The sequence below is a fragment of the Candidatus Polarisedimenticolia bacterium genome, assembly GCA_036004685.1.
Taxonomy (GTDB): domain Bacteria; phylum Acidobacteriota; class Polarisedimenticolia; order Gp22-AA2; family AA152; genus DASYRE01.
Window position 1 is genome coordinate 1 of sequence record DASYRE010000045.1, and the last position, 54,103, is coordinate 54,103.

The following is a 54,103-nucleotide window of genomic DNA, read 5'->3' on the forward strand; positions in this document are numbered from 1 at the left end:
GGGGGAAAGGTAGCTGAACACACCGTCTTGGTGCCGGTCATCTCCGCGCATCGTGGGCTCCTCCGAAAAGTTCCGGAGCATCGTACAACGATGAGTGATCACGTCAACGGGAAAATGAAGGGTTTTTCAGCATCCTGCTAGTCACCGCCTCCGGGCTATGGGACGCCTCCGGGAACCCGGCTTCGAATGCGAACGACGGCAATACCGGGACGAGTTCGGCGTGCGAAGGAGCCACAGGCTATTGCGCCATCGCCAGCGACTGGAGCGGAGGCCAGGCGGTCGGGAATTATCTTCAGATCGATCTGGGAGCCGTCATGAGCGTGAAGAGCGTCACGGTGTACGGACGGCGGGACACCGCGCTCAGCCAGGGACGGAACCTCAACTTGAAGACGTCGAGCGACGGCACGAGCTGGACTACGACGTTCATGGCCGACGCGACGAGTCCCTCCGGTTTCACGGTGTCCACCGCCACCGTCGCTCGATACGTCCGGGTCGAGACGACCTCCGCCGTCTACCTCTCTTTGTATGAAATCGTCGTGACCGGCTCTCCCTATGTCGACTGCGGCACGAGTTGCAGCGACCTGGCGCTCAACAAGACCGCGACGGCCTCGGGGCTGTGGAGCCCCGACAATCCTGCTTCGAAGGTCAACGACGGGAACACCGGGACGACTTCGGCGTGCGAGGGGGCCGCCGGGTACTGTGCCATCGCCAGCGATCCGAATCGAAACCAGGCGATCGGGAACTTCCTGCAGATCGACCTGGGCGCCGTCGTGAGCGTGAAGAGCGTCACGGTGTACGGCAGGCGGGACGCGGCGCTCAGCCAGGGCCAGAACCTGAACCTGCGCCTCTCCACGGACGGTACCAGCTGGAGCACTTGGTTCATGGCGGACACGACGAGCCCCTCCGGCTATACCGTGAACACAACGGCCCCCGCGCGCTACGTCCGCGTCGAGACCACCACGGTGGTCTACCTTTCGCTCTACGAGATCGTCGTCACCGGATTCCCTTCGACGACGCTGCCCTACGTGGATTGCGGCTCGAATTGCGCCAACCTGGCGCTCGGCAAAACAGTCAGCGCCTCGGGGCTGTGGGATGCGGCGAACAATCCGGCGTGGAAGGCCAACGACGGCAACTCCGGCGCGAATCCGGCATGCGAGGGAGCCGGTGGATACTGCGCCATAGCGAGCGATCCGAATCGAAACCAGGCGATCGGGAACTATCTTCAAGTCGATCTGGGCGCGCCCATGAGCGTGAAGAGCGTCACGGTGTACGGACGGCGGGACGCGGCGCTGACCCAGGGCCAGAACCTGAACTTGAAGCTCTCTCGGGACGGCACGAACTGGACCACGACCTACATGATGGACACGACGAGTCCGTCCGGGCTCACCGTTTCGACCACCGCGGCGGCACGTTACGTGCGGGTGGAGACGACGACTGTGGTCTATCTTTCGCTCTACGAGATCGTCGTGACGGGCACGACGAGCACCGGCGCGCAGCTGGAAGGCCCGCAGAGCAACCCCTGCGTCCCGGACGTGCCGGCGGCCTTCGCGCGGCTGCGGCATTACGGCGACACGATTCAGATCTCGCACAACGGGCTCGCTTCCGACTACACGCAGCCCGTGGGGACGACTTCGCATCACTTCCAGGGGATCCAGCGTCTGCGGGCGCCTGGGAACTACGTGGCGATCTCGGGGGCGGACCCCGCTGATCTCTTCATTGGAGTGATGGGCAGCCGGAATCCGACCCCCGGGAGTCCCTGGTCGTCGAACTATCTGACCAACCTGGCGAACGATAAGCTGTTGAGCCGCACTCCGGTGACCGGCGCGCCGCACGCCGGGGGGCTCAGCGTCATTGGCGACGTCTTAGCGGTTCCCCTTCAGTGGAGCGGAACGACGCAGGTCGTGTTCTACGATGTGTCGAACCCCACTTCGATCGTGCGGCTGCCTCCGGTTCTCTCCAGCTCGAACGACAACCTCGGAGCGGTGGCGATCACGAAGCTGCAGAACGGTCAGTTCCTGCTCGGGGCGCACGACTCGCTGAGCCCTCAAACGCTGGACTGGTATCTCTCGACCGGGACCGATCTTTCCGCGACGGGCTGGACCTACCAGAGCCGAAACGTCCTGATCGCCGGCTATCAGAACATCAACCTCATCAATCAATGCGACGGGCACGTCTACATGGCCGCGAGCTTCGATCAAGCCTTCGGAGGAGGGTGGCTGGGAGACGACCGCCGGCTGCGGCTCTATGATATCGCGATGAGCGGCACCTCGGTGACTAACGTGGGGCAGATCATGAACCTGCAGATGCAGTGCGGGACCGACGGGTGCGAGTTCGCCGCGGCCAGCGGGACGTACGTGGCTCCGAACGGGAACGTCTTCGCGTACAGCTCGCGCGGGTTCATCAGCGGCGACCACATCAACTTCGTCGAGTTCGAGCCGATTCCGCCGCCGGCTCCCGTGTCGACCACCAACGACTCCTACGTGATCTTCTCGAAGGACGCCGGGATGAACCCCGACGTCCAGAGCATGGCGATCCACTTCTACGATCCCAATTGGTACTGGTACCACATGAACGATGGCTTCGGGTATGGGAGCCTGGACAATCAGATCTCGTCGATGGTTTATTCGATCCCCGAGAGCCATTCGCTCGTCCTGTTCGACGGACCGACGCTGGGCGGCGCCATGCTGTTCCAGCTGAGCGGGCCCGGTTCCTACGACAACCTGGCCAACCTCGGCGTGAACGACCGGATCGAGTCGGCCTGGCTGCACAGCAAATCCTCGGGGTTCATCCACTTCTTCGACGGCGCCAACTTCACGAACAAGTTCCCGACCAATTTCTGGATCTCCGCGGGGGCGCAGTATTCCAACCTTTCGGTCGTCGGGATGAACAACAACATCTCTTCGATCCGCTACCAGGGCGCGCCGGGGATTGCCTGCGAGCTTTATCACGACATCAACTTCGTGAACAAGTGTGGGACGATCGGGGACACGGGAGGAGTGATTCTTGAAAGGGCCACTCTTTCCACGGGAGCCCCCGCTCCCATTCAGTGCGCGGACAATCAGATCTCCTCGATTCGCTGCGCCCGGATCATCATCCTGCCATGAGAAGGAGCGAACCCGACCTCATCGGCGAACCGTACAAGGGCGCGGCGGTCTGACTCGATGGGCTGATAGAGAAGACCCCGGTAAACGATTCCGTCTGCATCAGGGGACCCCGTTCGCGGGGTCTCCTTTTTTGTAGGCTTGGATTCTGTTTCCTTTGCACATCTTCCGGGATGCGGTGTATGAGAGAGGTGATGACACATACCGTGCTTCCCGACAGCGCCCTGTCCCCGACGGCCTCCGCGCCGCGATGCGAAAGCGTGGAAAGCCGTCCCTCGGGCGATTGGAGGCTGGAGGAGTTGGTCGAGGCGGTCCGGCGGGGAGCACCCGGCGCGGCGGAGGAGCTGTGGTCGAGCCAGGCGCGCCGGCTGATCCGGGCGGCGGTAGCGCTCGGCGTTTCCATCGAAGAGGCGGAGGACGTGGTGCAGGAGACTCTTCTGTCCGCTTTCCGGAGCTTCCACCGGTTCGACCGCTCGAAAGCATCATTCCAGGTCTGGACCCATCGGATCCTGGTGAACGGGACTTCGAACTGGCATCGGGCGCGCAGGCGTCTGCGCATGGCGCTGGCGCAGCTTGGCGGCCAGCAGCGGGAAGCGAGCTTTCTCCTGCCCGACGAAGTGCTCGCGGCGCAGGAAGCGAAGCGCACCCTCGACCGGCTCACCGCCGACTTGAGCCCGGTGCGGCGCAGGGTCTGGGTGATGACGCAGGTTTCAGGCCTGTCGATGCGCGAAACGGCCGAGGCGCTCGGCATGCGCGAGGCGACCGTCCGGTCCCACCTGCGCCATGCCCGCGCCGCCCTGGCGCACGCCGCGAGCGGAAAGGAGAAACCGTGAACGGGCAAGACAATCCCCTGTTGCGGGCCGTGGACGAGCTGACCGAATTCGTGAAGACGCCGCGGCCGCCCCACGACCTCGCGTGGGAGATGAAGAGAAGAAAGAGCGGGAAGAAAGCCTACTCTTGGACGATCGCCGCGACGCTCCTCGCGGGGCTGGCGCTGATCGGAGTGCGGTCGCTCCGGGAGCGGCCCCGACCGGCCGGGACGCCCGTCTTCCCGCAATTCGTCGTCGAGCGGCTGCGCGTCCGGGGGGCCGCCGTGCGACCGGAGGTGATGGAGGTGGCCGGCGCCGGCGCTCTCGTGCTGGTGATGCCGCCCCTGCGCGGGGACGTCGGCCCGAAACACGCCACGCCGCCCGCGACGGCCCTCCTCGGCGGACCCATCGTTCTTGCCCAACCCTGACGGAGGCATCGTGATGCGAAGCAATTCCCTGTCGATCGGCCGGATGGGCGCCCTGTTCCTGGCTCTTCTGACGCTTTCCCCCGCCGCTCCCGGAGCGCCGGCGGGAAGCGGAGAAAGCGAGTCCCTCTATCATCTCCGATTCCTGCGCGCGCGTCTGAACGGCGGCGCGGACGGATCGGCCCTGTTCAGCACTCCGGAAACGGTCGTGCCGCTGTCGGCGCGCGAGCTGTGGGGCCACGCCGACCAGACCGAGGCGCTGCGCCAAGCGCTCGGCGTGAAGCAGATCGAATCGCTGCCCGGCGTCGTCGTCCACGACGGAGTTGCCGCCGGTGGAGGACCGCATCGTTTTCGCACGGCGCTCGGCGAAGCGCCGGTGGAGGTTTCGTTCCAGGCGCAGGCGCTGGACGCGGGCTGGAGCCGCGTCTCCCTGCGCGCCGAGACCGCCCGCGGCGTGGAGCTGCTCGACGCCGTGCTGCGCATGTCGTCCGGGGGCACGGTGGCCGTCGTCGTTCCGCTGTCGGTCCCGGCGGGGGATGCTCTCATCATCGGGGTGACTCCGCTGCCTCGGGGAAGCGGTCCCGATCTTGGCAAAATCCCCTACGCGGGCTGGGAGAACGTGACCAGCCCGCAGCTTGTATCGAAGACCGACATCCCGTACCCCGAACGGGCCAAACAGGAGCACATCGAGGGGAAGATCGTCCTGCAGGCGGTGATCCGCAAGGATGGAGTGCCCGACGGAATCGTCGTCCTGCGGATGCCGGAGAGGGGAGAGTGGCTGGCCGGCAGCGCCGTGGAGGCGATCAGCAACTGGCGCTACCAGCCGGCAACGCGTGAAGGCGTGCCCGTCGACGTCCGTTTCACGATCGTCGTGGATTTCGAGATCACGAAGGACCGCTGACCCCTACTCGTAGCGCCCTGCTCGGTTTGGGGTTGGCCTTCGTTCTGATGCATCGCGAGGCGAGTGGTTCCTTCGAGCGCCTGCTTGGACCGGATCATCCAAGCACTTCAAGCGCTCGTCATAACCTGGCGGAGGCTCTCGAAGGGCAGGTCGCTTCGCTGAATCAGAGGGCCTGTTGCGAAGAGTAGTCGAAGGAAGAACGCGTGTCTTCGGTCACGATCATGTGCTGACCCTGGGTTCGGAATCGCTGCTCGCCCGCGTGGTGGGGGAGAACAAACGGTACGACGAGGCCGAAGAGCTCTATCAAAAAGTGCTCGAGGACAAGCGCCGGGTGCTCGGTCCGCTGAATGCGTACACTCTCTCCACCCAGTACAACCTGGCGGCGACGACCTATTGGGATCAGGGTCGGTTCGCGGAAGCGGACCGGTTGCGGCGCGAAACCTACGGGCTCGCTCGCAAAGCAAGCAACGCCTTGATAGCCGGATTGAGCTCCTACGCGATCGCGTGCATCGCGGCTCGCCGAGGACGCAAGCCGGAGGCGCTCGCATGGCTTCGCAAATCGCTCGACAGCGGCATCGTGGTCGATCCAGCGATGGACAAGGATGCGGACCTGGCCTCCCTGCGCGGCGATCCGGAATTCGAGCGACTCTCCGCGGCTGCGAGACGCGACGCCGCCAAGCCGCCGCCTCAAAGCCGCTGAAACAAAGCGGGCATTTCCCTCGTTTTCATCCAGGTCGCATGGAATGATCTCCGGACGCGCCCGGAAGAGCAGCTTCACGACATAGGGTGGGGCCTGTCGGGCGGAATGACCGAAACGTCCAGTGAAGCCGCCGGAAAGGTAATCGGGTGAGCCTTCCAGGAAGCAGTCCGACTCGCAAGGGAACGATGACTGCAATCCGGATCGTGGAAATCGCCCGCGCACCGGTGACGCCGGCCCTGGCCAGGCGCAGCCCGGCGAGGTGCCACCCACGGCTGAAACCGATGCGTGACCTGCGCCGCCGGATCGTCCTCGCCATCCTGGACATGTCGTTTTCGCTGCCCGCCATGGCGCAGCGGACGGAGCTCAAGCACTTCGACAAGGAGCTGGCATCTCACGAAGTGCCCGTGGAGTACACGGACGCCGGAATGACGGCCCTGATCGATCTGATCCGGAGCGACCTGGCCGGCATGCCAACCGAAGAGGCTGAGGCCGGCGGCGACGATCGGGAAAAGCTCGAGCGCTTGGCCGGCGCCATCGCCGGCGCGCTGGACCGCTTCGCGACGATCGCCGCCTCCGGCGATGCCGCCGCCAAAGCGGCCGCCTTTCCGGCGCTCAAGTCGATGCTCTACAGCATGCGCAGCGAGGTTCTCGGGAAGCGCAAGACGAACAAGCTCGCGGTTGCTTTCGGCATCCTCGGCAACCTCTCGCTGAAGCTGCCCTACCTGTCCCCAGAGGAGCGAAGGCGGCCCCTCTCCCTGGCCCAGGCGAAGCTCGAGGCCGCCAATCTCGAAGACCCTCAGGCCGGCAAGGTCTATCGAGTGCCCGCCGACCTCACAGGCCTCACTGCGGAACAGGTGTCGCGACTGGGCGTTCGCGGCGACAACTACCTGTGGCACACCGAGAACGAGCTGCGGCAATTGAAGGCGCGGCACGGAACGGCCTGGAAGGCGCTCGAAGCCCGCCTCGAGAGTCGCGCCGCCGAGTCGCTCCAGGCTCCTTATTCCCTGGATCGGGCGCGTCGGGTCCTCCTCTTCGGGCGCATCCGATCCGAGGCCTCGTCCCCGAAGATCGAGACGCGCGATCTCTACGGACAGGAATGGAAGGTCAAGTGGGGCGAAGAGGTTCAGACCGAACCGCTCGCCAACCGTCTGTACGTCGAGCTGGGAGGGAAGTTCGAAGATCTCGTGTATGCCAACAAGGGCGGCCGTCTCGACCTGGTGCTCGTGCTGAGCGAGCCGGGTCAGGACGGCGGCGGTTCTCATTGTGACAGCATCCCGACGCTCGACCAGTTGCGGCGCTGTCTGCTGCGTTCGACGTACAAGTTCGACATCTCGGCGCACGTCCTGGAGCATGGCGTCCTCACCGAGGAGATCCTGCGACAGGAGCCGTTCGCTTCCCTCCCGGTCGAGAAGAAGGGCCTCCTCGGCCGCGGCTATGTGACCTTCAACGAGTCGCTCGTCGAGTTCCAGGCGGGGGACGGGGGGCTCCAGCGCCTGGGGCCGGCGCCGATGAGCTCGGGCGGAGCTCTCGACGATCGGGTCAAGCGCGGCCTGGCGATTCTCAGCTACTGGATCCAGAACAAGGATGTCAAGGACGACAACAATCGAGGCCTCATCGATCGCCGCTCCGCGAGCTACGTCGAGTACATGCACGATATGGGGGCTTCACTCGGGGGTTTGAAGATCTCGGGCAATCCCAATCTGCTGAAGGTGGGGGACGCGTACGCGCGCCGGCGGGGCGGCAAGGTGAAGTTCACAGCCAACATGCTCTACGTCCCCAAGGTGTTCGATCACGTGAGCTATGCGGATGCGGCGTGGATGGCGCGGAAGATCGGCAACCTGTCGCGCGACGAGATCCTGGCGGCCGTGGCCGCCACCCGATGGCCCGACTTCCAGCAGGAAGTCATGGCGAGCCGTTTGATCGCCCGGCGCAACGCGATTGTCCGCATGCTCGACGTCGGCGCGGCCCTTTCCTACGACGTGGCGCCGAAGGTCGTCGCGCTGAGCACGCCCGCCGAGCGCCGCGCGGCCGTCGCCCGCTACCACCTGTCGATTGCGACCCAAGGAGACGAGCGCCAGGCGGTGGCCTTGCTCGAGGAATTCATGCGGCATTGCGGGATCCCCATCGACGGCGGCGAGGCGAGGTTCGAGGACCCGGTAGACCGATGGGAGATCCAGCGGAAGGTCAAGGGCTCGGAAGCCGTCCTGGCGACCAACGATTGCGAGAAGAGCGTGATCGTCGCCCTGCTCGAGCGCACGCTTCACCCGGCGGGACTGGCGCGGCGGGTGTCTCGCCGTTCCGATGACAAGCCTCTCAAAACATGCCAGCCGACCCCGAAGACTCTCGGCATTCGCTAACCCGTTGCCTCTGCTTGACGAGAATATTGAACGGCCCCTCGAGAGCCTCTCGTGGCGAAAAGCGTGATTATGCGTTCGATCCATGCTTGACCTCGGGGCGAATGAAACATAGCGGTGCAAGGTGCATGAATCACGAGCCTTCGGTCGAGCTCGATGAGAGGCGCTGAACGATCGAAACGTCGCGATCCACGGTATGTTGACAAGGGTCGCGACAAAGGATAACGTTCAACACAACGCGTGAGGCATGGTGCCCACGCGATTTTGACCCGCTGGGAGCGAATGCCCCGGCGAGAAGGAGCCATGATGCACTCCTCCGTTCCGCTTCCCCTCGTCTATCGTTGGAAGAATGCACGTCTCATGGCGGCTTGCGGCGTCCCGCTTGGCTGCGGTCCCTCGGTGCGCGAAGAAATGTCCGACCCGGGTCTTCTCGCGTCGGGGTTCGCCGAGGGCCTCGAAGGAGGAGTGTTCGGCGTGAGACGACCGCTTCGCCTCTTGACCTACAAGCTCGGCCTAAGCGAACCGCAGGTCACCGAAATGGCCAAGATCCTGAACGATCTGAAGACCGAACGAGCTCAGGCGGCCGTCGACGACCGGCGCACGCTCACGGCCTTCGCGGACGCCCTCACCGGTGAAGCTTTCGGCGAGGCGCTCGCGGATCAGGGGTCCGAGCTTCGCAAGAAGGGGGCCGAACGCCTCGGGCAGGCGGTCGTCAAGGCGCTTGGTCGAATTCACAAGCTGCTCGATCCGGAGCAGCGCGAGCGCCTCGCCCACTTGATTCGCACCGGCACCTTGTTACTCTGAGCCCAAGCTCGCAAGCGATTGCGTGGCGGCCGACCGATTCGAAGCCGGTAAGCTCGACAGGACCCGTTTCGCGATCGATCGGCCGCCTCCGGAGCTCGATTTTCGGGACGGGGGTCTCTTGACGGCGCGGTAACCGCAATCGTGCGCCAGGAATCTCAGCCAGGAGAGCCTAATGACCGGCAAGTTTCCCCCTTCTCCCTACGACTGGGCGGGCGGCATGCCGGCGTTGGAGCGCCTGATGACCCGCTTCTACGAGCACGTTGCCGCGGATCCCCTCTTGCGGGACGTTTTCGCGCGAGTGGGTCCGGGGCACGCCCATCTTGTCGCGCAGTTCATCGCGGAAGTCCTGGGCGGCCCGCGGCACTACAGCGAGGCTCAGGGTGGCCATCCCCATATGATCCAGCAACATTTGAACCGGCAGCTCACTCAAGTACAGCGCCGTCGCTGGATGGATCTGCTCCTGGCGACTGCCGATGAGGTAGGACTTCCGGACGATCCTGAATTCCGGTCGGCGCTGGTGGGGTACCTGGAATGGGGCTCGCGGCTCGCCGTCCTCAACTCGCAGCCGGGCGCGCAGGCGGATCCACATGCCCCCATGCCTCGCTGGGGTTGGGGTGTGCCCGGCGGCCCCTATGAGGCGAAGAAGGAAGAGTGAATCGATTGGCAATCATCCGCTGTCCTCCCATCGCTCGCTGTTTGCGCGGAGCGGGCTGCAGCATGCTGACGCGGTTGCCTTCGGTATCGAGGAACGAGACGTACCGTCCTACTCCCGGTATCTCCATCGGCTCGCCGAGCACCTTGCGGCCCGCGGACGCCACGTCCTTGACCGCTTCCTTGATGTCGTCCACGGCGATGACGACCGAAGGATGCTGGTCGGGCCACTCCGAAGAGTCGTGCTGACGAATGAACCGCTATCTTCCAAGGATGGTTTCCCGCGATCGCCGTCATGCGGCCGGCCGTTGCTTCCGCTTCCTCCGGATCAATGCATCCGCGCTCCAGGGGCCGCCGCCGTGCGCCGCGAAGAGCAGGAAGATGAAGCAGAACAGCACCGCCGGCTCGCCGTGATTCTGGATAGGCCAGAAACCGTTCGGCTGGTGGAACTGGAAATAGGCGACCGCCATTTCACCCGAAAGGATGAAGGCCACGGGCTTGGTGAAAAGTCCCAGCAGGATCGCCGCGCCGCCGTAAAACTCCAGCACGCCTCCAATCCATGTCTGCGACAAGAAGGGGGGATGGCCCCCGAACTGGGCGGGCACGCCGCCGAACCAATCGAAGATCTTCGTGCTCCCGGCCTGCAGAAACAGCAGGCCGGCCACGACGCGCAGCAAGAAAAGCGTGATTTGTTTGGGCCGTTCCATGTTCATGGATCCCTCCTCTCGGGGCGTTTTTCGATCCCGTGGTCGCGCTAATCCTACACAACCGGAAAATATTTCGTGTCGATACGCCTTTTCTGATTCGTGAGCCATGGCTCCCCACCACCCGGGACCTATATTTCCCCCGTGCACATTCTTTTCCTGTGGGTTGGAATCCCGTTCATCGCGGTTGGAGCGCTGATCGTCCTCGGCGAAATGAAAGCGCGGCGTGGCGCCATCGCGGTGCGGGGCCGAGTCGTCGGTTTCTCCAGCCAGCCAGGCGACTCGGGCAACTCCTACCACGTCGTGGCCGAATACGAAGGCCTCGACGGCCGAGGGCGGCTCATCGAAAGCGCCATCGGCTGCTCTGTGCCGATCAGCCGGGTCGGAGACGCGCTTCAGGTGTTGGTGCGGCCGGAGGAGCCCGACAACGCGCTCGTCAAGTCGTCCGCGACGTATGTCCTTGGAATCACGCTGGCGTCGATGGGAGCGGTGTGCTGCTGGATCTTCTTCGCGACGTTCCGTGCCGACCTCTTCAGCATTCTCACGTCCGTCGGGGTGACGGCCTTCGGCGCGTACAAGGTGCGCGGTCTCGCCACCAAGGCGCCGGTTTCGCTGCGCGCCTGGATGGCGCTCAAAGACAAGGCGATCCGCGGGCGGGTGGTGGCTGCGGAGTCGAGGGGTCAGATCGCTTGGGCGGATGCCGCCACCCTGCAGGCCGCCATCCGGCGGCAGCAGAGAACCAATCGATTCGCCTGGCCCGTGCTGGTCCTGGGTGGCGCAGGTCTGCTCGTCCTCGGCCTGCATCTCCACCGGAGCACGTCCGCGTTCCTCGCCCGGGCCGTTCCCGCGACCGGTCGCGTCGTCGAGCTCGCGGAGAACGATTCAAGCGATGGCGTCACCTACGCTCCGGTCGTCGAGTTCGAGACTCGAGGCGAGCGTCACCGGTTCAAGGACACGGTCAGCTCGAACCCTCCAAGCTACCGCACGGGCGACGTGGTGCAAGTCTTCTACGATCCCGCCGAGGCGCGGAAGGCGCGCGTCGACCGGGGGTCTGGAATCGGGCCATCCCTCTCCTGGTGGGAGCGCTGGGGGCGCTTCTCGTCCTTGGCGCCCTCTGGGTTCGTCCCCGTAGAAACGCCTGAGCCTCGGCGACTTGAATCTTGTTAGTGCGGGAATTTCCGGGCCCGTTTCCCGATTGCAGAGAGGGAGTTGGGGCGGACTTTCTTTTGCCTTTGCCAGGTGCTCTCTTCGTCCCCGCGTGCTAGGATCCGGTTCATCATGAATCCCCAATCGGTCGCCAGCGTCCTGACGGAGATTGCCGAGACCGCCTCGGAGACCCTGGAGCTCCAGGAGGTCTTCAACCGGGTCGCGGCGTCCGTGCGCCGGCTCATTCCCTTTGACAACATCGTGGTGATCCGCGTGGACGGGGAAAATGCCGTGGCGCATGCGACCACCGTCCAATGCCAGAAGGACGACAGCGGATGCCTGGGACCCACGCCTTTGATTGCCTGGTCGCCACGCCTGCGTCCGCGCGCGGGCTCGATTCCTCGGATCGACGACACCGAGACGGAGCTGGACCCGTCGTTCGCGCTTGATGCGAAGCTCCTGAGTCGCGGCGTCCGTTCGTTGCTCTGGGAGCCGTTCCGCTCGGGAGAGACCTTCCTCGGCGGCGTCGTGCTCAGCGCCTTCAGCCCGCGCGCCTTCACCGACGAGCACCAGGAGAGTCTCCGGCCGATCGCGGCGCTCTTGGGCTCGGCCGTGGAGCATTGGAGGATCTGGGACGCGGAGCGGCGGCGCCGAGAGCGGCTGGACCGCCTCGAAGCGCTTCTGGGAGATTTCGCGGAATCGCTGGACGTGGGGGAGGTGTTCGGCCGGATGTCGGAAACGCTCAAGCCGGTGCTGCCGCACGACCTGATGGCCCTGACGGAGGTGGATCCTCGCGCCCGCGAGTTCCGGCTCGTCGCGATCGCCGGCGAGTCCGACCTGCCGCGGCCGCCGAGCCGTGTCAAACTCATGGAGGAGGAGACGGAGCGCCACGCGCTGGATTTCGAGATTCACCAGGACCTGCAGGCCGAGCTGCGGCCCGACACGGAGCGCAACCGCGTCCTTCTCGGCACCGGCATGCGCTCCTGGATTCGGGTCCCCGTCCGGATGTCGGGGGAGGTCCGGGGGGTCGTCGCCATCTTGCATCGCGAGCCCGGGCGCTACGGAGTGGAAGACGCGGAAGTCGCCCGCCGCATCGCCGACCGGATCGCCCTGGTGCGCTCTCATAGCGAGCTGGCTGAGAAGATTCGCCTCGCAACCGAAGCGCGGGAGCACGCGGCGAGACTCGAAGCGACGGTCCAGAGCCTCACCCGCGAGCTGGAGGCCCACGGCCGGGGCCGCGTGATCGGCGTCTCCCGTTCCTGGAAGGAGGTCCTTCTGCAGGTCGGGCGTGTGGCGGCGTCGGAGACCACCGTCCTGATCACCGGCGAGTCCGGCACGGGCAAGGAAGTCGTTTCCCGCCTGATCCACCAAGGCTCGCCCCGCTCCGAGAAGCCGTTCGTTGCCATCAACTGCGCCGCGCTCCCCGAGCAGCTTCTGGAATCGGAGCTGTTCGGCCACGAGAGGGGGGCGTTCACGGGAGCGGTCACTTCCAAGATCGGACGCCTGGAGCAGGCCGCGGGAGGCACGCTGTTCCTCGACGAGATCGCGGAAATGAGCCCCGTCGTGCAGGCGAAGTTTCTGCGGCTGCTTCAGGAGCGGGAGTTCCAGCGAGTGGGCGGCACGCGGGTGCTGAGGGCCGACGTCCGGGTGATCGCGGCAACCAACCGGGACCTGTCGGCGGCGATCGCCGGCGGGCAATTCCGCGAGGACCTGTACTACCGGCTGAACGTGTTCGAGATCCAGGTTCCGCCGCTGCGGGCGCGCGGGGAAGACATCCTGCCGCTGGCCGAGGCGTTCGTGGAGGACCTGGGAAAGACGATGGGTCGCCCGGCGGCGGGGATCTCGCGCGACGCGCGGGAATGGCTTCTCGCCTATCCGTGGCCGGGGAACGTGCGCGAGCTGCGCAACGCCATCGAGCGGGCGATCCTGCTTTGCGACGGCGGCCTCATCAGCCACGAGCACCTTCCCGCGGCCATCGGCCGGCCCGAGGCCGTGCGCTTCAGCAATGGCAACGGCTTGCAGGCGGCGAGCGCCGGCGACGCGTTTCCGGCCGGCGTCCGGCTCGCGGTCGTGGAGCGTGACTTGGTGGAGAAAGCGCTGCAGAATGCCCGGGGGAACAAGTCCCAGGCGGCCCGCCTCCTCGGCCTGACCCGCTCGCAGCTCTATTCCCGCATGCAGAAATACGGCGTCAGCTGACGTTTCCTTCCTGAATCCCGTTCCTTCGATTTCTCCTCTCGCGCCACGTTCGCGCCCGTCTCATCCCCGAGCTGATTCGCCGGCGGCGTCCGGGAAACGCCTCACGCATCCGGAGCTCCGGTGCCGGCCGGGGACTCGCCTGGCCCGCCGCGAACTCGCAGCGCCCGTCTCGAAGCTCCAGGTCGACGCTCAGCGTGAGTCCCAACATCCGGCCCGCCGCCGCAGACAATCGCGCAAGCTGCAGATTTTTCGACAGCAGCCCTCGTCCTGTTCCCGACTTGCGACGCGCTGACATCGTCCCGCCCGGCCCCGAAACGCAGCGAGCGCAATGACTTGCGTGCCGACGCGGACCACGCCGCCGCATGGCATGGGTCTTGGTATGGAGGGGATGGCAGGAAGCGGAGGAAGAGAAGATGAGTCAGCGAGGCGTGGAACGGGTAATAGGAAGGTTAGTGACGGATGAAGAGTTCCGCCGGCAGTTCGCGGAGGATCCACGAAAGGTGCTCTTGGAGGTAATCGGGTGCGGGTGCGGCCTGGAGCTAACGAATCTGGAGATACAGGCGCTCGCGTCCCTCGATCTCCGCAGCCTTGCGCGGCTCGCCGAATCGATCGATCCGCGCATCCAGAAGATCTGCGTGGAGGGACTCAAGCCGTGAGAATCGCCTGGTGGATAGCCCCGGCGCTCGCCCTGCCGCTTGCCATTGCGGCCCACGCGGCGGAACAGGAGCGTCCTCTAAAGCTCGACGAAGCGATCGTGCTGGCTTTGGAAAAGAACGAAGCCATCATCATCGAGAGGGAATCGCTCGCTTCCGCGCAGGCGTCCGTCGCGGGAGCGCGGGGAGCTTACGACCCGGTGCTGGACCTGCGCTCCGACTGGGAACGCGCCACGCTCCCGGTGAATTCGGCCTTTTCGGGGGCGCCGGCGGGGAAGGCAGCGCCTACCAGCGAGGCAGCGGGGGCCGAAGCTTCGGTCAGACAGCTTCTTCCCACCGGCGGAGCGGTGAGCCTCTCCGCGGCGGCGTCGCGCGCGACCACCGACGGCGCCTTCGCGCTCCTATCGCCGGCCTACGCCACGCAGGTGGGAATCGAAGCGCGGCAGCCTCTCCTGCGGGACCGGGCGACGGACCCGGCGCGCTCGGCGATCCGGATCGCCGCCTCCGACCGGAAGCGGGCGGCGGCTTCCTTGCGAAGCGAGATCAACGAGACCCTGGCCAGGGTGGAGTCGGCCTATTGGACTCTGGTCGCGGCCCGGCGCGACGTCGTCGTGCGTGAAGAGGCGGTCCGCCTGGCGGCCGAGCAGCTCGAAGAGACGCGCATCCGGGCCGAGAAGGGGGCGGCCCCGGAGACCGAGATCGCGCAGCCCAGGGCCGAGCTGGAGCGCCGGCGCGGCGAGGTCTTCGCGTCGCGCGAGGCGGCCGCGCGGGCGGAGAGCGCCTTGAAGGTCTTGATCCTGGTGGACGCCGACGCGGCATGGTCGGAGCCCTTCGCGCCCACGGACGAGCCCGAGGTCGAAGTGATCCCCGTGAAGCTCGATGAGGTGATCGAGCGGGCGCTGGCGTCCAGGCCGGAGCTGGATGCCTCGCGGGCGCTGCTGGAGCGGCGGAAGACCGAGTCCGCTCTGGCGCGGGACGCCATCCGCCCCGCCCTCGATTTCGTGGCTTCCTACGATCGATTCGGCCTCAGCGGCTCCGCCAACCCCGCCGGGTCGGGCCTTCCGGGACTGCCGATCCTCGTCCCCGACGGCATGGAAGGGAAGTGGGGGAGATCGTTCGGCATGCTCGAGGAGGATCGCTTCGACGATGCCCGGTTGGGCCTGGAGTTCCGCGTTCCGGTCGGGAACCGCGCCGCGAAGGCGGGAGCGGCGGAGGCCGGGAGCGCCCAGCGGCAGGCCGAGGCGGACCTGTCCCGCGCGCGAAAGACGGTACGGGCCGAGGTCCTCGACGCCGCGGCGGCGCTGGAGACGGCGGGAGGGAGGATCGAGGCGTCCCGGAGCGCGCGCGAGGCGGCGGAGGTGCAGCTTCGCTCCGAGATCGACCGGTACGCCGCGGGCCTCTCGACCAACTTCCTCGTCCTCACGCGCCAGAACGATCTCTCGCGGGCGCGACTCGACGAGATCGCGGCGCTCACCGACTATCGGAAGGCCCAGGCGGAGATGGGGAGGGCGACGGGATCGCTGGTGGCGGATCGACACATTGAAATCGATGGGACGACGGCCGGAGAGAACCGATGACGGTGATGCGGCGTCTCATCTTCGTTCTCAGGGAGGATGCAAGGCATGGCTAAGCGAATGATTATCGTCTCGATGGTATTGCTGACGTTCATCGGGAGCATCGGATTCGTGAAGTTCCGGCAGGTCCAGGCCGCGATCGCGCAGGCGTCCTCCTTCCAGCCGCCGCCCGAGGCGGTCACCACGACGGTCGCCCGGCAGGACTCGTGGAGGCGTCAGCTCAGCGCCATCGGTACGGTGGCCGCGGTCCAGGGGGTGACGGTGAGCGCGGATCTCCCCGGGATCGTCGAGAAGATCCTCTTCGAGTCGGGCGGACGCGTCCGGGAGGGGGACGTGCTGGTGCTTCTGGACACGAAACAGGAGCAGGCGCAGCTGGCCTCGGCGGAAGCGCGGCGGGAGCTGGCGCGACTGAGCCTGGAGCGGATCCGCGGGCTGCGGGAAAAGGGCGTCAGCTCCCAGTCGGAGTTCGACACGGCCACCGCGGAGAGCGCGCAGGCGGAAGCGAGCGTCCGGGAGATCCGGGCGACGATCAACCGCAAGACGATCCGGGCCCCCTTCTCGGGCGTCCTGGGAATCCGCACGGTCAACGTCGGGGAGTACTTGAAGAGCGGACAACCGGTGGTGCCGCTCCAGGCGCTGGATCCCATCTACGTGAACTTCAACGTCCCGCAGCAGGACCTCCGCCGGCTGTCGGCCGGCTCGGAGGTGCGCGTCTCCGCGGACGGCGAGCGGGACACGGAGATCGCCGGGCGGATCACCGCCATCGATTCGGTCGTGGACGAGTCGACCCGGAACGTCAAAATCCAGGCCGTCTTCTCGAATCCGCAACTGAAGCTCCGGCCCGGGATGTTCGTCAACAGCGAGGTGACGCTGGGAGAAGGGGACACGGTAATCCCGATCCCGGCGTCGGCTATCCGGTACGCGCCGTTCGGCGATTCGGTCTTCATCGTCGAAGCCGTCAAGGATCCGCAAGGCCGCTCGTACCGCGGCGTGCGCCAGCAGTTCGTGAAGCTCGGAAGCGCCCGGGGCGACCAGGTGGCGATCCTCAGCGGCATCCAGGCGGGCGAGGAGATCGTCACTTCGGGCGCCTTCAAGCTGCGCAACGGCTCCTCCGTCCAGGTGAACAACGCGGTCCAGCCCGGCAACGATCCCGCCCCGAAGCCGGAGGACAACTGATGAAATTCACCGATCTCTTCATCCGCAGGCCGGTTCTCGCCATCGTGATCAACCTGGCGATCCTGATCGCCGGGCTGCAGTCGATCCGGTCGCTGGCCGTGCGGCAGTACCCTCGCAGCGACATCGCCGTGATCAACGTCACGACTTCCTACGTGGGGGCCAATGCCGACCTGGTGCGCGGCTTCATCACCACGCCGCTGGAGCGGGTGATCGCCAGCGCCGACGGCATCGACTACATCGAGTCCTCCAGCGCCCAGGGGCTGAGCACCATCACGGTGCACCTCAAGCTCAACTACGACACCAACGCGGCGCTGACCCAGATCCAATCGAAGGTGGCGCAGGTCCGCAACGATCTTCCCCCGGAGGCCGAGGCTCCCGTGATCAACCTGGAGACGGCCGACAACCGGTTCGCCGCCATGTACCTCGGCTTCGCCTCGAGCGACCTGGATCAGAACCAGATCACCGACTACCTGACCCGTTCGGTCCAGCCGAAGCTGAGCGCCATCGGGGGGGTGCAGCGCGCCGACATCCTGGGAGATCGCACCTTCGCCATGCGGATCTGGCTGAAGCCCGACCGGATGGCGGCGCTGCGGATCTCGCCGTCGGACGTGCGGCAGGCGCTGGCGAGCAACAACTACTTGTCGGCCCTGGGGAAGACCAAGGGCTCCATGGTGTCGGTGAACCTCGTCGCCAACACGAACCTCAAGACCCCCGAGGAGTTCCGCGACCTGGTCGTCAAGGAAGAAGGGGGAGTCGTGGTCCGGCTCGGGGAGATCGCGGACGTCGTGCTCGGCGCGGAGAACTACGACTCCGACGTCCGTTTCAGCGGGCAGACCGCCACGTTCATGGGGATCTGGGCGCTGCCCACCGCGAACACTCTGGAGGTGGTCCGGAGCGTGCGCGCCGCGCTGCCGGAAATCGAGGCGCAGCTGCCCGCGGGGATGAAGCTGGGCGTGCCCTACGACTCCACGTTCTACATCCAGAGCGCGCTGAGCGAAGTGCTCAAGACACTGGGTGAGACGCTTCTGATCGTCCTGGTGGTCATCTTCCTGTTCATCGGGTCGGCGCGCGCCGTGCTCGTCCCGATTGTCGCGATCCCGATCTCGCTAGTCGGGGCGGTCTTCCTGATGCTCATGGCCGGCTTCACCATCAACCTCCTGACGTTGCTGGCCATCGTCCTGGCCGTGGGCCTCGTCGTGGACGACGCTATCGTCATGGTGGAGAACGTCGAGCGGCACATCCGGGCGGGAGAGCCGCCGATGCAGGCGGCGCTCGTCGCCGCGCGGGAGCTGGTCGGTCCGATCGTGGCGATGACGATCACCCTGGCGGCGGTCTACACGCCGGTGGCGATCCAGGGAGGACTCACAGGGGCCCTGTTCCGGGAATTCGCCTTCACGCTGGCAGGGGCGGTGATCGTCTCGGGCGTCGTCGCGCTCACCCTGTCGCCCATGATGAGCTCGAGGCTTCTGCGGGCCGGGGACTCCGAGCGGGGTTTCGCCCGATGGGTCAACCGCCGGCTCGACGGCCTCCGGCGGCTCTACACGAGGCTCCTGGCAGGGACTCTGGCGTACCGCCCCGTGGTGCTGCTCGTTTGGGCGGTCGTGGTCCTCTTGATCGTCCCGTTCTATCTCTTCTCGCAGAAGGAGCTGGCGCCCAGCGAGGACCAAGGCGTGGTGTTCGGAATTGTGCAAGCGGCTCCCAACTCCACCCTCGATCAGACGAAGCTGTTCGCGTCGAGAATCAACGAGGTCTACAAGTCCTTTCCGGAGACGGAGAACACGTTCCAGATCACGACGCCTTCCGGCGGGTTCGGAGGGATGGTGACCCGGCCCTGGAGCGAGCGGAAGAAGACGACGGAGCAGCTCCGTCTCGAGGCGGGGGCGGCTCTCTCGAAGATTCCCGGGGTGCGCGTGATTCCTCTCACGCCTCCGCCGCTTCCCGGCGGCGGCGACTTTCCCGTCGACTTCGTGATCGCTTCGACGGCAGAGCCGGCGCAGCTTGTGGATCTGGCGAACCGGCTCGTCCAGAAGGCCTACGCGAGCGGGATGTTCGTGTTCGCCGACGCCGATGTGAAGTTCGACCAGCCCCAGGCGGAGGTGGTGTTCGATCGGGACCGGGTCCGCTCCCAGGGGGTCGAGTTGAGCCAGGCGGGAGGGGACCTCTCAACGCTGCTGGGCGGGAACTACGTCAACCGGTTCAGCATCCAGGGACGGAGCTACAAGGTGATCCCGCAGATCGAGCGCGCCGGCCGTCTGACCCCCGATCAGCTCAAGGATATCTATGTCACTGGCCCCGAAGGCAAGCTGGTTCCACTCTCCACATTCGCGGCGCTGAAAACCACCACGGAGCCGAGGGAGCTGAAGCGGTTCCAGCAGCTCAACGCCGTGCGGATTCAGGGGGTCATTCCTCCGCCGGTCTCCCTCGACCAGGCGCTCCGCGTGCTGGAGGAGGAGGCGCGCCAGATTCTCCCCCAAGGGTTCACCATCGACTACGCGGGGGAGTCGCGCCAGCTCCGCACGGAAGGGACCAAGTTCCTGGGGATCTTCCTGCTCTCGGCGATCCTGATCTACCTGGTCCTGGCGGCGCAGTTCGAGAGCTTCCGGGATCCCTTCATCATCCTGATCGGATCGGTCCCTCTGGCGATCGCGGGATCGCTGCTCTTCTCGTTCCTGGGTTTCACGACGCTCAACATCTACAGCCAGGTCGGCCTGATCACCCTGGTGGGGCTCGTCTCCAAGAACGGAATCCTGATCGTCGAGTTCGCGAACCACCTCCAGGAGCGGGGCATGGACAAGGTCCGGGCGGTCGTCGAGGCGGCGGCCACGCGGCTGCGGCCCGTCTTGATGACGACGGCGGCGACCGTGGTGGGCCACTTCCCGCTAATCATCGCCACGGGGCCGGGGGCCGGCGCCCGCAACAGCATCGGCATCATGCTCGTCACCGGCATGATCATCGGCACGGCCTTCACCCTGTTCGTCGTCCCGTCGATTTATGTGCTCGTCGGCCGGGTGCACAAGGCGGCGAGCGCCACGGAGCCCATCAGGCCCGGAGCGGCCGCGCACGGCGAGGCGGCGCCGGCCATGATTTGAGCGACAATGGGGCGGGGCAGGCGCGCCGGCGCCGGAGCCTCATTCTCAGCGGGCCTTGGAGGACGGCCGGCAGGCTCCGTCCCGATCCCGCGTAAAGGAGCCTTGACCATGCGAATCTTCGTCGCGGGCAGCACCGGCGTCGCGGGCAGGGCACTGGTGCCGCTCTTGCTGGAGAACGGCCACGACGTCGTGGCGCTCGTCCGCTTCGCTCCCAAGGCCCGAGATCTCGAGGCGATGGGCGCGACGATCGCGCTCGGCGATGCCCTGGACAAGGCAGAGCTGACGCAGGCGATCCGAAAGGCCGAGCCGGAGGTGATTCTCAACGAGCTTACGAGTCTCGCCGGAGCCGGCGATTTCAGGCGACTCGACGAAGAGTTTGCGCTGACGAACCGGCTCCGCACCGAGGCGACCGACACGATGCTCGCGGCGGCGCGCCTCGTGGGAGCGCGGCGCTTCGTCGCCCAGAGCTTCTGCGGCTGGCCATTTGCCCGCGAAGGCGGTCCCGTCAAGACCGAGGAAGATCCCCTCGATACCGATCCGCCCGCCCATTTCGGCAAGACGCTGGCGGCCATCCGGTACCTCGAAGACGCCGTGCGAGCGGCCGAGGACGTCGAGGCGCTCGCCCTGCGCTACGGGTTCTTCTACGGCCCGGGAACCGCCATCGCGCGGGACGGCCTCATCGCAGATCTTGTCCGCAACCGCAAGATTCCTATCGTCGGCGACGGGGGCGGCATCTGGTCGTTCGTCCACATCGACGACGCCGCCCGGGCGACCCTGGAGGCGATCTCGCATGGCAAGCCGGGGATCTACAACGTCGTGGACGACGAACCGGCGGCCGTCTCGACCTGGCTGCCGGCGCTCGCCGAGGCGGTGGGAGCGCCGCCGCCCCGGAAGATGCCGATCTGGCTCGCCAGGATGGCGATCGGTGACGGGGGAGTGTCCTTGATGACGGAGGCTCGGGGCGGCTCCAACGCCAAGGCGAAACGCGAGCTGGAGTGGCAGCTCGCCTACCCGAGCTGGCGCCGCGGCTTCGTCGAAGGGCTCGGCTGAATGCCACCGGAGCAGCGCCTCATGCCACGAATAGAATTGCGCCGGAGACAGTGATGGCCGTGCTTTTCGTCCTGATCGGCGGGATCCTCGCGTTTCGCGGTCTGGGAAGTTTGGGCGTCGTAGCTTTGGCCTCCTGGCCGGCGGCAGCGCGCTGGGGCCTCGCGCTGATGCTCCTGTTCACCGCGAGCGCGCATTTCACGAAGATGAGAGAGGATCTCGTTCGTATGACGCCGCCCTGGGTTCCCCACCCCCGGCTCATGGTCGCGTTCACCGGCGTCTGCGAGATTCTCGGCGCCGTCGGCCTCCTGATCCCGACCTTGCAGCGCGCGGCAGGTCTTGCCCTGGTCCTGCTGTTCGTCGCGCTGCTCCCCGCCAACGTCCATGGCGCACGGGCGGGTGTTCTCCTGAGGGGGAGACCCGCGACTCCGTTGTGGCTGCGGGTCCCCATGCAGATCCTATTCATCGCGCTCGCCTGGTGGTCGACGCAATGAGTGGTCCAGGGCCCGCGGGCGGCGCGTCCTGAACCGGTCGGAATCGTGGTCGAGCGAGCCCCCTGGCCCCGACTTCTCCACAAGGCCGCGCTCGACAGGCCGGAATCAGAGCTGCAGCAGGCCGCCGTCGAGAATCAGCTCGGTCCCCACCACGAACTGGGACTCGTTCGACGAAAGGTAGAGGACGGCGGCGGCGATCTCCTCCGGCCGGCCGAAGCGCTTGAGCGGCACCTGCGAGGTGATCCATTCCTTCAGCTGCCGCGCCTGCTCCTCCGGCAGGTCCATCCGATCGAAAATGGGAGTGGCGACCGGCCCCGGGCTGACGACGTTCACGCGCACACCCCGCGGAAGAAGGTCGGCCGACAGCGTCTTCGCGAGGTTCACGACCGCCGCTTTGCTGGCGCCATAAACGCTCGAGCCTGCCAACCCGCGGTGCGCGTTGATCGAGGCGTTCAGGACCACGGCGGCCCCGCGCGAGAAGAGCGGCGCCGCCTTCTGGACCGTGAAGAACGTCCCTTTGAGGTTGGTCGCCATCGTCTCGTCGAAGAACCCTTCGGTCACCTCCTCCAAGGGGACGAAGCGCCCGATGCCGGCGTTGACGAACAATGCGTCGATCCGGCCGAACTTGCTCTTGATCTGATCCATAGCGGCCGCGATCTCCGTGACTTTCGACATGTCCGCCTGGAGCGCCAGCGCCTCGGGTCCCAGCTCCTTTTGCGCTGCCTTCAAGGTCGCGTCGCTGCGTCCGGTGATCGCCACCTTCGCCCCTTCGCGCCGGAATGCCTTGGCGGTCGCGAGCCCGATGCCGCTGTTCCCGCCCGTAACAACCGCCACCTTGTCGGTGAATCTCTCGCCCATCGCAGCCTCCTGTGGATGTCAACCTACTGTTGAGTTATGGAAAGCTTTCTCCGCAGATTGCGTATCATTCCCCTGCTGGCCGTTCCACCAACCCCCGTACCCCCTGTCTCTGGGCCAATTCGAAGGACTGGCGAAGCAACGAAATCGCCCGATCGACGTCGGCAGCCTCCCAGAGGTAAAAACTGATCCAGCCGCTGTCGGGCAAGACATGATGCGGCTCGGCGCGACCATCGGCCACGATTTCATCCCGCACCTTCTTGGGAAATGGGATGTCCACGAGACGGTCGCCGTGGACGTGGCCCAGCTCGCGCCGGTGGAGACGGTACTCGGTGCCGCCGAAGCGGTGCCGATAGGCGGTCACGCCCGGCCAGCTCAAAACGGCTTCGTGAATTCTCTGTCGCGCGCCACGAACGGACATATGATTCTCCTCCAAAACTGAGTCCATGCACGGTCTCCGGACGCTCCTCGCCTCCCTTAGGGTCGGAGAGAAACCCAGGCGAGCGTGAGGGAGGCTCCGACATCGGGCGTGTTCTCGAAATTGGCCACGTTCTCCGTCACCGCGAAGGCATAGACGAAATGGCCGCGCCGGCTGCGCAGCCCCAAGCTCGCCTGATACTTGTTCGCCCGAATCTCCGCGATGGTCGTGTCCCGCAGGGCACTCTCGCTGGCGTACAGCTGGAGGATGAAGCTCGCGTGCGCCTTGAGGGCGACTTCGTACGCCGCCGTCAGCGTCGGAACCACGCGACTTCCCAGCTTGACCCCGAACACGCGGCCATCCGTGCGAACCAGGCTGGTGCTGAAATAAATTCCCTGGCGCCCGAATTTGCCCTGAAGAGAAGCCTGCAGGCCGTAATCGTTCGTGCCCGTGGAAAGCAGCGAGCGCTCCCCGCGCAGCGCAAACTTGGCGGCGCCGTCGAGAACGAGCCCCCAGCGCGAGGCCGGCAGAAGCCAGAAGCGCCGCATCCCGATCACCGGATCGCCCAAACCTCCTTCGATCGGTGCTTCGAGGAAAGAGGATCGCAGCCCTTTCAGCGACAGGACGCTTTGGAAATGATCGCGAGCCACCAGGTCCCGCCCGTCGGCGCTGTTGCCAATCGCCTCGTGGAAGCCTTCGATCCTCCCATCGAGGAACCCTCCGGAGAAGGAGTAGGCGGGAAGGGTCAGGTAGGCGGACCATTCGGAGGCGATCGCGTAATGAACCGTGAGGTCGAGAAGACCGAACTCGCCGTCGACCAAATAGGCGTCCTGCCCGAGCCCCAGGATGGCGTCGATGTCGGCCTGCCCCAGCGGCCGCCGGGAGTCCCGCTCTTCGAGGTAGCTCCTCACGTTGTCGCTCATCACGAAGGTGTTGGTGTACGAAAGATCCGCCTCGACGGCCCAGCTTCCGCGCCCGGCGTCGATGGCGTGGGCGGGCAACATGTCGAGCCGGAGGATGTTGAACGGAGTCATGTCGCGAATCCTCAGCGGACCGAGGAGCTCGGAATCTCCCGCCCGAGCCCAGGTCAGCGAGAGAAAGAGCAGGCCCAGACTCACCCTCCCCCATCGCGAGCGGCGCCGGGATCGCTGGGCGCGGAGAATCCGATGGAGGGGGTGGAGCATGGCTCACCTTCGATCGGACCGATCCGGGCCGTAAAACGTCTTCAGGAGCCCAAAGCCCCCGTGGACCATTAGCGCGAGTCCAATCAGGGTCATCAAGACTGCCGAGAACAAAACGAGTGAAGTGAGCCACATCATGACCAGACCTCCTCAAGACCGGCACCTCGTCAATGAGTCGGGACGTCCTTGCCCGACGTCATCTCCCGTATGTCAAGCTGCGTGCCAGGGAAGAAACGTCCTCTGTCTTGCCGGTAACTGGCTCGATGCTCGTAGGTTGCGGCTAGTCGACGCGAGGAATCGCCCGGCGCGTCGACGGACCCGGTGTGGGGATTCAGACAGCTTGCGGGAAATCGTTCAGCAGATTTGAAGAGGAAGGAGGCTCGAGGTTTCGTGTGAACGGCGCACAGAACCCTGTTTCACTCGTCTCTCAGCGCGGTCAGCGGGTCGATGCGGATGGCCCGCAAGGCCGGCAGGCAGCTTGCGACCACCGAGACCGCGGAGAGCAACAACGGAATCGCCGCGAAGGTGAGAGGATCGCCGGTGGTGACTCCGAAGAGCAGGCTCGAGAGCAGGCGGGTCACGCCCAGCGCGGCGGCCAATCCGAGTCCCACGCCCGCGAGCGTCAGGGCCAGGACCCTCGTCATGACGAGCCGGAGCACGTCCACCGGCCGCGCTCCCAGCGCGATACGCAGCCCGATCTCCGGCGTCCGCTGGCTCACCGAATAGGCGGTGACGCTGTAGATCCCGAGCGCGGCCAGCGCCAGGGCGAGGGATGCGAACAGCCCGGCGAGAATCAGGATGTACCGCCGGCCGGCCATGGATCCCCCGATGACCTCCTCCATGGTCCGGAGGTTCGCCACCGGCTGATCCGGGTCGATGTCCCGCATCCGCCGCCGGACGGCGCCCATCAGGCTGCGCGGCTCGCCGGCGGTCCGGATGACGACGGCCAGTGAGGAAATCGTCCGCTGATTCGCGGACAGGTAGAAGGTCTCCGCGTTGACCGTTTCCAACCCGTCGAGTCTGACGTCCCCGACGATCCCGACAATCTCGCGCTCGACGGAGGATTTCCCCAGGACGACGTGCCGGCCGATCGGATCCGCGTCCGGGAAGAAACGGCGCGCGAAGCTCTCGCTGATGACCACGGTGATGGGGGCCGTGTCGTCCTCGTCCTCACGGAAGCCTCGCCCCTTTCGGAGAGGGATTCCCAATGTCCGAAAGTAGCCTGGCGTGACCGTGTTGAAGGGAACGACCGCTCGCTCGCCGGGAGGAGGGACGGCAAGGCCGGGGACCGCGGCCAGCGTCTGGGGAGTGGTTTCCCCGAGCGGCAGCGTTTCGGCGGCCCCTACCGATAGGGCGCCCGGCAGCGATCCGAGATCGTCCGAAAGACGCCGATAGAACTCGCGCCTCTGAGCCGGTTGGGCGTACTTCGAAGGCGCCAGATCGATCTTCGCGGAGAGGAGGTTGCCGGGCCGGAACCCTATGTCGACGGCGAGGAGCCGCACGAAGCTGCGCATGAGAAGGCCGGCGCCAATCAGCAGCACGACCGCGAGGGCCACCTCGGCGACGACCAGGAGGGCTCGGATCCTCAAGCCGCGCGGGCCGCCGATGGAACCCGGACCGGCGTCGCGCAGCACTTCGTTCAAGTCCGTCCGGGAGGCGTACAGCGCCGGAGCCATCCCGAAGATCAGTCCCGTGAAGAGCGCCAGCCCGCCGGTGACGGCGAGCACGCCTCCGTCGAGCCGGATCTCGGAATTCCGCGGGAGGTGCCCGGCTCCCCTGGAGACCAGGAGGGTCAGACCCCACGTCGCGATCAGCAGGCCCGCCAATGCCGCGGTGGTGGACAGCACGAGACTCTCGGAAAGCGTCTGGAGCATCAGGCGGCGAGGACTTGCCCCGAGCACGGCCCGCACGGCCATCTCTCGGCGCCTTCCTGTGGATCTCGCGAGCAGCAGATTCGCCACGTTGGCGCAGGCGATCAGAAGGACGAATCCCACGGCGACGAGCAGAACGAGCAAGGTGGGCCGGACGCCCGAGACCATCTGATCCTTCATCGGCACGATCCGATACTGAAGGTCGGCATCGAGTCCTTCGGAGTACGGTTCCCTTGCGGCGATGACGTCAAGCTCCGCCTGCGCCCGGCCGATCGACACCCCGGGCTTCAGCCGCGCGATGAGGCTGAGATAGCCGGAGCCTCTCTCCACGGCGCCTGAGCTCAGAAAGCTCGGCTCGAGGACGCGCGGGATCCAGACGTCCGCCTCTCCGTCGGGAAAGACGAATCCCGCCGGCAGGACCCCGACGATCGCGCGCGGAATCCCGTCGAGCGAAACCGGCTTTCCCAGGATTCTCGGATCCGATCCGAACCGATGCCGCCACAGCGCGTCACTCAAAAGGACCACCGGGGCGCCGCCCGGCTGCTCCTCCTCGCCCCGGAAGTTGCGACCTCGGGCGGGTCTCACACGGAGGACATCCAGGACGCCCGGCGAGACCCTCAAGGCGCTCAACTGCCGCGGCTCGCGAACCCCGGTGAGGTTGATCGTGTCGGCAGTGTAGGCGCCGATGGCTTCGAAAGCGCTACTCTGTCTCGCGATGCCGAGAAATCGCCGGTGGGAGAGAGGCGCTTCCTCCAGGCCCCTCGCGGGAGCCGAGCCCCACACCTGCATGATCCGGTTGGGCTCGAGGTAGGGGAGCGGTCGCACCAGGACGGCGTTGACGATGCTGAAAACCGCGGTGTTCGCTCCCATGCTCAAGGCCAGCGTCGCCACGGCGATGCCCGTCCATACCGGATCCTTCCGCAGCTCCCGGAAAGCGTGCCGCAACTCGCGAACCGGCGACCTCAAGGGTACCTCCATCGACCGTAACGGAACACGTCCCAAGGGCGCTCAGGGTAGGAGTGCGCGACGAATGCGCGCGGCGGAGATCGTCACTCTTTCGATCAAGACTTTCGACGCGCCCGCCTTCGAAGTCTCCACCCCGACCTTCGAGGGCCAGGCGTCCTCCAGGTAGAAGCGGGCCACCGGGCTTCCATCGTAGTCGTACATCACCAAGGAACATGTCTTGCGGCCGGCGGCGCCTCCTTCGAGAACCTCGTCCTGCCATGTGGTGAACTCCAGGCCGGAGAGCGGGCGGCTCAGGACGAGGACATTCGGGATGAGCCTGGGCTCCGAGCCCTCCACCAGCTCTACCGATGAGGAGATTTCTTGCAGCTCCGTGAATGCCGCAATCTCGCGACCGTCGGCCAGAAGGGAGAAGCGGGCGGCGGTCAGAGCATCCTGCGGCGCAGCCGTGCGAAAGGCGGCGGGAAGCGTCAGCGTAGCCGCACCGAGCACCAGGACGAGCAAAGCAAATCTTCTGAACAGCGTCAGGCTCATGACCCTCTCTCCTTTTCAGGCTGATTGAAGGGACCCACCCGCCGGGCGAGACGGGAGCGCCTCCTTTATATCCACCGGACCCAGGCGAAAATCAAGCCTCCTCTGGTGACTATCTCCCCGCTTGCGCCCCGCCCCCTTGCGTGAATCGGCGCATCCGTGAAATGATTGCAATCAAGGCCGTCCCGTCGCGACCGGCGCCGGCAGTTCCCCCCAAGGCGCGAACAGCGATGGCGAAACGGATGAGCCTTCCCCCCTAATGTCTCGAGAACTCTCAGAGTCGGGCTCCAGAATAGCCGAAAGAAACACCGGGCCATGCAGCGTCGCGCTCCCCCCCGGCGCGAATGGCTCGATTCGGTGGGACAGGATCCAAGGTCCACGCGCGGGTAGGGGGGCCCCGGATGCCTCGGGCCGACTTCCGAAAGACAATCGTTCGTCTTGCGCCGGCGATCGCGGCGGCTTGCCTCGTCTACTTCGGCGGGCTCTCCGGCGAGTTCGTTTACGACGACAACGAGCAGATCGTCAAGAACCCCTGGGTCCACGAAGTCCGCTACCTGCCTGAAATCCTCACGCACACGGTGTGGGCTTATCAGACTCCCGAGCCGACGAACTACTACCGTCCCGTCCAGATGGGTCTTTACAATCTGGCGTGGAGCGTCCTCGGCGGCTCCCCTAGATCGTTCCACGCCGTCAATCTGCTTTTCCATCTGCTTTGTGTCGCCGCTCTTTTCTTCCTGGCGCGGGAGCTGTCCCGGGACGACGTGATGACGGCCGGCGCGGCCCTCCTCTTCGCCGTGCACCCTCTCAACACCGAGGCGGTGGCCTGGATTGCCTGCCTTCCGGATCTGACCTACGCCTTCTTCGTCATGACGACGCTGTTCCTCCACGCTCGATCCCGCCGGGCCGCGGGCCGGCGGCGAGGGTTGCTGGAAGGGCTCGCGGTGGCGGCCTATCTCTTGGGTCTGTTCTCCAAGGAGACCGCGGTCGCTCTCCTTCCTCTGGTCTTCCTCCTCGAGATCTGGATTCCACGCGGAGACGACGCGAACCGGATCGCCCGCCCCCCCTCGGATCGAGGAGGGAGGCGGAAAAAGCCATGGTCTTCGTTCTCCGTCCCTGCCGGACAATTGGCCCGCGCGCTCCTGCCCTACGCGCTCGCGACCCTCGGGTATCTGCTCCTCCGCCTGGCGGTGGTCGGCGGGATCGCCCCGCGGGATCGGAAGGATCTGACGGCGCTGGACGCCTTGCTCAACGCGCCCGCGCTGCTCCTTTCCTACCTGCGGGCGATGGTCGCGCCGGTTCGCCTGCTCGCGATTCACGTCCTCGAGCGGGTCCCTTCGGCCGGCCATGTCCGTTTCATCGGGTGCGCCCTCGGGGTGGCGGCCTTCGTCTTCCTGGTCGTCAGGCTGTCGCGGCGGCGTCCCGATCTCGCCTTCGCCGGCAGTCTCATCCTGCTGCCGCTCCTGCCGGTCCTCTACATTCCCGCCTTGGGAGAAAACGCTTTCGCCGAGCGCTACAGCTACCTCGCGACGGCCGGATTCGCCTGGCTCGCGGCGGGCGCTCTCACGGCGTTGATCCGCTCCCTCCGGGGAATCGGGAGACATGCGGCATGGGCCGGAGCGTTGATGTTCCTTGCTATGCCGTGCGCTTGGCGGACGGTTACGAGAACCGCCGATTGGCACGACGATCGCAGGCTCGCCACGGCCACCCTTAGGGACGAGCCGCGCGCGTGGCAAATGCACGTCGTGCTAGCAAGCTGGTACTATCGGCACGATCAGCTCGAACAAGCCCTCGCGACGCTCGAAAGAGGGCTCACGGTCGTCGCCGGGAATCCCCGATTGGAAGCCGAAGCGACCGGGCTTCGATTGCAGCTTCACCGCATCCGGCCTGAGGAAGCCATCCGTGACTTCCGGCGCATAGCCGCCACCTATCCCGCCTTCTATGAAGCCGAATATTGTCTTGGGGATGCTTATCTGAAGATCGATCGGCCGGCCGAAGCGGCAGCTGCCTTCCGCCGGGCGATCGCGATCAATCCCCTGGGAATCGAGGCCCACGAGGGCCTCTTCGTGGCGCTGGTGGCGCAAGGACGATCGGTCGACTGGCGCAGCTCTCGGGAGCGGCTTTCCACTCCAATGGCGCCGCGGGCCATGGACAAGCTGCTGGAAGGAGTGGCGCAGGAGAAGGCGGGCCGCCTCGACGACGCCGAGGCCTCCCTGCAAGAGGCGCTCCGCCTCGATCCCAAATCCGACCGCGCGCTGCTCTCCCTCGCCGTCGTGGAGAATCGGCGGGGAAGATACGCGGAGGCGGCCGATTACTGCCGCCGCGCCCTCGCTCTCAAGCCCGCCTCGGTGGAGATCTACGAGCAGCTGGGAGTGAGCGTGCTCAACCTCGGGGAGGTGGAGGAGGCGGTCGAGGCGCTCGAGAAGGCCGTCGCGCTCGATCCCTCCGACAAGGAAGCTCAAAACCGTTTAGGCGTGGCCTACGCCAAGGGGGGGCGGCAAAACGAGGCGCGCGAAGCCTTCCGGAAAGCCCTGTCCCTCGATCCTGCCTTCGAGAAGGCGCGGTTCAACCTGGAGCGCCTCGAGCGCGAGGTCGTCGCGGAGGGAGCGAGGTGATGGGATACACGAATTCGGCCGCATCACCCTCATGCGGCTCGCGGGGCGTTATCTCACGCGCCAGCCCCGCGTGCCGGGCCTACGGCTTCCGGGTCGAATCGATCCTTCCCGCCCGATCCGAGGCTCATCGCCCGTAGCTCAGATGGCTGTAGCGAGATTCCAGAGGATTTCGCACTCCTGCTCGCTTGAACGCCAACCCAGGAGCGTGGCGCCGCCTGAATCCAACCGAAGAATTGACTTGACGGAACCGCCCGAGTGGATCGTCTACACGCGTCGACCCGACAACCTGTACGGCCGCGGCTGTAACCAGCCCAGCTGGAAACCCGCCCGGGCTGATCGACCGCCACGGTCGGGCCGCTGACGATTTGTAACCGCTTGAATTCCATTCCACGGCGGACGAAAATGCCCTGAGTGGTCCAAGACATTTGAGGTTGACACGAGGTCGACACCCACCGTAGGAGATCCCTTATGATAGCAGTCATTGACATTTTCAGATCCCGCGCCGGTGCGGAGGGCGCGGTTCAGCGCCTCAGGCAGATCGGTATTCCATGAGCAGCGCCTCCATTCCAGCTACACCCGTGAATCCCGAGCCCCCGGGCGAAGCGGCAAATCGTGCTGAGGAAGCTTTGACCATCCAAGAAAAGCCTGCGCCGGAAGCCGCTCGGTCGACCGTCCGCATGTCCGTGGACGCCCGGGGCCTGGCGCTCGGTATCCTGGCTACGGTCGCCGTGGTGTTCGTTCTCCAATGGGCGCAGAGTTTCGTCATATCGGTATTGGTTGGGATTTTCTTTGCTTACACCCTGAATCCGCTCGTCGTGTGGCTCGAAAGGATCAAAATCCCTCGCGTGCTGGGTGCCGGCATCGTGCTGGCGGCAGTTGTGAGCGCACTGGTGCTGGGGACCTATTCTTTGCGTGGGCAGATACAGACTATCCTCGAGCAGGTTCCCGAAGCGGCGAGCAAGGTCTCTGCGGGGCTCGCCAGTCTGCGGCGTGGTCAGCCCGGTAATATACAGAAAATGCAAACCGCCGCGCGCGAGATCGAAAAGGCGGCCAGCCAGGCGGCCGACAGTCCATCGACTTCCAGGCAGCCCGCCATGCACGTCGTCATCGACCAACCCCCATTCAAGCTCGGAAGCTTCCTATTGGTGGGCTCCATGGGGGCTTTGGGATTCATGGCCGAAGCGGCCATGGTGCTTTTCCTCGTGTTTTTTCTCTTGCTGGCGGGCGACACCTTCAAGCGGAAGCTGGTGCGACTCACGGGGCCTCTGCTGTCGAACAAGAAGATTACGGTGCGTATCCTGGATGACATCAACGACACCATCCAGAAATATATGTTCATGCTGTTGATGACCAACGTCCTGGTTGGGCTGCTCACTTGGATCGCGCTGCGCTGGATCGGCTTGGAAAACGCGGGAGCATGGGCAGTCGCAGCGGGGTTGCTTCATGTCATCCCTTACTTGGGTCCGTCCGTCACCGCGGCCGCCACGGGATTGGTGGCCTTCATGCAGTTCGACTCGTTTTCGGTGGCTCTGCTGGTCGCCGGGACGTCGTTGGCGATCGCCACGGTCGTCGGCACTTTTATCACCACATGGATGACCGGTAGAATCGCCAAGATGAACGCAGCGGCCGTGTTTATCTCGCTGCTGTTCTGGGCATGGCTCTGGGGAGTCTGGGGCATGCTGCTCAGCATTCCGATCATCGTCATGGTGAAAGTCGTAGCGCAGCACGTGGAGCAACTGCAGCCGGTGGCGGAATTGCTCGGCGAGTAAGGGTTTTATTCCTTGGATACGTCGGGCGCTCCGAAGGCGACCTGCGGGTAGTACGTCCGCAGCGCGTCCATGATCTTGATGACGGAAGCGTTCGATCCCGATTCACGGTTGACATCACGGAACCGGTACCGGGCGCCCTTCACGATCTGGAGGTTGATCTGGTAGCAGAAATTATCAGGCGTCCGCGCCTGGCACGTGAACCACACTTTCTCGAGGCCGTTGATTTGGAAGTCGAAGTTCTTCTTGGGGTCGTCTCCATCCACCCACGCGAGCGAGTCTGCCCGCATGACCAGCCGGCCCGAACGGCTTTTCTTCAGGGACATTGATCTTACCAGCACCAAATCCTCGAAGACCATCTCTCCCGGGGCGGCCAGAGCGGGCGCGGCGACTCCCGGCGCGGCCTGGGTCCCGGCGCGGGTTGCCATCAAGGCCCCGATGATGGATTCCAGGACGCCGTTTTGCTTGAGATAGAGAAGATCCGGGACGGAGAGGTTGAACGCCGGGTCCGAGTGTCTCAACTGCTCGGCGATGATGGATTCGGAGATTCCCGATTTGATGAGACGCACGAGGTCGACGAGGCGAGGGTCATCAGGCTGGAGCGCGACGGACGGAGGTTTGGGTGCGGCGACCCGAGCGCCGATGGTGGCAATGACGGTCTCCGACACGCCGGCGGCGCGAAGCGTGACGAGGTCGCCGGCCGTCATGTCGACGGTATTGGCCGGGTTTCTGACCACGGCGATGATGCCGTCGGCTGTCGCGCCTGCTCTGTGGGCAATCAGGATGGAGTTGACCGTCAACTCTTCCGCACTTGCCGCCGTTGCAAGCGCCAGCAGGGCTGTACCGAGCAGAGAACATAGGATTGTGCGTTTCATGGGGGTGTACCTGTCCTTTCCTAAGGCATTCCTCGAGGACGAATCATTCTTTAATTCTGTGAGAGTCGCGCGCGTTTCACTGGCGCCAGGATAGGCTAGGGAACCATGCAGGTGCTATGGGGTGTCTACCCCACTCTGGCAAAGAGCCAACATTGTTGCGTCAGGCGGAAGAATCTCATCAGGGGTGAATACCCTATAGCGCTCCCCGGGCTCCAGACTTAGGATCACCTCACGAAGCACAACGCATTGTGCGGCCGCCGGCGGGGACATGGTCCGCCGGCTGGCTGGCCATCATTCCTCAACAGTGGAGGTGTTTGTTTCTCCGATGCGGTGCCCTAGTGTGTCGCCAATGTGCTCCAATCCAACTGCAACGAGGTGAAAGCATGACTACTAAGAGAGTTCGTAGCCGAATCGTACTGGGTAGTCTGGTGGCGTTGATGGTTCTGCCCGCGGGGGTGGCCTTCGCCCAGACCCGAATCAAGCCGGGATTCAATCTGTTTTCGGTGGAACAGGATCAGGAGATCGGGCGTCAATCAGCGAATGAGGCCGAGCGCCAGCTCCCGATCCTCAGCGACCGTTCGATCGATGGATACATCAATACGGTCGGGAAACGCCTGGCGGCCGTCGCGCCCGGGGCGAAGTACCCCTACCAGTTCAAGGTCGTGAACGCCTCGGACATCAACGCATTCGCGCTGCCGGGGGGATATCTATACCTGAACCGAGGCCTCATCGAGGCGGCTCGAAACGAGGGCCAGCTCTCGGGAGTGATGGCGCACGAGATGGCGCATGTCGCCCTGCGGCACGGGACCAATCAGGCGTCGAAGGCATACCTGGGCCAGGCGGGCTTGGGCGTCATGGGGGGGCTCGCGGGGAACAGCAGCTCCACCCAGAAGACGATCGGCGCGGTCGGAGGTTTCGGCTTGAATGCTCTGTTCTTGAAGTTCAGCCGCACGGACGAGGAGCAGGCGGACGTCGTGGGCGCCCAGATGATGGCGAAGGCCGGCTACGACCCCAAGGACATGGTGGATTTCTTCGAGATGTTGCGCAGCACGAAGGATCGCGATCCGAGCAAGGTGGAACAGTTCTTTAGCAGTCATCCCGCCCCCAAGGATCGCGCGGCCCGAATCCAGAAAGAAATGAAGATGCTGAACATCAACCCGACTCGGGCCGTGGGCGGTTTTCAGCAGGCCAAGTCCGAGCTCCAGGGGATGCCCAAGGCCAGATCCCTGCAGCAGATCGCGCAAGCACAGGGGACGCCCAGTCTACAGCAGCCCGGGGTCAGCAACGCACGCATTGTTCAAATGAACATCGATCGTCCCTCTTCGAGTTTCCGCTCATTCGAGCAGCGGGGGCAGTTCTTCCAGATTGATTATCCGACGAACTGGCAGGTCTACGAGCCCACGAACGGTTACGGGGTGACCCTCGCTCCGGACGGCGGGTACGTGGACACGGGCGGCGAAGAGAGAAACCTCGTGTACGGCGTGATCGTCAACCATTACGACACGTTTGACGGCGCGACCAACGAAAGGTTTGTCAGCCCCGGAGGCTTCGAAAGTGCCGGCAACAGCCTCGTGGACAACAACGGCCGCATCCAGAGCCGAACCACCCTCGCGCGGGCGACGAACGATCTCGTCAGCCAGATCCTGCGGACGAATCCCTATCTGAGGATGATCCCCAACTCGCAGCGAACCGACACGATCAGCGGAGCGTCAGCACTTTCCCTGGTCCTCTCGGGCCGCTCGCCGGTGACGCGAGAAGAAGAGCGGGTCACGGTCTTCACTCGCGAGCTTCCCGATGACGACGTCATCTACGCGCTCTTCATCGCCCCGGGGCAGAATTACGACGAAGCGAGAAAGACCTTCGATCGGATGATATCCAGCCTGCAGGTTAACGACGAGGCGGCGCACTAGTAGCGCCGTAGATACGACAGCTCTCGGTTTGAGTCTAAACATGGCCATCGACTGAGAGTATGGGTGATGTCTTGAGGTGTTGTTAAGCGCGCGAAGGGCACCGACTCATTGAAGGCGGTTGCGAAGCCAACCATTTCATCGAGTAGGTGCCCTTGAGTTTCCGGACATTATCTCAGTACAAACCACACCGGTGAGAGCGGTGCCGACTCTGCGCAAGGCCAGCCACGTGAAGAAGCAAATCCACGGGGAGGATGGCCGCTGGGTCCACGAGCCGAAGTCAGCCGCCGAGTCCCAGAATGAATCAGGATCCTCCGAGGGCGCAGTGCCGATTCTTTCTCTCCCCCGCGATTCTCAGGTCCGCGATCTCCACCTCCACCCCTTCGACCTGCCCGGCGAGGCGCACTTGCGGAAGAGGAAGATAGTTCGCGATATCAAATCTTCCCACGCACGCGCGCGGTCCTACAAAGCATATCCAATCGTAATCGCCGCTGTCCAATAGTTTCACAGTGCCGCTGCCTTCAACCAGTATCGCTTGGCAAGCGTGACGATTGGAAGGTGCCACCCTGCGTGGAAGCGCACCGCAATGCCTTTCTCCGCAGCGGAAGGGAGCGGGGCAGGTCCATTGGAGGCATGAGCCGTGGGGCTGGTCATTCGGGCCAGCGGGGACTCGACAGCTGGATCCGCCAGATGGGTCCCGTCGGGTAGAGAGGCCCTTCGAACCTCACGAATGCCGGCACGTCGTCCATGAGGATCCAGACATGCTCGTCCGGCGGCATGCGCCCCAGCACGGTAGCGAATAACTTGAGCCAAATCCCAAGCTGTGGCTTTAACACGTAGTGGACGGCGGTCTTGGCGAGATCGCCGACCAAGACCTTCTGCTCGCCGGCCGGTGCCACCGACAGCTGGATGAGCCGGGGCTCTGGCGTGAAGGCCACGAAATGGACGGTCTCGTGGGCACCCTTGGGGAGGTCCTTCATGACGCTGAGCATGAGGCCATTGTAGACGTCAGGCGGTAGTTCGAGCGTCCCCTGGAGCGCTGTTTCCTTGCCGTCCTTGTGGGCCTTTTTTTTCATGCTGTACTTGTGGGTGGCGCGCTCCATCGAGATCTCGACGTCTTCCGGGAATATGGGTCCGCGCTGCAACAAGTGATAGCTCTGCATGGTGTAGACGGTTTTCTGGGTGAAGGCCACCGACTCCTCGAGCACTGAGCCATCTTTGAAGCGGAACACCATCCGTTTCTCGGCCACCTCACCTCGAACAATCTGGAGGAGATCACCTTCCGCCACCAGCGTGCCGTCGATCGAGCGCAACGCGAGAAAGCCGTGAAGGGAGCCCTCGACGAAGCGCACTCGGACCGGGGCGGCCGTGAGCGTGCCCATTGCCGCCGCGACAACGAGCAGGCCGAGGCTTGCTACTTTCGCCAACCGCCTGCCGGCGACGCAGGAGTCGCCATGTCTCTTCCGCATGCCGCGCCGCGTGCGCGCCGTTACTGGCGAACAGCGTGAAATGACCATGCCTCTTTCCCCTCATTGCCCACCTTGCCAGACTCTCGGCCCCAGCAGGCGTCTGACAAGGTGGGAAGATTGACTGTTGATAGAATACCCCTACCAGAAGTTGAATCGCTGCTTATTCCTCCTGCATTTGTCCTAGTATTTTGCGCTACGGTCGGCGGGAATGCATGAAACCTGGCAAGATCATTGATGCGGGCATGGCCCCGTAAAGTGTGAGGAAATCTCCGCATCGGTTCCGGAAGGAATCGCGCCATTGCCTATAGAGGGAGGGGGTAAGGAAGGAATCGTTCGTCACGTGAAGCACCCCCTGGCCCGCGCCCGGGCCAGGGGGGGAAGAACCTACGACCTATCGGCGATGGTCAAGGACTCGTCTAGGGTGATGACGAGGTGGGTGCCTGCGGGGATCACCAGTTCCTTTCCCTTGGTGCCGGCGGCGATTCCAGTCCCAATCCCGCCTCCGAGGACGGCTCCCACTGCAGCGTCCTTGGTGCTCCCGCCCAGAATCTTCCCCAGCAGGGCCCCTCCGGCTGCGCTGCCTCCGATGATTCCGGCGGTCTTGCCGGTGGAACTCGCGACGCTGACGAGGGACGCGGACAGGGGAGTGCTATAGCCTTGGGGTGTCCTTACCTTGTTGAAGGAAAGAGCCATGGCGCCTCCCTTCTCCGATATCTTCAGCCCCTTCTTGGCGGGCGCCACGTCCGTCACCCGACCGTAAATGGTGCTGCCTTCCGGAATGGCGATTCGCCCCCCCGCCAGGACGGGAGTCGTCGTCGTAGCGCTTAGGGCATCTCCCGTCTGACTGGTCGCAGAACCGATGTCCCTAGAGAGGGTAACGTGAATCTCAGTCCCCTGAGGCACGGTGACCCGGACCACGTCGCGGGCGCGGGACCCGGAGGAGGGCGCAGAGTATGCTTGCTGGACGCCGGCTTCCTGGGAGGAAGGGGCCTGAGCGCAGGCCAACAGGCCGGCGACCAGGAAGATCGCCATGAGAAGTCCGATACGATTCTTGCCATTGAATTGGAAGCTCAATTTAACTCCTTCTACTTTGGTGACGTCGCGTGGTGGAAGCGACTCGTCTCGCGGGCAAAAAGCGCGGTTCCACCGGCGAGGCGATCGCCCCGATAAACGAGAGGAAAAGGGATTACGAGGTTGCTCGTCGCCCCTGAAAGAAATTGAGGAGCACGACGATGATGGCCAGCACCAGAAGGAGGTGAAGGAACCCTCCCATCGTATAGCTCGTCACCATCCCCAGCAGCCAGAGAACCCCCAGAATCACGGCAATTGTCCACAACATGTTGCTCTCCTTTCACTGATGCGTCTGATACCCGATTGGTTTTGAAGCCTGCCGCTCCGGTTGCACCGTGCCGATCGCAGCGGTTTATCGAACGACTCGGGGACTTACGCCTTGTCATTGACGCGCTTCACGCCATTGAAGTCCCGAGTGAATTTAGTGACAAGCTACTTCCATCCACCTGATTCGCGGCCTCGCGGAGTAGAGTGACCAGCTTTTTATGGGATTCCTTAGGCCACCGTCCCTGTCAGAGTCATCCGTGGGCCTCGATTCCGACGTCGCGGTCATTGATATAGCCAGATACCCATAGGGACTCTTGGTGGTGCTTCGATGCGACAGTCAATATCTGAGGCGCTCATGGGGTAAACGCTCCCAGAGTCACAGCGGTCGCAGCGAGAGTAAGACCCAGCGGGTGCATTGCCTTCATTCGACACGTTCCTTTCTTATGCGAATTGTCGAGATTCCCGCTCGCATAGACTATGCTGGCAACCGGTCGCTTGATATGGGGCATAACCCTACCCGCGATGTTGGCTGAAACTGTCCATGATGAGTGTGTGGCGTAAGGGCGCTTCGCTTCACGGCTGTGCGGTCCGTCGAGCAGCTGGACAGTGGGTAACGAATGATGCGTTGTCGCGCTACCGAGGAAGCACTCACCTAAGGCGCCAAAAATGCTCAAGCGCGCTGGCGAGAGTGAGAAGAAGCAACGGGGCGGTCCGATCCGTAAAAGGCGGCGGACCACTATCCCGAGTTACCACCAGGGGCGAGCCGCCGCTTCGGCACGTTGAGCATCAACTTCGCGGCTCCCACCCCGAGTTCGACCCGACGCGAAAGTGATTTCGCCGCTTCTTGAATTCCGCCCCACAGGGGATGAGAATGCCTCATCGGCTCCTAAGACCGCGAAGTTGACCCGGGAGCCGAAAGGCGTTCCGGTTCTCGCAGGCGCCACGGTCCTGCCGTCCTTCGACCGCTCTGTCCGATCGCGTAACGGGTGCGTCGAGGTCGGCTCCCTCGTAGGAGATGCCTCATGGTAGCCGTCACCGGGATTTTCAAATCACGCGCCGATGCGGAGGGCGCAGTCGAGCGCCTCAGGCGCATCGGTATCGAAGGGAAGCGTCAGCTCAACCTCCTGATGCCCGGCGCGACCGATCAGGAGATCGCCCAGATCCCCACCTCCGACGCCGAACAGCCGGGAATGGGGGCGGCGGTCGGCGGAGTCGTCGGCGGCGCGTCGGCCATGGCGATCGGTTCGGCGGCCACCAGCCTGCTGATCCCGGGTATCGGCCTCGTCGCCGCCGTGGGAATAGTGGCCTCGGGGCTGCTTGGCGCCTTCGCGGGTGCCGCGGCCGGGGGCGCGCTCGAAGACTCGATGACCGAGGGGCCTCCGAAAGATGAGGTTTTCCTCTACGAGGATGCCCTGCGGCAGGGAAGGACCGTCATCATCGCCCTCGCCAAGGACGACGAGCAGGCCGAGTCGGCGCGGCGTGCGCTCGCGGAATCGGGAGCCGAGAGCATCGACGCGGCGCGCCAAAGGTGGTGGATTGGGCTTCGCGACCTCGAGCACGAGCATTACACGGCTGACGGCAAGAACTTCGCGGACGCCGAGTCGGCCTACCGGCGGGGCTTCGAAGCTGCCCTGCATCCCGAGACTCGCGGCCGTTCCTACGAAGAGGCCAAAGAGCGCCTTCGCAGGATCCACCCCGGCGTGTGCGATGAAGAGCCCTTCCGCCGCGGCTACGAGCGTGGAAACGCCTACTTTAACAAGGTGTGGAAGAAATAAGCGATTTGGAGAGGAGGGCAGAAGCAGAAAACAAGAAGCGACCGACCCATTTCCTCTGTTTACCATGCTTTGATTGAATTTTACTTCAATCTCCGCGCAGCACCATTACAATGGGCCGGTCACTAAATCCAGCCTACTCCCGCTCACGCCGATCGGCAAATAAAAGCTCCCGGAAGAAGCGGCGGTGAGCCGGTCCTCGTCACGCGGCTTTCACTGCCTCGAGCTCCCCGCGCTTCCGTCGATACCGCGCGATACCGGCAGCCCGCGCCGCCGTCACGGGGCACGGGATCCGCGCGGACGAGCAAGACTGAGCGGGTCGCGGACCGATCGCCGTGAAGCAGGCGGTATAATCACCGACCGGCGGACCCTCAGACAACTCTTCGGACCTGGAACGCCCGAGCGCTGAGCCCAAGGACCCCTCATGCCGGAGCTGCCTGAAATCGAGACGATCCGCCGGGGGCTCATGCCGCTGCTGGCGGGGCGGAAGGTCCTGGAGGTCAGGGTGCGCGAGCGGCGCCTGCGCGAGCCGATTGCGGTGCGCGGCTTGGCGCGGCTGCGGGGCGCGACCGTCACCGGGATCCGCCGGCGCAGCAAGTACCTCCTGGTGGACACCGACTCGGGGCTGACCCTCCTGATCCACCTCGGGATGACGGGTCAGCTCTGGGTCGCCGACGGCGGGAGGCCGCAGCGGCCCCACGAGCACGTGGTGATCGCGCTCGACGACGGCCGCGAGCTGCGGTTCGCGGACGCCCGGCGCTTCGGCCTGCTGCGTCTCCTGAAGAGCGACCTCGCCCATCGCGATCCGCGGCTGAGAGGGCTCGGGCCCGAGCCCCTCAACGACTATCTCACGGGGGAGGCCCTCCACCGGGTCGCCCGGGGCCGGAAGAAGCCGATCAAGAATTTCTTGATGGACAACCGGGCGATAGCCGGGGTCGGCAACATCTACGCGTGCGAGGCCCTGTACCGTTGCGGCCTGAACCCGCGGCGGGCGGTGGGGAGGATCGGCCGCGCAGTCTGGGATCGCCTGCTGGCAGACCTGCGCGACGTTCTGAACGAATCGATCTCGGCGGGCGGCACGACGCTCCGGGATTTTCTGAACGCCGAGGGAGGCGTCGGCTATTTCGCGGTGTCGCTGCGCGTCTACGACCGGGCCGGCGAGCCCTGCCGGAGATGCGAGACCCCGATCCGCCGTATCGTCCAGGCCGGCCGCAGCACCTTCTACTGCCCCCGCTGCCAGCGCCGCTGAGCGTCCGGTGTATCCGGCGCGGCGTTCTCGCCAGGCAAGCCTTGTCTCCCTGAGTGCACTGGCGTCGCCAGCGCGTCGTATGGGATCTCGGATGCGCGCCTTCGGGAAGCTTCGTCCTGATACGATGGCCTCAGGGTTGTTCGGGGTTCCCAACCTGATCTCCCGATCGATCGCGATGGAGCGGCGGATCCGGCTCGCGGCACTTCGAGGCTTTTTCCTTCCGTTGGCTCGTCCATCGGGTTCTTGATGCGGGAAGCGCATTCGGCGCCCAGAGGCCTATAATGTGCGCAAGATGCCCCTCGCTCCCGGCGCACGATTGGGTCCCTATGAAATCCTCGCCCTAATTGGCGCGGGGGGAATGGGCGAGGTGTATCGTGCCCGCGATCCCCGTCTGGGCAGGGAAGTGGCCATCAAGGTACTGCCCGATGAGGTCTCTGCGGATCGGGAGCGGTTGAGCCGCTTCGAGCAGGAGGCCCGCGCAGCCTCGGCCTTGAATCATCCCAACATCCTGGCGATCTTCGACATCGGGACGCAGAGTGATGTCCCGTACGTGGTCTCGGAGCTGCTCGAGGGGGAGACGCTGCGGGATCGGCTCGCCGGCGCGCCCCTGCCGGCGCGCAAGGCCACCGACTACGCGATCCAGATCGCGGAAGGCCTCGCGGCGGCGCAGGAGAGGGGAATCGTTCATCGCGACTTGAAGCCCGAGAACCTCTTCGTGACGGCGGACGGCAGGATCAAGATCCTCGACTTCGGCTTGGCCAAGGTGACCCGGCCTGACGCCCCGGGAGTTCCGCGGCCGGAGGCTCCGACGATTGCGACGGAGACGAGGCCGGGTGTGGTGATGGGAACCCTCGGGTACATGTCGCCGGAGCAGGTACGGGGCCAGCCGGCCGACCCCCGCTCGGACATTTTCGCTTTCGGGGCGGTCCTGTATGAAATGCTGACGGGACACCGGGCGTTCCGGCGCGCCACCGCCGCTGACACTATGAGCGCGATTCTCAAGGAGGAGCCGGAGTTCGCTCCGGCCCACCCGGGCGTCCCCCCACCACTCGAGCACATCGTCCTGCGTTGTCTGGAAAAGAGCCCCAAGGAGCGCTTCCAGTCTGCCCGCGACCTGGCCTTTGCTCTCCGGCAAAGCTCGAGTGCTTCCGCCGCTCCCCAATCGGTCTCCTCGCCGGCGCCGCGATCCCGCTTGATTCTCTGGCTGGCGCTTGGGGGCCTCGTGGTTTTGCTGGCCACGCTCTTCGCGGTGAATGCGGGCCGGATCCGTGGGCGGCTCCCGGTGGCGAGCGGGCCGGCTCGAATCCGATCGCTCGCCGTGTTGCCACTGGAAAACCTCTCACGGGACCCGGAGCAGGAATACTTCGCCGATGGAATGACCGACGAGCTCATCGCCGACATCTCCCAGATCGGCGCGCTCCGCGTCATCTCGCGCACCTCGGTGATGGAGTACAAGGGCGCGAAGAAACCGTTGCCCGAGATCGCGCGGGCTCTGAACGTGGACGCGATGGTCGAGGGCTCGGTGCTGCGCTCCGGAGACCGGGTGCGAATCACGGCGCAGTTGATCGACGCGAAGAGCGATCGGCATCTCTGGGCGAAAAGCTACGAGCGCGACATGAAGGAGGTTCTGGCCCTGCAAAGCGAGGTGGCGCGCGCGATCGCCGGAGAGATTCGGGTCAAGATCACGCCGCAGGAGCAGGCGCGGCTCACGACCGCCCGTCCGATCGAGCCGGAAGCTCTCGAGGCGTATCTCCTGGGCCGCCATCACCTGGACGCCGGGAGCCCGGAGGGGTTGCCGAAGGCGCTTCGATACTTCCAGCTGGCGCTCGAGAAGGAGCCGCGCTACGCGCTCGCCTACACCGGGATCGCGGATTACTACAGCATCCTGTCCTTCTACAGCCGGCTGTCTCCCAAGGAGGCGTTCCCGCAAGCGAAGGCCGCGGTGATGAAGGCGTTGGAGATCGACGAGAATCTGGCGGAGGGGCACTCCTCCCTGGCCTACGTTCTGGCCTATTACGACTGGGACTGGAGCGGGGCGGAGAGGGAGTTCAAGCGCGCGCTCGAGTTGAATCCCAGCTATGCCTCGGGCCACCACTCTTACAGCAGATACCTCGCGGCCAGGGGCCGCCTGGAGGAAGCGACGACCGAGATCGAGCGCGCCCAGGAGCTGGATCCTCTCGCGCCGTGGCTCAAGGCAAACAAGGCGATGCTTGCGTACTTCGGCGGCGACTACGGCCAGGCCATCAAGGAGCTGAACGTCACGCTGGAGCTGAGCCCGGACTTCGCCGTCGCGATCTGGGGCCTCGGCCTGGCCTATGAGCAAGAGGGGAAGTACGAGGAGGCCCTGGCCGCCCTGCAAAAGACGACAACCCTCTCGCCCAGCCTGAACTTCAAGGCATCGCTGGGTCATGCGTACGGGGCTGCGGGGAAGAAGCGCGAAGCACGAGCGGTGCTCGATGCCTTGATGGAGCAAGCCAAGCAAAGGTACGTTCCGTCGTACTATTTCGCTTTGACGCATGCCGGACTGGGCGAGAAGGATCGAGCGTTTGAATGGCTCGAGAAGGCGTGTGCGGAGCGCTCGACCCTGCTGGCCTATCTCAAGATGGACCCGAGGCTCGCGGGTCTGCGCTCGGACCCGCGGTTTGGGGACCTGTTTGCGGCGCGTCGGCCTCTCGCCGTGAAATCCACGAGCCGGAGGACGATGGAAGCTAGGGGAGGAGGATCCGGAGTGCCACTCCTCGTTGATCGGGATCGAGATGTAAGCTTGCGGAGACCCTTTCCTCTCTTCCGAGAAAGGCGTCGTGCAGAAGCAGGGACGTGAAGTTGCCGACCGAAGCGCCGGCCAGAACGTCGGATGGATAGTGCCGGTCGCCTTCGACTCGCGCCCAGGCAGTCCCGGCCGCCATGGTGGTGAACAGCGCTCTCAGAGAGATCCGAGCCGTATCCGGCATATCGATGGCATCCAGGTTCCGAGAGCTCATGCCTGCGTAAGCGAAGGCTCGCGTGCTATGGCCTGAAGGGAAGCTGTGGTTGTCGGTCATGTCAGGCCGCTCCCGGCTAATGGACCGCTTGAGGAGGTTGGTCGCGCCCGAGGCCAGAAAGACCCCCGCCTCCTCCACAAGGAGACGTTTGATCCGGGACCACCAAGGATGATTCCCCCCGGGGACCGCAAGGGCGGTCCCCAACATTGCCAGGTCGGAAGCGGACCTTAGATCGTCGCTCGCCTTTTTCGCGCCGTTAACGGAGCCGAAGGCAGGCGTATTCTCGACCGCCCAGTCGGAAATCTTCTTGTCCCAGCCCCCCGCGGCCACGACCGCCGCTCCTGCCGCCGGCCCCCAGGTGGCCGGATCGCGAAGCGCATTCACCGTGGCCGCTCGCCACCGTGCTCCGGTCGGCCAGAAGCGAGGGGCTCCATCCGCTTCCTTGCGGATGGGGACCGTCGTGCATCCACAGAGAAGAAGCAGGAAGAAGGTGACGAGGAACGAACGGCAAACCGGCACGACGGGCCTACCAATCATGGGTCCAGACCAAGCCGGCTCCCTCTCCGGCCGGATCGAAGAAAGGTCGGAGCGTGGAGGTGACTGGGCCGGACTCGTGTTCATGTTCCAGGACCATTCTACCTACACTGTTCCCAAGTAGCGCGCCCACGATCACGTCGCTCGGAAAGTGCCGGCCCAGAGCCACGCGCGAGGCGCCGATCAGGCCGGCGGTGCCATAGGCGATCCAGGAGACCCATTTGTGGTCCCGGTAGACCTGGGCGAAGACGGTGGCGACGGTGAAAGCGCAGGTAGCGTGGCCGGAGGGAAAAGATCCCACGGTATCTCCCGACCGGGGGTGGTAGTTGAAGAACTTGCCCCGGGTGTCACCCGCCGGGCGTGTGCGCGCCGTCACGGTCTTCAGGGCGGAGCTCCAGAGGCCGGCGGTAAGCAGGGCTTCGGCGGAGAGACTCGAAGCTTCCGCGAGGCGGTCGTTGTGGCTCCACCGGCCGATGAGATAGCCCGTGCCGACAAGCGCTGCCCCGGGAACCGCATCTCCAAGAAAGGAGAATCCCCGCGCCAACCCCCCTCCCCGCTCTCGATTCTCGTTCTGGACGTAGGTCTGCACGTCCAAGTCCGTTCCCTCTCGATGACCCTGGCTAGAGGTCGACGCCAGGGAGACTCCCGCCAGAATGGGGAGCGTGAACCCCTCCCGGCGGAGCTCCGAAGGCCACCAGGTGGTGAGCAAGAACCTCTGGTCTCGGAAGAAGCGGCCGAAGAGGTTCTGGCGCCAGTAGGGACGATCGGTCAAGGCGGAGACTTCCTTCTCCTCCGTCGGATCGGAGTCGGCAGGGGGCGCAAGGGACTCGGAGGACTCCGTTGGAGAGACGAGAGGCGCATCGACAGGGCGGGCCTCATCGGAGGGGGTTTCCTCCTGGGCGGCCGCGACGGAGAAGCCGAGGAGGGCAAGGAGAACGGCGACCCGGAGACAAGGGGCTTTGCCCGACATAGTGCCGAATTGAACGCCGGGCGCTGATGGACGCGGGCTCGGTTGGTTCGCGGCCCGATGGCCATCGAACGCCGGCCCGCATCCCCAGAGTGTCGAGGCGTTTGGTGAATGCAGGGGTGCGCCGATCAGGGTATGGGAAGGTTGGCGCACCGGCTGTCGAAATTGCACTTGACGAGCTGGACGACCTCTCCCGTGTTTTCCACTTCGAGGATGGTGCCGATCCCCCGAGCGTAATACTTTCGCGCGAACAGCCCGGGCTCCAGTAGGGAGTAGTTCTTCGTGACGACGCAGTTCCCGGCACAGAACCGCTGCGCCAGTGCCCCAGGGACACCCTCGTCGAGCTCCGGGTCGTGACCGTAGGAGTACGTCGTGGACAAGATTTCGGTCACGTCCTCGGCGTTGCCCAGTGAAAATTCTTCGAGGTAGCCATCGCCCACCTTCGGCGAAGCCAGGGCGATGATGCCCGGCTTGTCGCCGTCGCGGCCTGCCTTGAAGGAGCCATCGATGTTGTCGAGCTCCGGTCTCATCGGCTTGTCGCCCTTGAAGGTCTCGTAATCCTTGGTCTCCTCGCCGAAGTACCAGACGCTGCCATCCTTGCCGGGAACGTACCAGTCATCCGTGGCCTCAAGGAGGAAACCACCCTCGAAGACCAGATCCCGGAATACGATGCAGTCTACGCCGGCGATCCGCTTCGTCTCGTTCACGACATCCACGGTGTTCACCTGCGTGGCGCTGCGGTACTCCCAGTGCTTCCCGACCCCCAGGGGGAAATACGGATTCGGCTTCGATGGACTCTTGGGGTTGTCGAAGCGGGCCGGTTTGAAATCGGGATCGTACTGACCTTCCCCGAGCACCCCGCAAGCGGCAAGACGGGTCTCATGTTGGCCCATGCAAAGCAGGGTTGCCTCATCCTGGGAGTCCGCCAGGTCGTCGAGGCAGGTCTTTTGCGCATTCAAGTTGATTATATTGAGGCAGATGGCTTTCCCGACGGCCCCATCGTCCGCGACGCTCGCCTTGCAGGCATCGAGCAGCAAGTCCGCCGTCTCCGTGCAGTAGCCTCCGCTCTGGGCGACACTCCTTCCGGTGAATGCGCCACCAAGGACGACCACGAGGACGAGCCCCAGGTGTACGAGAATGCGTCTCTTGCTCATCATTTCTCCTGTCGAGTTTGACGCCCTCTGGATTGCCTAACGTGACGTGCGAGACCTCACATTGGTTAGAGGCTCGTTCTCCTTCCAACCCTTCGCCACCACAGACATTTTTCTGCGCATCGACCCGCACGGGCAGTAGGCTCGACTCCTTCGATCCACAGTCTCGGCGAGCGATGTTCCCACCCGGCAAGCCCTCCACCGAAATTGAGTCCGCCGTTTTTGACCAGCTGAAGCCTCGCGAGGTGAGAGTTTTTTTCGCAACGTGCTCGACGTGGCGGCTCGGCGATCACTCCGTCGTGTGGCGACAGGAGCCCCGCTGGCAGCCTATAATCCTCGAACTCTGGGGGTCGTCATGATGCCGAGGATTCGAGGTGTGCTCGTCAGCCTGGCGCTGGCGCTCGCTGCGCAGTCTGCCGCCGGCAGCCTCGCCGAGCAGATTCCCGAGGCGATGTATCAAGGATTGCGCTGGCGGATGATCGGACCGTTCCGCGGCGGACGCAACCGGGCGGTCGCCGGAGTTGCGAGCCAGCCCGGCGTCTTCTACACGGGCGCGGTGAACGGCGGCGTGTGGAAGACCGACGACTTCGGCCACACCTGGCGGCCGATCTTCGACGCCCAGCCGACCCAGTCCATCGGCGACATCGCGGTCGCGCCTTCCAACCCGGACGTCGTCTACGTCGCCTCGGGAGAAGGGCTGCGCCGCCCCGATCTGTCGGTCGGCAACGGCATCTATCGATCGAGCGACGCCGGATTGACCTGGACCCATCTCAAGGCCTTGCGCGACGGCCAGCAGATTCCGCAGCTGGCGATCGACCCGCACGATCCCGACCGGGTCTTCGCGGCCGTCCTCGGGCATCCCTTCGGACCCAGCGAGGAGCGCGGCATCTTTCGCTCGACCGATGGCGGCCGGAGCTGGACCAAGGTGCTGTACGTTGACGCGAACACCGGCGGGTACGACGTCGCCATCGATCCGTCCCGCCCCCGCATCGTGTACGCCACGCTTTTCGAATCGCGCCTCGCGCCCTGGGAGGACGGCAACGTCTACGGCGCCCGAGGAGGGGTCTTCAAATCGTCCGACGGGGGCAACACGTGGCGCCGCCTGACCCGCGGACTCCCCGAGAATCTCCTGCAGGCCAACATCGCGATCGCCCGCAGCCGGCCGAAGCGCCTCTATCTCACCTTCTCGACGACGGTGCCGACCCAGTACGCCACCAACAAGGGGATGGGTTTCTACCGCTCGGACGACCGCGGTGAGACCTGGTCCAAGGCGACCGACGATCCGCGCTCGGCGATGAAGATCGGCGGCGGCGATCTGCCCATCGCCGAGGCCGATCCGACCGACCCCGACGTGGTGTACAGCTGCGGCATCATCCTGGGGAAATCCACCGACGGCGGCAAGACGTGGTCGAGCTTCAAGGGCGCGCCGGGCGGCGACGACTATCAGAACCTCTGGATCAACCCGGGCAACCACGACATCATGCTGGCCGCCTCCGATCAGGGCACGGCGGTCACGGTCAACGGCGGCCGGACGTGGAGCTCGTGGTACAACCAGCCGACCGCGCAGCTGTACCACGTGATCACCACGCGCGAGTGGCCGTACAAAGTCTGTGGCGGCCAGCAGGAGAGCGGCTCTGTCTGCATCGCGAGCCGGGGCAACGACGGAGCCATCTCGAACCGCGATTGGCATCCGGTGAACGTGATCGAGTACGGCTACGTCGCGCCCGATCCGCGGAACCCCGACATCATCTTCGGCGCCGGCCGCACGGTCGTCTCCCGGTACGACTGGAAGACCGGGCAGACCCGGAACATCACGCCGCTTCCGGTCCGGGGCGAGTACCGCGCCGAGCGCACCGAGCCCCTGGTCTTCTCGCCGATCGACCAGCGCACGCTCTACTACGCGACCAACGTCCTGTTCCGGACGACCGACTACGGCGAAACTTGGCAGGCTATTTCGCCCGATCTGGCGCATCCGAGCCCCGGCATTCCGCCCGGCGTCGGCCGCATGGCCGACAGCGACAAGGCCGCCCCCAAGAAGCGCGGCGCGATCTACGCGGTCGCGCCGTCGTTCAAGGCCATCACCACCCTTTGGGCGGGGACCGACGACGGCCGCATGTGGATCACGCGCGACGGCGGGCTGAGCTGGAAGGACATTACCCCGCCGGGGGTGAAGCCGTGGCACAAAGTCACCCAAATCGAGGCCTCCCACTACGACGACCGCACCGCGTACGTCTCGGTCAGCGGCCTGCGCGTCGACGATCCCGCCCCGTACGTCTACCGCACCGGTGACGGCGGGCGCAGCTGGCGGCTCATCGTTGCGGGTCTCGACTCCTCGCCGGTGAACGCGGTCCGCGAGGATCCCGTCCGGAAAGGGCTGCTGTTCGCCGCCACCGAGACCGGCGTATGGGTCTCGTTCGACGACGGCGGCGGATGGCAGCCGCTGCAGCTCAATTTGCCGCACAGCTCGATGCGCGATCTATGGATCCACGACCAGGACCTGATCGTCGCCACCCACGGGCGCTCGTTTTGGATCCTCGACGACATCTCGCCGCTGCGCCAGGCGCGGGCCGCCGCGGCGGGCGCCGACCTGCTGTTCACGCCGGCGGTGGCGATTCGCGCCCCGCAGTCGACCTACGCCGAGACCCCGATTCCGCCCGACGAGCCGCAGGCGCAGAACCCGCCGAGCGGCGCGGTGATCGACTACTACCTCGGCCGGCCGGCGCCCGGTCGCCTGACCATCGAGATTCTCGACGCGGCCGGCAGCGTGCTTCGCGCCTTCGCGAGCGACGATCCGCCGGAGCTCACGCCCGAGGAGCTGCGAGAGCAGATGATCCCTCCCTCCTGGGTGCGCCTGCCCCGGAACCCCGAGACCTCGGCCGGCATGCACCGCTTCGTGTGGGACCTGCATCACGAAAGGCCGGTGTCGGTCACGCACGAGTATCCGATCACGGCGGTGCCGCACGATACGCCCCGCCATCCGCTCGGGCCGCCGGCCGTGCCGGGCCGGTATACCGTGCGGCTCACGACCGCCGGCCAATCGCACACGGCGCCCCTGATCGTGAAACTCGATCCACGCGTGAAGACCTCGCAATCCGGGCTGCAGGAGATGTTCGCCCTGCAGAAGAGGCTGGCGGGCTTCGTGGAGCGCAGCTCGCGGGCGGTCTTGCAGGCGGTGTCGCTGCAGGAGCAGGCGGCCGCGCTCGAGCCGGCGGCCGCCCTGGCCGAGGCGCTCAAGACGTTCACCGCGCGGGTGTCGGCCGCGCTCGAAGGGCCGGAAGACCCCGCGGCGGGCGCGGCGAAGCCGAGCGGGCTGAAAAACGTGAACGACGACGCCTACTCGGTCTACGGCATCGTCGGTCAGGCCGACGCGGCGCCGACCTCCGCCCAGCGCGCCGCGGCGGCGAAGATCGAGCGCGACCTCGCGCCGGCCATCGCCGCGTGGGAGAGGATCGTGAAGATCGATCTCCCGGCGCTCAATTCCAGTTTGCGGCGGGCCGGGTTGCGGGCGCTCGATCCGGCGCGGCCTCCGCGGAGCGGTGAGAGCCAGGGGAACCAGGAGTAGCTCGTCTCCTTCCCAGCGGATGTCGGAGAGCCCTCATGATTCGTAGGATCGTCGTGCTCGGCGCCGTCGCCTTCGGCAGCATCGCGGCGGCTCTCGCCATGGAAGGGAGGGTTCTCCTTCCCGACGGGCGGCCGGCAGCCGGCGCGACGGTTTCCATCGCCGGCCTTCCCGGCTCGGTCGGGACCGACGGGGAGGGACGCTTTCAGTGGCACCCGGATCCCGCGGCCCCGTTCGATCTGCTCGTCGTCCTTTCAGGCGGGCAATACACCGCTCCGGTGCGGGTGGAGAGGCAGCCGGGCGGGGAACCGCTGCTCGTGCGGGTCATTCCCCTGATCTCGGAATTCACCACGGTGACCGCGACCCGGATTCCCGGGAAGGTCGAGGAGGCGCCCGCTTCCGTCACGGTGATCCCGGGGGACGAGCTGGGGCGCCGGGGAGCGCGCGACCTGAAAAGCGCCCTGGCGCTGGCGGCCGGCGTGGACGTCGCGCCGGGGGGTGACGGAGGACCCGCCGCCTCGGTGCCGGAGCTTTGGGGGCTGAAAGAGTTCGACGCGTTCCTCCTGGTGGTGGACGGAGTTCCCTGGGGCGGCGCCTTCAACCCTTCCCTCGAGACCCTGAGTCTCATCGACGTGGACCGGATCGAAGTGCTCCGCGGACCCGCGCCCGTCACCTACGGCGCGACCTCGTTCGTGGGAGTCATCCAGGTGGTGCGCCGGGAGCCGCGGGAAGGGGAGAAGAGCGCGCAGGCCGCGGGAGGGAGCTATGACACCTGCTCCGCCCAGTGGCTCTCCTCGCTTCCCCGGTGGGCGCGGTTCCAGTCCTCCCTGAGCGTCGATGTCGGTCGGAGGAATTTCAGGGACGATCGGACCGGCTTCGAGCGGGCGCATCTTCTGTGGCGCAACCGCCGGGCGGCGGGGAGCGGCCTGATCCGCTTCGATCTGGACGCCACCTGGCAACGCCAGGATCCCGCCAGCCCCGTCCCCCGGGTCGGGACCACGCTCTCGCCGGACGTTCCCCTGGACTCGAACCAGAACCCCGCGGGGGCCTTTCTCGATCAGGGCCGGTTCGCGCTGAACGCCGGCTACGAGCGCGGCGCCCTCGCCGGAAAGTGGCAGACCACGCTGTCGGTCACCCGCGCCGGGCAGAGGGTCCTGCGGGGATTCCTCATCGACGTCTCCACAACCGACCCGAACGCCCACGGTTTCAGGGAGACGATTCCCACGATCGACGTCTATTTCGACACCCATTGGGAGTTCTCGCCCTCGTCCCGGGTGGAGCTGGTCACCGGAGTCGACAATCTCTACGGCGAGGGGAACGCCCGCGGCGGAGACTTCGACTATTTCGTGAACCTCGACGGCAGCGGCGCCCCCTCCGGGAGCGATCTCCCGAGCCAAGCGGCGATCCGGATCGGCGATCGCCGGGATTTCGCGGGCCTCTATGGTCAGGTCCGATGGGAGCCGGCGGAGCGCTGGCGCCTGGAGACGGGCGTCCGCCTTAGCCGCACCACCGAGTATCGCCGGACGAAAACGGTGGATTTCGCGAGCGGCACCACCGTATCCGGACAGGACGGCCGGAATCTGTGGCGGGGGAGCGGCTTCGCGGCGGTCACCTGGACGGCGTGGGAAAGGGATCTGGATTCGCTCCATGCCTACGTCGACTACCGCAACACCTTCAAGCCTGCCGCCGTGGACTTCGGCCTCGACTCGGAGCCGGAAATCCTGGCGCCGGAGACCGCGGAGAGTTACGAGGCGGGCTTGAAGAGCCGGCTGCTCGCCGGGAGGCTGGCGGTCGACTTCAGCGCCTTCGAGATGGACTTTCGAAACCTCCTGGTTTCTCAGAGCGCCGGCGGAACCCCCGTCCTGGTCAACGCCGGAGCGACCCGCTTCCGCGGCCTCGAGCTGGAGACAGCGTGGAGACTCCACCCCAACCTGACGTGGCGCCTCGGGACCAGTCTCCACGACGCCCGGTTCCGCGACTTCGTCACCGAGTTCGGCGGCGCGCCGGCGCAGCTGGCGGGGAACCGCCTGGAGATGTCGGCCCGGAACATGGCCTCCACCGGGCTGATCTACTCGCGGGACCGCGGGTGGCAGGGGCATCTCGAGGTGAACTGGGTGGGGAGCCGCTTCCTCAACAAACGCAACACCGCCCGCGCTCCGGCTTATGCGACCTGGGGAGGCGGCGTGGGCTATCGCCGCGGCGTGATGGAGATCCGGCTGGACGGGTGGAATCTCAACGATCAGCGCCCCCCGGTCGCCGAGAGCGAGCTGGGAGACGCCCAGTACTATCTGCTGCCGGCGCGCCGCCTCGAGATGACGCTGCTCTGGACGTTCGGATCCTGATCCCTCCGCCGCGCCCGTGAATCGCCCGCGAAGCCTCGCGATCTCCATCCTTCGCTCTTTCCGGTCCCCTCGGATCGCCGCGGGATCCGCAGATACTCGACCGTCCGGCTGGCGGCGAACGGCCTGGAAGTACAAAGCCATCAGGTCGTCGCATTCAGTGCGCCTCTGTTGCGGAACCTCCGGATTCCTCCCGGCGAAATCAAAACGCCGAAGTGGAACGGAATGGTAATCAGGCGCCTCGGCTCGTCACGATGTCGTATGAGGCCGCCTTGGTCATCGGCATGCCGGAGACGCTCATGAATTGACGCGCCGGCTTGGCCCCTGGAGAATCCTGCATCAGCGCTCCACATTCGATTCGCCCGCCACGAAATGAGTTCTTCTCGAATCCCATAAGCTCGCTCCCAGTACGTTTTCGTCTTCGGACGGCGGTGGAACGTTCCGTGCAAGGCTTCGTCGGAGCCATTTTCTCGAGGGCTCCGGCCGTGGAAAACCCCGGGAGGAAGCCATGTCCAGGAATCTCGTCATCTGCTGCGATGGAACGAACCGCGAATTCGGCTCGCACAACACCAACGTCATCCGCCTCATCCAGTGCCTGGATCGCGGCAAGCCGGAAAGGCAGGCGCTGTTCTACGATCCCGGCCTTGGAACCCTCCCGGAGCCGGGCATGGCGACCTGGATCGGGAAAGGACTGTCGAGGGCCTTCGGGCTGGCGTTCGGAGCCGGCTTGGGCGGCAACGTCGGCGAGGCCTATACCTTCTTGAAAGATTTCTGGCAGCCGGGTGACCGGGTGTTTCTCTTCGGCTTCAGCCGGGGAGCCTATACGGCCCGGGTGCTCGCCGGCATGCTTCACGTGCTGGGGCTCCTGCCGCGGGGCAGCGACAACCTGATTCCCTACGTCTGGAGACTCTTCAAGTCGATCCGCAAGGAGGGCGCGCAGAAATACTGGAATCTGTGCGACGAATTCCGGTGGACCTTCGCGCGGCCCATGGCCGAAGGAGACGCCAAGCGGCACTTCCAGGTTCATTTCATGGGTCTCTGGGACACCGTCTCGTCGATCGGCTGGATCTGGGAGCCGGTGTCGTTTCCCTTCACCGCCACAAATCCGAGCGTCGGAGTCATTCGTCACGCCGTTTCGATCGACGAGCGGCGCTCCTTCTTTCGCCAGAACCTCTTCCATCCGGCGGAGGGTCAGGATCTGCGGGAGGTCTGGTTCGCCGGCGTCCACGGCGACGTCGGAGGGGGCTATCCGGAGAAGGATGGCGGGCTGTGGAGGTATCCTTTCGAATGGATTCTCGACGAAGCCGAAGCCGCCGGCCTTCTCGTCGATCCGCAGCGTCGCCAGGAAGTGGCGCATCGGACCGAGCCGTTCGCGCGGGCCTGGGTGGATCCCAAGCACGAGTCCCTGACGCCGGCCTGGTGGCCGGCGGAGTTCGTTCCCAAGCTCCGAAGCAAGCCCGGCTCCTCGCTCCTGCGGCCGACGCTCGGCCTGGGCCGCCGGCGGCTCCTCAAGGAGGGCTCGCTGATTCACGGATCCGCGTTGATGCGCCTTCGCAAGGGCATCGATGCCCCTCCCAACCTCTCCGGCTCATTCGTCGCGAGGGTCCGCGCGCTGTCCTCGGTGCCTGAAGTGCTGCCGTATGATTCGCAGGAGCTTCCGGCCAGCCCCTGGCCGACCCGGCGCGAAGAGCTGCCGGCCGCGGATCGAAACGCCCGGTGAGCGATCCGCCCGCCGGCTCCCTCCGCGTGACACATCTTCCCGGCGCCATGGCGTTGTTCAGGGCGCCAAGAATCACTGTTCCTAGTGTCGCGTCTCAAAAATCATGTTACATTCGGCCCCCGATCCATCCCGGCTCGCCGCGTTGCGCCTCGCTTGCGTACCGCCTTGGGTACGCGACGCTCTGGCGCGCCTTGCGATCCGGGCGCCTCGGCGACCTCGGT

37 protein-coding genes and 1 pseudogene are annotated in these 54,103 nt (G+C 65.3%); 25 read left to right on the forward strand and 13 right to left on the reverse strand.

What is annotated here, in order from left to right:
• Window positions 1-134: 134 nt before the first annotated feature.
• The 8 genes and pseudogenes from VGR67_11995 (at window position 135) to VGR67_12030 (ending at window position 9,749) form a co-directional block, all read left to right on the forward strand.
• Entirely contained in the window at window positions 135-3,104 is a 2,970-nt protein-coding gene (locus VGR67_11995) for a discoidin domain-containing protein (protein HEV8337131.1), read from the forward strand.
• 179 nt (window positions 3,105-3,283) lie between these two features.
• Window positions 3,284-3,934 carry an RNA polymerase sigma factor gene (locus tag VGR67_12000; GenBank protein HEV8337132.1) on the forward strand — a complete coding sequence of 217 codons (651 nt, stop codon included), beginning with the start codon at window positions 3,284-3,286 and terminating at the stop codon, window positions 3,932-3,934.
• Complete coding sequence (locus VGR67_12005; protein HEV8337133.1) at window positions 3,931-4,338, forward strand: hypothetical protein; 408 nt, start codon at window positions 3,931-3,933, stop codon at window positions 4,336-4,338. The genes VGR67_12000 and VGR67_12005 overlap by 4 nt, the downstream gene beginning before the upstream one ends.
• A gap of 13 nt (window positions 4,339-4,351) precedes the next feature.
• Entirely contained in the window at window positions 4,352-5,236 is an 885-nt protein-coding gene (locus VGR67_12010) for an energy transducer TonB (protein HEV8337134.1), read from the forward strand.
• Between the two features lie 151 nt (window positions 5,237-5,387).
• A pseudogene (locus VGR67_12015) lies at window positions 5,388-5,936 on the forward strand (tetratricopeptide repeat protein).
• A 185-nt stretch (window positions 5,937-6,121) separates the two neighbouring features.
• The gene (locus VGR67_12020; GenBank protein HEV8337135.1) at window positions 6,122-8,293 is read left to right on the forward strand and encodes a hypothetical protein; all 2,172 of its coding nucleotides are present in this window, start codon (window positions 6,122-6,124) and stop codon (window positions 8,291-8,293) included.
• Window positions 8,294-8,785: 492 nt separating this feature from the next.
• Window positions 8,786-9,094 (forward strand): hypothetical protein, encoded by a 309-nt coding sequence (locus VGR67_12025; protein ID HEV8337136.1) that lies wholly within the window; start codon window positions 8,786-8,788, stop codon window positions 9,092-9,094.
• A 172-nt stretch (window positions 9,095-9,266) separates the two neighbouring features.
• A complete protein-coding gene (locus VGR67_12030) occupies window positions 9,267-9,749 on the forward strand; it encodes a group II truncated hemoglobin (GenBank protein HEV8337137.1) in 483 nt (160 codons plus the stop codon).
• Between the two features lie 289 nt (window positions 9,750-10,038).
• On the opposite strand, the gene VGR67_12035 is transcribed toward VGR67_12030, so the two are convergent.
• On the reverse strand, window positions 10,039-10,452 hold the full coding sequence (locus tag VGR67_12035; protein ID HEV8337138.1) for a DoxX family protein: 414 nt from the start codon (window positions 10,450-10,452) through the stop codon (window positions 10,039-10,041).
• Window positions 10,453-10,593: 141 nt separating this feature from the next.
• Between VGR67_12035 and VGR67_12040 the strand changes: the two genes are divergently transcribed.
• The 8 genes from VGR67_12040 (at window position 10,594) to VGR67_12075 (ending at window position 21,824) form a co-directional block, all read left to right on the forward strand.
• Entirely contained in the window at window positions 10,594-11,616 is a 1,023-nt protein-coding gene (locus VGR67_12040; GenBank protein ID HEV8337139.1) for a DUF3592 domain-containing protein, read from the forward strand.
• 111 nt (window positions 11,617-11,727) lie between these two features.
• Window positions 11,728-13,791 (forward strand): sigma 54-interacting transcriptional regulator, encoded by a 2,064-nt coding sequence (locus VGR67_12045; protein ID HEV8337140.1) that lies wholly within the window; start codon window positions 11,728-11,730, stop codon window positions 13,789-13,791.
• A gap of 413 nt (window positions 13,792-14,204) precedes the next feature.
• Complete coding sequence (locus VGR67_12050; GenBank protein HEV8337141.1) at window positions 14,205-14,447, forward strand: Os1348 family NHLP clan protein; 243 nt, start codon at window positions 14,205-14,207, stop codon at window positions 14,445-14,447.
• The gene (locus VGR67_12055) at window positions 14,444-16,021 is read left to right on the forward strand and encodes a TolC family protein (protein HEV8337142.1); all 1,578 of its coding nucleotides are present in this window, start codon (window positions 14,444-14,446) and stop codon (window positions 16,019-16,021) included. The genes VGR67_12050 and VGR67_12055 overlap by 4 nt, the downstream gene beginning before the upstream one ends.
• A gap of 45 nt (window positions 16,022-16,066) precedes the next feature.
• Window positions 16,067-17,194: an efflux RND transporter periplasmic adaptor subunit gene (locus tag VGR67_12060; protein ID HEV8337143.1), complete on the forward strand. Its 1,128-nt coding sequence runs from the start codon at window positions 16,067-16,069 to the stop codon at window positions 17,192-17,194.
• Window positions 17,194-20,283 carry an efflux RND transporter permease subunit gene (locus VGR67_12065; GenBank protein ID HEV8337144.1) on the forward strand — a complete coding sequence of 1,030 codons (3,090 nt, stop codon included), beginning with the start codon at window positions 17,194-17,196 and terminating at the stop codon, window positions 20,281-20,283. The genes VGR67_12060 and VGR67_12065 overlap by 1 nt, the downstream gene beginning before the upstream one ends.
• Window positions 20,284-20,391: 108 nt before the next feature.
• Complete coding sequence (locus tag VGR67_12070; GenBank protein HEV8337145.1) at window positions 20,392-21,333, forward strand: NAD(P)-dependent oxidoreductase; 942 nt, start codon at window positions 20,392-20,394, stop codon at window positions 21,331-21,333.
• Window positions 21,334-21,386: 53 nt separating this feature from the next.
• Window positions 21,387-21,824, forward strand: coding sequence for a DoxX family protein (locus VGR67_12075; GenBank protein HEV8337146.1), 438 nt, complete (start codon window positions 21,387-21,389; stop codon window positions 21,822-21,824).
• A 105-nt stretch (window positions 21,825-21,929) separates the two neighbouring features.
• On the opposite strand, the gene VGR67_12080 is transcribed toward VGR67_12075, so the two are convergent.
• From VGR67_12080 to VGR67_12100, 5 genes are all read right to left on the reverse strand, one after another.
• Entirely contained in the window at window positions 21,930-22,682 is a 753-nt protein-coding gene (locus tag VGR67_12080; protein HEV8337147.1) for an SDR family oxidoreductase, read from the reverse strand.
• A 64-nt stretch (window positions 22,683-22,746) separates the two neighbouring features.
• Entirely contained in the window at window positions 22,747-23,100 is a 354-nt protein-coding gene (locus VGR67_12085; GenBank protein HEV8337148.1) for a luciferase family protein, read from the reverse strand.
• Between the two features lie 56 nt (window positions 23,101-23,156).
• Complete coding sequence (locus tag VGR67_12090) at window positions 23,157-24,281, reverse strand: DUF3187 family protein (GenBank protein ID HEV8337149.1); 1,125 nt, start codon at window positions 24,279-24,281, stop codon at window positions 23,157-23,159.
• A gap of 413 nt (window positions 24,282-24,694) precedes the next feature.
• On the reverse strand, window positions 24,695-27,115 hold the full coding sequence (locus tag VGR67_12095) for an ABC transporter permease (protein ID HEV8337150.1): 2,421 nt from the start codon (window positions 27,113-27,115) through the stop codon (window positions 24,695-24,697).
• Between the two features lie 42 nt (window positions 27,116-27,157).
• Window positions 27,158-27,646: a phage tail protein gene (locus VGR67_12100; GenBank protein HEV8337151.1), complete on the reverse strand. Its 489-nt coding sequence runs from the start codon at window positions 27,644-27,646 to the stop codon at window positions 27,158-27,160.
• 398 nt (window positions 27,647-28,044) lie between these two features.
• Here VGR67_12100 and VGR67_12105 point away from each other — a divergent pair, with 398 nt between their 5' ends.
• Both VGR67_12105 and VGR67_12110 read left to right on the forward strand, forming a co-directional pair.
• Window positions 28,045-30,255: a tetratricopeptide repeat protein gene (locus tag VGR67_12105; protein ID HEV8337152.1), complete on the forward strand. Its 2,211-nt coding sequence runs from the start codon at window positions 28,045-28,047 to the stop codon at window positions 30,253-30,255.
• A gap of 626 nt (window positions 30,256-30,881) precedes the next feature.
• Window positions 30,882-32,024, forward strand: coding sequence for an AI-2E family transporter (locus VGR67_12110; protein HEV8337153.1), 1,143 nt, complete (start codon window positions 30,882-30,884; stop codon window positions 32,022-32,024).
• Between the two features lie 5 nt (window positions 32,025-32,029).
• Here VGR67_12110 and VGR67_12115 read toward each other — a convergent pair whose 3' ends face one another.
• A complete protein-coding gene (locus VGR67_12115) occupies window positions 32,030-32,896 on the reverse strand; it encodes a hypothetical protein (GenBank protein HEV8337154.1) in 867 nt (288 codons plus the stop codon).
• Between the two features lie 383 nt (window positions 32,897-33,279).
• Here VGR67_12115 and VGR67_12120 point away from each other — a divergent pair, with 383 nt between their 5' ends.
• Entirely contained in the window at window positions 33,280-34,806 is a 1,527-nt protein-coding gene (locus VGR67_12120) for a M48 family metallopeptidase (protein ID HEV8337155.1), read from the forward strand.
• A 301-nt stretch (window positions 34,807-35,107) separates the two neighbouring features.
• Here VGR67_12120 and VGR67_12125 read toward each other — a convergent pair whose 3' ends face one another.
• The 4 genes from VGR67_12125 to VGR67_12140 all read right to left on the reverse strand — a co-directional run bounded on the left by VGR67_12125 (window position 35,108) and on the right by VGR67_12140 (window position 37,611).
• Entirely contained in the window at window positions 35,108-35,251 is a 144-nt protein-coding gene (locus VGR67_12125) for a hypothetical protein (GenBank protein ID HEV8337156.1), read from the reverse strand.
• 202 nt (window positions 35,252-35,453) lie between these two features.
• Window positions 35,454-36,320 carry a hypothetical protein gene (locus VGR67_12130; protein ID HEV8337157.1) on the reverse strand — a complete coding sequence of 289 codons (867 nt, stop codon included), beginning with the start codon at window positions 36,318-36,320 and terminating at the stop codon, window positions 35,454-35,456.
• A gap of 336 nt (window positions 36,321-36,656) precedes the next feature.
• A complete protein-coding gene (locus VGR67_12135) occupies window positions 36,657-37,346 on the reverse strand; it encodes a hypothetical protein (protein HEV8337158.1) in 690 nt (229 codons plus the stop codon).
• Window positions 37,347-37,458: 112 nt separating this feature from the next.
• Window positions 37,459-37,611 carry a lmo0937 family membrane protein gene (locus VGR67_12140; GenBank protein HEV8337159.1) on the reverse strand — a complete coding sequence of 51 codons (153 nt, stop codon included), beginning with the start codon at window positions 37,609-37,611 and terminating at the stop codon, window positions 37,459-37,461.
• Between the two features lie 1,021 nt (window positions 37,612-38,632).
• Between VGR67_12140 and VGR67_12145 the strand changes: the two genes are divergently transcribed.
• The 3 genes from VGR67_12145 to VGR67_12155 all read left to right on the forward strand — a co-directional run bounded on the left by VGR67_12145 (window position 38,633) and on the right by VGR67_12155 (window position 43,452).
• On the forward strand, window positions 38,633-39,385 hold the full coding sequence (locus VGR67_12145) for a hypothetical protein (protein ID HEV8337160.1): 753 nt from the start codon (window positions 38,633-38,635) through the stop codon (window positions 39,383-39,385).
• Between the two features lie 421 nt (window positions 39,386-39,806).
• Window positions 39,807-40,631 carry a bifunctional DNA-formamidopyrimidine glycosylase/DNA-(apurinic or apyrimidinic site) lyase gene (gene mutM, locus VGR67_12150; GenBank protein HEV8337161.1) on the forward strand — a complete coding sequence of 275 codons (825 nt, stop codon included), beginning with the start codon at window positions 39,807-39,809 and terminating at the stop codon, window positions 40,629-40,631.
• Window positions 40,632-40,923: 292 nt separating this feature from the next.
• Entirely contained in the window at window positions 40,924-43,452 is a 2,529-nt protein-coding gene (locus VGR67_12155) for a protein kinase (protein HEV8337162.1), read from the forward strand.
• 686 nt (window positions 43,453-44,138) lie between these two features.
• Here VGR67_12155 and VGR67_12160 read toward each other — a convergent pair.
• Window positions 44,139-44,918, reverse strand: a complete 780-nt coding sequence (locus VGR67_12160; GenBank protein HEV8337163.1) for a phosphatase PAP2 family protein — start codon at window positions 44,916-44,918, stop codon at window positions 44,139-44,141.
• Between the two features lie 323 nt (window positions 44,919-45,241).
• The gene (locus VGR67_12165; protein ID HEV8337164.1) at window positions 45,242-46,267 is read right to left on the reverse strand and encodes a hypothetical protein; all 1,026 of its coding nucleotides are present in this window, start codon (window positions 46,265-46,267) and stop codon (window positions 45,242-45,244) included.
• Between the two features lie 352 nt (window positions 46,268-46,619).
• Here VGR67_12165 and VGR67_12170 point away from each other — a divergent pair, with 352 nt between their 5' ends.
• The 3 genes from VGR67_12170 (at window position 46,620) to VGR67_12180 (ending at window position 53,882) form a co-directional block, all read left to right on the forward strand.
• Window positions 46,620-49,826, forward strand: a complete 3,207-nt coding sequence (locus VGR67_12170; GenBank protein HEV8337165.1) for a glycoside hydrolase — start codon at window positions 46,620-46,622, stop codon at window positions 49,824-49,826.
• A gap of 35 nt (window positions 49,827-49,861) precedes the next feature.
• Window positions 49,862-52,165: a TonB-dependent receptor gene (locus tag VGR67_12175; GenBank protein HEV8337166.1), complete on the forward strand. Its 2,304-nt coding sequence runs from the start codon at window positions 49,862-49,864 to the stop codon at window positions 52,163-52,165.
• A 505-nt stretch (window positions 52,166-52,670) separates the two neighbouring features.
• Window positions 52,671-53,882, forward strand: coding sequence for a DUF2235 domain-containing protein (locus VGR67_12180; GenBank protein HEV8337167.1), 1,212 nt, complete (start codon window positions 52,671-52,673; stop codon window positions 53,880-53,882).
• The last annotated feature ends 221 nt before the right edge of the window (window positions 53,883-54,103 follow it).

Excerpts from the sequence above, each read along its gene's own strand:
- VGR67_12000 (HEV8337132.1), top strand. The coding sequence starts at position 3,284 with ATGAGAGAGGTGATGACACATACCGTGCTTCCCGACAGCGCCCTGTCC.
- VGR67_12010 (HEV8337134.1), top strand. The coding sequence starts at position 4,352 with ATGCGAAGCAATTCCCTGTCGATCGGCCGGATGGGCGCCCTGTTCCTG.
- VGR67_12020 (HEV8337135.1), top strand. The coding sequence starts at position 6,122 with ATGACTGCAATCCGGATCGTGGAAATCGCCCGCGCACCGGTGACGCCG.
- VGR67_12030 (HEV8337137.1), top strand. The coding sequence starts at position 9,267 with ATGACCGGCAAGTTTCCCCCTTCTCCCTACGACTGGGCGGGCGGCATG.
- VGR67_12035 (HEV8337138.1), bottom strand. The coding sequence starts at position 10,452 with ATGGAACGGCCCAAACAAATCACGCTTTTCTTGCTGCGCGTCGTGGCC.
- VGR67_12045 (HEV8337140.1), top strand. The coding sequence starts at position 11,728 with ATGAATCCCCAATCGGTCGCCAGCGTCCTGACGGAGATTGCCGAGACC.
- VGR67_12050 (HEV8337141.1), top strand. The coding sequence starts at position 14,205 with ATGAGTCAGCGAGGCGTGGAACGGGTAATAGGAAGGTTAGTGACGGAT.
- VGR67_12060 (HEV8337143.1), top strand. The coding sequence starts at position 16,067 with ATGGCTAAGCGAATGATTATCGTCTCGATGGTATTGCTGACGTTCATC.
- VGR67_12065 (HEV8337144.1), top strand. The coding sequence starts at position 17,194 with ATGAAATTCACCGATCTCTTCATCCGCAGGCCGGTTCTCGCCATCGTG.
- VGR67_12070 (HEV8337145.1), top strand. The coding sequence starts at position 20,392 with ATGCGAATCTTCGTCGCGGGCAGCACCGGCGTCGCGGGCAGGGCACTG.
- VGR67_12075 (HEV8337146.1), top strand. The coding sequence starts at position 21,387 with ATGGCCGTGCTTTTCGTCCTGATCGGCGGGATCCTCGCGTTTCGCGGT.
- VGR67_12080 (HEV8337147.1), bottom strand. The coding sequence starts at position 22,682 with ATGGGCGAGAGATTCACCGACAAGGTGGCGGTTGTTACGGGCGGGAAC.
- VGR67_12085 (HEV8337148.1), bottom strand. The coding sequence starts at position 23,100 with ATGTCCGTTCGTGGCGCGCGACAGAGAATTCACGAAGCCGTTTTGAGC.
- VGR67_12090 (HEV8337149.1), bottom strand. The coding sequence starts at position 24,281 with ATGCTCCACCCCCTCCATCGGATTCTCCGCGCCCAGCGATCCCGGCGC.
- VGR67_12100 (HEV8337151.1), bottom strand. The coding sequence starts at position 27,646 with ATGAGCCTGACGCTGTTCAGAAGATTTGCTTTGCTCGTCCTGGTGCTC.
- VGR67_12105 (HEV8337152.1), top strand. The coding sequence starts at position 28,045 with ATGCCTCGGGCCGACTTCCGAAAGACAATCGTTCGTCTTGCGCCGGCG.
- VGR67_12115 (HEV8337154.1), bottom strand. The coding sequence starts at position 32,896 with ATGAAACGCACAATCCTATGTTCTCTGCTCGGTACAGCCCTGCTGGCG.
- VGR67_12120 (HEV8337155.1), top strand. The coding sequence starts at position 33,280 with ATGACTACTAAGAGAGTTCGTAGCCGAATCGTACTGGGTAGTCTGGTG.
- VGR67_12130 (HEV8337157.1), bottom strand. The coding sequence starts at position 36,320 with ATGGTCATTTCACGCTGTTCGCCAGTAACGGCGCGCACGCGGCGCGGC.
- VGR67_12140 (HEV8337159.1), bottom strand. The coding sequence starts at position 37,611 with ATGTTGTGGACAATTGCCGTGATTCTGGGGGTTCTCTGGCTGCTGGGG.
- VGR67_12145 (HEV8337160.1), top strand. The coding sequence starts at position 38,633 with ATGGTAGCCGTCACCGGGATTTTCAAATCACGCGCCGATGCGGAGGGC.
- mutM (HEV8337161.1), top strand. The coding sequence starts at position 39,807 with ATGCCGGAGCTGCCTGAAATCGAGACGATCCGCCGGGGGCTCATGCCG.
- VGR67_12155 (HEV8337162.1), top strand. The coding sequence starts at position 40,924 with ATGCCCCTCGCTCCCGGCGCACGATTGGGTCCCTATGAAATCCTCGCC.
- VGR67_12165 (HEV8337164.1), bottom strand. The coding sequence starts at position 46,267 with ATGAGCAAGAGACGCATTCTCGTACACCTGGGGCTCGTCCTCGTGGTC.
- VGR67_12170 (HEV8337165.1), top strand. The coding sequence starts at position 46,620 with ATGATGCCGAGGATTCGAGGTGTGCTCGTCAGCCTGGCGCTGGCGCTC.
- VGR67_12175 (HEV8337166.1), top strand. The coding sequence starts at position 49,862 with ATGATTCGTAGGATCGTCGTGCTCGGCGCCGTCGCCTTCGGCAGCATC.
- VGR67_12180 (HEV8337167.1), top strand. The coding sequence starts at position 52,671 with ATGTCCAGGAATCTCGTCATCTGCTGCGATGGAACGAACCGCGAATTC.